General features: G+C 73.4%; 57 protein-coding genes and 1 riboswitch (1 of these 58 only partly in view). Of the genes, 17 read left to right on the forward strand and 40 right to left on the reverse strand.

Annotation, left to right across the window (positions count from 1 at the left end):
• From VLJ82_RS18980 to VLJ82_RS19000, 5 genes are all read right to left on the reverse strand, one after another.
• Positions 1-585, reverse strand: a 585-nt coding sequence (locus tag VLJ82_RS18980; RefSeq protein WP_408664928.1) for a MerR family transcriptional regulator, incomplete at its 3' end; no start/stop codon positions are given.
• Between the two features lie 151 nt (positions 586-736).
• Entirely contained in the window at positions 737-3493 is a 2757-nt protein-coding gene (locus VLJ82_RS18985) for an FtsX-like permease family protein (protein ID WP_408664929.1), read from the reverse strand.
• 46 nt (positions 3494-3539) lie between these two features.
• Positions 3540-4082: a TlpA family protein disulfide reductase gene (locus tag VLJ82_RS18990; protein ID WP_408664930.1), complete on the reverse strand. Its 543-nt coding sequence runs from the start codon at positions 4080-4082 to the stop codon at positions 3540-3542.
• Entirely contained in the window at positions 4079-4630 is a 552-nt protein-coding gene (locus tag VLJ82_RS18995; protein WP_408664931.1) for a MauE/DoxX family redox-associated membrane protein, read from the reverse strand. The genes VLJ82_RS18990 and VLJ82_RS18995 overlap by 4 nt, the downstream gene beginning before the upstream one ends.
• 482 nt (positions 4631-5112) lie before the next feature.
• Entirely contained in the window at positions 5113-5877 is a 765-nt protein-coding gene (locus VLJ82_RS19000; RefSeq protein ID WP_408664932.1) for an ABC transporter ATP-binding protein, read from the reverse strand.
• Positions 5878-5962: 85 nt separating this feature from the next.
• Between VLJ82_RS19000 and VLJ82_RS19005 the strand changes: the two genes are divergently transcribed.
• Positions 5963-6547, forward strand: coding sequence for a helix-turn-helix transcriptional regulator (locus tag VLJ82_RS19005; protein WP_408664933.1), 585 nt, complete (start codon positions 5963-5965; stop codon positions 6545-6547).
• Positions 6544-7041 (forward strand): hypothetical protein, encoded by a 498-nt coding sequence (locus VLJ82_RS19010; RefSeq protein ID WP_408664934.1) that lies wholly within the window; start codon positions 6544-6546, stop codon positions 7039-7041. Before VLJ82_RS19005 ends, VLJ82_RS19010 begins: the two co-directional genes overlap by 4 nt.
• An 11-nt stretch (positions 7042-7052) precedes the next feature.
• Here VLJ82_RS19010 and VLJ82_RS19015 read toward each other — a convergent pair whose 3' ends face one another.
• The 3 genes from VLJ82_RS19015 to VLJ82_RS19025 form a co-directional block, all read right to left on the reverse strand.
• The gene (locus tag VLJ82_RS19015) at positions 7053-7304 is read right to left on the reverse strand and encodes a hypothetical protein (RefSeq protein ID WP_408664935.1); all 252 of its coding nucleotides are present in this window, start codon (positions 7302-7304) and stop codon (positions 7053-7055) included.
• A 180-nt stretch (positions 7305-7484) separates the two neighbouring features.
• Positions 7485-8309: a hypothetical protein gene (locus VLJ82_RS19020; protein WP_408664936.1), complete on the reverse strand. Its 825-nt coding sequence runs from the start codon at positions 8307-8309 to the stop codon at positions 7485-7487.
• Positions 8310-8511: 202 nt separating this feature from the next.
• Complete coding sequence (locus VLJ82_RS19025; RefSeq protein WP_408664937.1) at positions 8512-8718, reverse strand: hypothetical protein; 207 nt, start codon at positions 8716-8718, stop codon at positions 8512-8514.
• A 150-nt stretch (positions 8719-8868) separates the two neighbouring features.
• Between VLJ82_RS19025 and ligD the strand changes: the two genes are divergently transcribed.
• Positions 8869-9909 (forward strand): non-homologous end-joining DNA ligase, encoded by a 1041-nt coding sequence (gene ligD, locus VLJ82_RS19030; RefSeq protein WP_408664938.1) that lies wholly within the window; start codon positions 8869-8871, stop codon positions 9907-9909.
• A 15-nt stretch (positions 9910-9924) separates the two neighbouring features.
• Here the strand turns inward: ligD and VLJ82_RS19035 are convergent, their stop codons facing one another.
• Complete coding sequence (locus VLJ82_RS19035; RefSeq protein WP_408664939.1) at positions 9925-10884, reverse strand: ADP-dependent NAD(P)H-hydrate dehydratase; 960 nt, start codon at positions 10882-10884, stop codon at positions 9925-9927.
• Positions 10871-11605, reverse strand: a complete 735-nt coding sequence (locus VLJ82_RS19040; protein WP_408664940.1) for a histidine phosphatase family protein — start codon at positions 11603-11605, stop codon at positions 10871-10873. Before VLJ82_RS19040 ends, VLJ82_RS19035 begins: the two co-directional genes overlap by 14 nt.
• A 182-nt stretch (positions 11606-11787) precedes the next feature.
• On the opposite strand from VLJ82_RS19040, the gene VLJ82_RS19045 reads away from it, so the two are divergent.
• Both VLJ82_RS19045 and VLJ82_RS19050 read left to right on the forward strand, forming a co-directional pair.
• On the forward strand, positions 11788-14427 hold the full coding sequence (locus VLJ82_RS19045; protein WP_408664941.1) for an ATP-binding protein: 2640 nt from the start codon (positions 11788-11790) through the stop codon (positions 14425-14427).
• Positions 14428-14591: 164 nt separating this feature from the next.
• Positions 14592-15191: a GreA/GreB family elongation factor gene (locus VLJ82_RS19050; protein WP_408664942.1), complete on the forward strand. Its 600-nt coding sequence runs from the start codon at positions 14592-14594 to the stop codon at positions 15189-15191.
• Between the two features lie 49 nt (positions 15192-15240).
• On the opposite strand, the gene VLJ82_RS19055 is transcribed toward VLJ82_RS19050, so the two are convergent.
• The 11 genes from VLJ82_RS19055 to VLJ82_RS19105 all read right to left on the reverse strand — a co-directional run bounded on the left by VLJ82_RS19055 (position 15241) and on the right by VLJ82_RS19105 (position 30496).
• Positions 15241-15981, reverse strand: coding sequence for an SDR family NAD(P)-dependent oxidoreductase (locus VLJ82_RS19055; RefSeq protein WP_408664943.1), 741 nt, complete (start codon positions 15979-15981; stop codon positions 15241-15243).
• A gap of 46 nt (positions 15982-16027) precedes the next feature.
• Positions 16028-16993, reverse strand: a complete 966-nt coding sequence (locus VLJ82_RS19060) for a glycosyltransferase family 9 protein (RefSeq protein WP_408664944.1) — start codon at positions 16991-16993, stop codon at positions 16028-16030.
• Positions 16990-18393: a D-glycero-beta-D-manno-heptose 1-phosphate adenylyltransferase gene (rfaE2, locus tag VLJ82_RS19065; RefSeq protein ID WP_408664945.1), complete on the reverse strand. Its 1404-nt coding sequence runs from the start codon at positions 18391-18393 to the stop codon at positions 16990-16992. Before rfaE2 ends, VLJ82_RS19060 begins: the two co-directional genes overlap by 4 nt.
• Entirely contained in the window at positions 18378-19022 is a 645-nt protein-coding gene (locus VLJ82_RS19070; RefSeq protein WP_408664946.1) for a D-sedoheptulose-7-phosphate isomerase, read from the reverse strand. Before VLJ82_RS19070 ends, rfaE2 begins: the two co-directional genes overlap by 16 nt.
• A complete protein-coding gene (locus tag VLJ82_RS19075; RefSeq protein ID WP_408664947.1) occupies positions 19019-20365 on the reverse strand; it encodes a glycosyltransferase in 1347 nt (448 codons plus the stop codon). The genes VLJ82_RS19070 and VLJ82_RS19075 overlap by 4 nt, the downstream gene beginning before the upstream one ends.
• A gap of 34 nt (positions 20366-20399) precedes the next feature.
• A complete protein-coding gene (locus VLJ82_RS19080; protein WP_408664948.1) occupies positions 20400-21380 on the reverse strand; it encodes a glycosyltransferase in 981 nt (326 codons plus the stop codon).
• Positions 21377-22450: a glycosyltransferase family 9 protein gene (locus VLJ82_RS19085; protein ID WP_408664949.1), complete on the reverse strand. Its 1074-nt coding sequence runs from the start codon at positions 22448-22450 to the stop codon at positions 21377-21379. Before VLJ82_RS19085 ends, VLJ82_RS19080 begins: the two co-directional genes overlap by 4 nt.
• Positions 22447-23961, reverse strand: coding sequence for an HAD-IIIA family hydrolase (locus VLJ82_RS19090; RefSeq protein ID WP_408664950.1), 1515 nt, complete (start codon positions 23959-23961; stop codon positions 22447-22449). Before VLJ82_RS19090 ends, VLJ82_RS19085 begins: the two co-directional genes overlap by 4 nt.
• Positions 23958-25607 (reverse strand): carbamoyltransferase family protein, encoded by a 1650-nt coding sequence (locus VLJ82_RS19095; protein WP_408664951.1) that lies wholly within the window; start codon positions 25605-25607, stop codon positions 23958-23960. Before VLJ82_RS19095 ends, VLJ82_RS19090 begins: the two co-directional genes overlap by 4 nt.
• Positions 25608-25847: 240 nt before the next feature.
• A complete protein-coding gene (locus VLJ82_RS19100) occupies positions 25848-26789 on the reverse strand; it encodes an NAD-dependent epimerase/dehydratase family protein (protein ID WP_408664952.1) in 942 nt (313 codons plus the stop codon).
• A 302-nt stretch (positions 26790-27091) separates the two neighbouring features.
• Positions 27092-30496 (reverse strand): bifunctional diguanylate cyclase/phosphodiesterase, encoded by a 3405-nt coding sequence (locus VLJ82_RS19105; protein WP_408664953.1) that lies wholly within the window; start codon positions 30494-30496, stop codon positions 27092-27094.
• Between the two features lie 354 nt (positions 30497-30850).
• Between VLJ82_RS19105 and VLJ82_RS19110 the strand changes: the two genes are divergently transcribed.
• Positions 30851-31369: a DUF1360 domain-containing protein gene (locus VLJ82_RS19110; RefSeq protein ID WP_408664954.1), complete on the forward strand. Its 519-nt coding sequence runs from the start codon at positions 30851-30853 to the stop codon at positions 31367-31369.
• A 27-nt stretch (positions 31370-31396) separates the two neighbouring features.
• Here VLJ82_RS19110 and VLJ82_RS19115 read toward each other — a convergent pair whose 3' ends face one another.
• The gene (locus tag VLJ82_RS19115; protein WP_408664955.1) at positions 31397-32194 is read right to left on the reverse strand and encodes an SDR family oxidoreductase; all 798 of its coding nucleotides are present in this window, start codon (positions 32192-32194) and stop codon (positions 31397-31399) included.
• Between the two features lie 115 nt (positions 32195-32309).
• Between VLJ82_RS19115 and VLJ82_RS19120 the strand changes: the two genes are divergently transcribed.
• Positions 32310-32504, forward strand: coding sequence for a hypothetical protein (locus VLJ82_RS19120; protein ID WP_408664956.1), 195 nt, complete (start codon positions 32310-32312; stop codon positions 32502-32504).
• A gap of 16 nt (positions 32505-32520) precedes the next feature.
• Here VLJ82_RS19120 and VLJ82_RS19125 read toward each other — a convergent pair whose 3' ends face one another.
• The 4 genes from VLJ82_RS19125 to VLJ82_RS19140 all read right to left on the reverse strand — a co-directional run bounded on the left by VLJ82_RS19125 (position 32521) and on the right by VLJ82_RS19140 (position 35904).
• Positions 32521-33090, reverse strand: a complete 570-nt coding sequence (locus tag VLJ82_RS19125; RefSeq protein ID WP_408664957.1) for a hemerythrin domain-containing protein — start codon at positions 33088-33090, stop codon at positions 32521-32523.
• Positions 33091-33290: 200 nt separating this feature from the next.
• Complete coding sequence (locus VLJ82_RS19130; protein ID WP_408664958.1) at positions 33291-34307, reverse strand: NAD(P)/FAD-dependent oxidoreductase; 1017 nt, start codon at positions 34305-34307, stop codon at positions 33291-33293.
• Positions 34304-34840 (reverse strand): isoprenylcysteine carboxyl methyltransferase family protein, encoded by a 537-nt coding sequence (locus VLJ82_RS19135; protein WP_408664959.1) that lies wholly within the window; start codon positions 34838-34840, stop codon positions 34304-34306. Before VLJ82_RS19135 ends, VLJ82_RS19130 begins: the two co-directional genes overlap by 4 nt.
• Positions 34837-35904: a type III polyketide synthase gene (locus VLJ82_RS19140; RefSeq protein ID WP_408664960.1), complete on the reverse strand. Its 1068-nt coding sequence runs from the start codon at positions 35902-35904 to the stop codon at positions 34837-34839. Before VLJ82_RS19140 ends, VLJ82_RS19135 begins: the two co-directional genes overlap by 4 nt.
• Positions 35905-35954: 50 nt before the next feature.
• Between VLJ82_RS19140 and VLJ82_RS19145 the strand changes: the two genes are divergently transcribed.
• Positions 35955-36782 (forward strand): UbiA family prenyltransferase, encoded by an 828-nt coding sequence (locus VLJ82_RS19145; protein ID WP_408664961.1) that lies wholly within the window; start codon positions 35955-35957, stop codon positions 36780-36782.
• Here VLJ82_RS19145 and VLJ82_RS19150 read toward each other — a convergent pair.
• Together VLJ82_RS19150 and VLJ82_RS19155 are read right to left on the reverse strand one after the other, a co-directional pair.
• Positions 36779-37162, reverse strand: a complete 384-nt coding sequence (locus VLJ82_RS19150) for a hypothetical protein (protein WP_408664962.1) — start codon at positions 37160-37162, stop codon at positions 36779-36781. The two genes, VLJ82_RS19145 and VLJ82_RS19150, sit on opposite strands and share 4 nt — an antisense overlap.
• Positions 37163-37225: 63 nt before the next feature.
• Positions 37226-37477 (reverse strand): CBU_0592 family membrane protein, encoded by a 252-nt coding sequence (locus VLJ82_RS19155; RefSeq protein WP_408664963.1) that lies wholly within the window; start codon positions 37475-37477, stop codon positions 37226-37228.
• 10 nt (positions 37478-37487) lie between these two features.
• Positions 37488-37552, reverse strand: a riboswitch (guanidine-III (ykkC-III) riboswitch).
• A gap of 67 nt (positions 37553-37619) precedes the next feature.
• Between VLJ82_RS19155 and VLJ82_RS19160 the strand changes: the two genes are divergently transcribed.
• Positions 37620-38348: a YqjF family protein gene (locus tag VLJ82_RS19160; protein WP_408664964.1), complete on the forward strand. Its 729-nt coding sequence runs from the start codon at positions 37620-37622 to the stop codon at positions 38346-38348.
• A 66-nt stretch (positions 38349-38414) separates the two neighbouring features.
• On the opposite strand, the gene VLJ82_RS19165 is transcribed toward VLJ82_RS19160, so the two are convergent.
• Positions 38415-39173: an ANTAR domain-containing protein gene (locus tag VLJ82_RS19165; protein ID WP_408664965.1), complete on the reverse strand. Its 759-nt coding sequence runs from the start codon at positions 39171-39173 to the stop codon at positions 38415-38417.
• 355 nt (positions 39174-39528) lie between these two features.
• Between VLJ82_RS19165 and VLJ82_RS19170 the strand changes: the two genes are divergently transcribed.
• From VLJ82_RS19170 to amaP, 6 genes are all read left to right on the forward strand, one after another.
• Positions 39529-39993, forward strand: a complete 465-nt coding sequence (locus VLJ82_RS19170; RefSeq protein WP_408664966.1) for an Asp23/Gls24 family envelope stress response protein — start codon at positions 39529-39531, stop codon at positions 39991-39993.
• Positions 39990-40478, forward strand: coding sequence for a hypothetical protein (locus tag VLJ82_RS19175; protein ID WP_408664967.1), 489 nt, complete (start codon positions 39990-39992; stop codon positions 40476-40478). Before VLJ82_RS19170 ends, VLJ82_RS19175 begins: the two co-directional genes overlap by 4 nt.
• A gap of 192 nt (positions 40479-40670) precedes the next feature.
• Positions 40671-40853 (forward strand): DUF2273 domain-containing protein, encoded by a 183-nt coding sequence (locus tag VLJ82_RS19180; protein WP_408664968.1) that lies wholly within the window; start codon positions 40671-40673, stop codon positions 40851-40853.
• Positions 40850-41335, forward strand: coding sequence for an Asp23/Gls24 family envelope stress response protein (locus VLJ82_RS19185; RefSeq protein WP_408664969.1), 486 nt, complete (start codon positions 40850-40852; stop codon positions 41333-41335). Before VLJ82_RS19180 ends, VLJ82_RS19185 begins: the two co-directional genes overlap by 4 nt.
• A gap of 17 nt (positions 41336-41352) precedes the next feature.
• Positions 41353-41895: a DUF6286 domain-containing protein gene (locus VLJ82_RS19190; protein ID WP_408664970.1), complete on the forward strand. Its 543-nt coding sequence runs from the start codon at positions 41353-41355 to the stop codon at positions 41893-41895.
• Positions 41895-42470 (forward strand): alkaline shock response membrane anchor protein AmaP, encoded by a 576-nt coding sequence (amaP, locus tag VLJ82_RS19195; protein WP_408664971.1) that lies wholly within the window; start codon positions 41895-41897, stop codon positions 42468-42470. Before VLJ82_RS19190 ends, amaP begins: the two co-directional genes overlap by 1 nt.
• 24 nt (positions 42471-42494) lie before the next feature.
• Here the strand turns inward: amaP and VLJ82_RS19200 are convergent, their stop codons facing one another.
• The 4 genes from VLJ82_RS19200 to VLJ82_RS19215 form a co-directional block, all read right to left on the reverse strand.
• The gene (locus VLJ82_RS19200) at positions 42495-42917 is read right to left on the reverse strand and encodes a nuclear transport factor 2 family protein (RefSeq protein ID WP_408664972.1); all 423 of its coding nucleotides are present in this window, start codon (positions 42915-42917) and stop codon (positions 42495-42497) included.
• Positions 42918-43154: 237 nt separating this feature from the next.
• The gene (locus tag VLJ82_RS19205) at positions 43155-43730 is read right to left on the reverse strand and encodes a hypothetical protein (protein ID WP_408664973.1); all 576 of its coding nucleotides are present in this window, start codon (positions 43728-43730) and stop codon (positions 43155-43157) included.
• A 13-nt stretch (positions 43731-43743) separates the two neighbouring features.
• Positions 43744-44772: an SDR family oxidoreductase gene (locus VLJ82_RS19210; protein ID WP_408664974.1), complete on the reverse strand. Its 1029-nt coding sequence runs from the start codon at positions 44770-44772 to the stop codon at positions 43744-43746.
• Between the two features lie 46 nt (positions 44773-44818).
• Positions 44819-45547, reverse strand: a complete 729-nt coding sequence (locus VLJ82_RS19215) for a DUF72 domain-containing protein (RefSeq protein WP_408664975.1) — start codon at positions 45545-45547, stop codon at positions 44819-44821.
• 179 nt (positions 45548-45726) lie between these two features.
• Between VLJ82_RS19215 and VLJ82_RS19220 the strand changes: the two genes are divergently transcribed.
• Positions 45727-47124, forward strand: a complete 1398-nt coding sequence (locus VLJ82_RS19220) for a hypothetical protein (protein WP_408664976.1) — start codon at positions 45727-45729, stop codon at positions 47122-47124.
• Here VLJ82_RS19220 and murD read toward each other — a convergent pair.
• From murD to VLJ82_RS19240, 4 genes are all read right to left on the reverse strand, one after another.
• The gene (murD, locus tag VLJ82_RS19225) at positions 47114-48496 is read right to left on the reverse strand and encodes a UDP-N-acetylmuramoyl-L-alanine--D-glutamate ligase (RefSeq protein ID WP_408664977.1); all 1383 of its coding nucleotides are present in this window, start codon (positions 48494-48496) and stop codon (positions 47114-47116) included. The two genes, VLJ82_RS19220 and murD, sit on opposite strands and share 11 nt — an antisense overlap.
• A 79-nt stretch (positions 48497-48575) precedes the next feature.
• Entirely contained in the window at positions 48576-50795 is a 2220-nt protein-coding gene (locus VLJ82_RS19230; RefSeq protein WP_408665001.1) for a heavy metal translocating P-type ATPase, read from the reverse strand.
• Positions 50796-50898: 103 nt separating this feature from the next.
• Positions 50899-51132: a heavy-metal-associated domain-containing protein gene (locus VLJ82_RS19235; RefSeq protein ID WP_408664978.1), complete on the reverse strand. Its 234-nt coding sequence runs from the start codon at positions 51130-51132 to the stop codon at positions 50899-50901.
• Positions 51133-51175: 43 nt separating this feature from the next.
• Complete coding sequence (locus VLJ82_RS19240; RefSeq protein ID WP_408664979.1) at positions 51176-51481, reverse strand: metal-sensitive transcriptional regulator; 306 nt, start codon at positions 51479-51481, stop codon at positions 51176-51178.
• Positions 51482-51808: 327 nt separating this feature from the next.
• On the opposite strand from VLJ82_RS19240, the gene VLJ82_RS19245 reads away from it, so the two are divergent.
• The gene (locus VLJ82_RS19245) at positions 51809-52564 is read left to right on the forward strand and encodes a DUF6008 family protein (protein ID WP_408665002.1); all 756 of its coding nucleotides are present in this window, start codon (positions 51809-51811) and stop codon (positions 52562-52564) included.
• Positions 52565-52643: 79 nt separating this feature from the next.
• On the opposite strand, the gene VLJ82_RS19250 is transcribed toward VLJ82_RS19245, so the two are convergent.
• The 3 genes from VLJ82_RS19250 to VLJ82_RS19260 all read right to left on the reverse strand — a co-directional run.
• Positions 52644-52847 carry a hypothetical protein gene (locus tag VLJ82_RS19250; RefSeq protein WP_408664980.1) on the reverse strand — a complete coding sequence of 68 codons (204 nt, stop codon included), beginning with the start codon at positions 52845-52847 and terminating at the stop codon, positions 52644-52646.
• Between the two features lie 129 nt (positions 52848-52976).
• A complete protein-coding gene (locus VLJ82_RS19255) occupies positions 52977-54047 on the reverse strand; it encodes an FAD-dependent oxidoreductase (protein ID WP_408664981.1) in 1071 nt (356 codons plus the stop codon).
• Between the two features lie 65 nt (positions 54048-54112).
• Positions 54113-54579: the 3' portion of a coproporphyrinogen-III oxidase family protein gene (locus VLJ82_RS19260; RefSeq protein WP_408664982.1), read on the reverse strand. It continues 793 nt past the right edge of the window; 467 of the gene's 1260 nt are visible here — the last part of the coding sequence; the start codon falls outside the window, past its right edge — the gene reads right to left on this strand; it ends in the stop codon at positions 54113-54115.

The raw sequence follows: 54579 nt of genomic DNA on the forward strand, positions 1-54579 counted from the left end.
CGCCTCGGTGAACACGTGCTCGACGTCGACGCCGGTCCGGACCCAGCGCATGCCGATCGAGGCCAGCACCGGACGCAGCACCTCGTTCCAGGTACGCACCGCCCCCCGGCTGACCAGCAGGTCGCCGAGCTGGCTGGCCGCGGCATCGGCATCCAGCCGGCTGGCCGCCCGGGCCAGCCCGCGGACCTCCGGCGAGGCACCCGGCACCGCCAGCACCCGACCGCCAGGTCCGCCGCCGTGCTTGACCCGGGCCTGGCTGCCCAGCCGGGCCGACCGGCCACCGGACGGCGCGCCGGCCGACCGGACCGACACCGAGCCGTGCTCGGAATGCTGGCCCAGCACCGTCCGGGCCGCGGCCGCCGGGGTGTGCCCGCGGCTGACCAGTTCCTGCATGCGCTGCAACCGGGCGAGGTCGGCCTCGGTGTAGCGGCGGTGACCGCCGCTGCTGCGCCCGCCCGGGCCCAGGCCGTAGCGGCGTTCCCAGCTGCGCACGGTGGCCGGCGCCACCCCCAGCCGGCCCGCCGCGGCGCCTACCGACAGCAGCGTGGGACCGTCCGGTGCGGAGTTGGAAGCTTCGTCCGACACTCTCAAAGAATGCCTGACGATGTCCGGTTGACCAAGTTATACGGACGATCGGCACCGATCCCGGGTGCTCCCCGCCGGCATCGCCGGGCGCAGTCAGCCGGTGGCCGGTGCGATGGCCGGTCCATGGCCAGTCCGTGGTCAGGTCCCATGGTCAGTCCGTGGTCAGCGCCGGCGTGCGGACCAGCAGCGGCAGGGACAGCGCCGCCAGCAGCGTCGCCAGCCCGCTGATCAGGGTGCCGGCCAGTACGGTGAACGCGGCCGGCAGCCACAGGCTGCCGGGCACCGAGCCTGCCACCGCCGCGGTCGTCGCCAGCCCGACCCCGGCACCGGCCACCGAGCCGACCGCGCCGATCAGCAGTCCCTCGGTGCCGATCAACCGGACCAGCTGGCCGGCCGTCCAGCCGACCGCCCGCAGCAGCACCAGATCCTCCCGCCGTTCCCGCATGTTCAGGTAGCTGACGTCGGCGACCGCCACGGCGGCCAGCAGCAGCGTGATCAGCACGGCGAGATAGTCCACCCGGCGGGCGTGCAGCCAGATCGCGTCGCCGAGCACGCTGCCCACCACGCTGCCCCGGAAGGCCACCCTGATGGCCAGCAGCGCCGTCAGGCCGGCCGAGCCCACGCAGATGGCGAGCATGCCGAGGCCGGTCCGGGCCGGCTCGTCGCGCAGGTTGCGGTAGGCCAGCTGCACCAGCCCGCGCACCGGCGGCGCGGCGCCGTGCCGGCTCTGCCCGCGGTCGGTGGCCGGATACGGCAGCGGCGCCGGCACCGAGGCCCGCCACACCGGCCAGGCAGCGGCCAGCAGGGTGATCGCGAGCGCCGCCGGCACCGCCACCAGCGCCCGGCCGGTGGTCACCGGCGCGCCCAGCGACCGGGCGGCGACCAGTGCCACCAGCGCCCCGAGCAGGCCGGCGCCGGTGCCGATCACCGCCATCTCGCCCAGCAGCAGCCGCATCAACTGGCCCCGGGTCCAGCCCAGGCAGCTCAGCGTGGACAGCTCCAGCCTGGGCGAGCGGGCGGCCGCACCCGCCGCGTTGGCGGTGAACACCCCGCACACCACCAGCACCAGGGCGAACAGCAGCAGGCTCTTGCGGTCGACCGCGCGCAGCACCGTCACCACCACGCCCTTGCGCTGCCACCGCTCGGTCAGCAGCAGCTCCGGCCGGCCCGCCGAACCCGCCGGCAGGGCGATGTGCCGCTCGGTGGGCGAGCTGCCCACCGTGACGTCGACGGCGAGGCCGGTGCTGCGCGCGATCGCCTCGGCGGCCAGCCGGACCCGTTCCCGGCTCACCGGGTCGGTGCCGCGCACCCCGGCCACCCGGACCTTCACCGCGCTGATCGGGGCGGCGTCGCTGACGTTGTCGAAGACGGCGGAGTCGGTGAACGCCGCGGCCGCGTCCAGCGAGGTGAACATGGTCGGCGGCGGCAGCAGGTAACCGGCGATGTTGCTGTCCGGCAGCAGCGGCTGGTCGTGGAGCTCCTCCCTGCTGTGCCCGTCGGCCGGGGCCAGTGGCTCGGTGCGGTAGTCGCCCAGCGCCGGGTCCAGGCTCGGCGCGCCCGGTCCGCCGGGCAGCGCAGCCAGCCGGGACTCGTCGAAGGTGCCGACGGTGACCACCCGCGGAATGGCGTCCCGGGTCTCCTGCGCCTGCAGCGCCGGGTGCCGGCGCAGCGTGCGGAACGCGGTGTCGGCGGCATCCGGCGGAACGGTGACGTTGCCGGCGTAGCGAATCGGGGCGCGCCAGACGCTGGCCGGATTGGTGACCGGCTGCGGCTGCAGGGTGCCGTCCGGCCGGGTGCGGTAGCTGACCGGCCCGCTGGTCCAGTAGCTGTCCACCATCGGGGCCTGCCGCTTGAACAGCCGGTTGTCCAGCAGCAGCTGGTAGGCCTGCTCGGCGGTGATCGTCGCGTGTGCCACCACCCGGCCGCGAGCGCGGTCCAGCAGCGGGTCCAGCTGGCGCAGCGGCAGGCCGTCGCGGACCATCGCGGTCAGCTTCGCGTCCAGCAGCTGGACGCTGACCTCGTCGGAGTCCTCGACCCCGGCGTGCTCGGCCATCAGAACCGGGACGTTGCGCCCCTGCACACCGGGCACGCCGCCCCGCTCGGGCAGGTAGCTGCCCCGGGTCACCGCCCGATCCAGGCCGGCCAGGGCCGCCTCCTGCTCGGGATCGATCGCGGCCAGCAGGAACGGGAACGTCCAGCGCACCGTCACCGCGGCGTGGCCGGCCGGCAGCCCGTCGAACCCGCCGCCGCTGTCCCCGTTGGCCAGCGACCAGCAGGTGCCCAGCCGCTGGCCGTGGACGGAGAACGGCGACGCGTCGGACGCTGGGCGCGAGGGGCAGGCCGGCAACCGGCCGCGCGGGTCGGCGAAGTCGTAGCCGAACCCCGGCTCACCCAGCTCGCCGACCTGCTTGACCGGCACCGGACTGACGTAGGTGTAGTCGATCACCGGCGGTGAGAACGTGCTCAGGCCGCGAGCGGTGGAGCGGGTGATCCAGGTGGTGAACAGCTGTTCCTGGCCGGCAGTCAGCTTGTCGGTGATGTCGATCGGGATCTCCATCGTCTGCAGCAGGTAGCCCACCATCGCGATCGGAGCCGCGACCTGCACCCCGTCCAGCTGCTGGATCCGGTGCCACTGCTCCAGGGTGATGCCACCGAACTGGCCGGACAGGAAGTTGGCGCGCACCAGCCCCTGGCTCTCCTCCAGCGCGGTACGCGAGCCGGCCGGCCGGACCAGGATGTCGTAGGAGGGACGCGGCTGGGCGGCGATCCGGCCGCGCAGCTGCAGGCGCTGCTCGGCGACCTGCCCGGTGAGCACCACGAAGGAGGTGGTGGCCGCGGCGATCCCCAGCACCAGCGCCGCCACCCGCAGCCGGTTGGCCCGCAGCCGGACCAGCAACAGGTGGATCATGACGGCAGGCCGGGGGACCTCATGGGCACAGTGTGACCGGCGGGCGTCACTGTGGCTGGGATTGCGGCAGATCCAGCACCGATCCGCCGGTGGCCAGCACCGCCGAATCGGCCGACACCAGCACGTAGGACGGAAAGCCGGTGATGCGGTACGCGGCGGCGATCGGGCCGCCGACCGGTTCGAACACCACGGTGGCGATCGGTGCCAGCAACCGCTCGATGTCGGCACCGCGCCGCGGGTCGCCGACGATCACCACGATCAGCCGCAGCGGACCGGGGTGCAGGCCGACGTAGCCGGCCAGCGACGGCAGGCTCGTCCGGCACCCCGGGCAGCTGCTGGACAGGAAGGCCACCAGGTACGGACGGCCGGCGAGCTCGGCGGAATCCAGCGGCTGCCCGGTGCTGGTGCGGGCGAGGATCGGCGGTGCCGGGCTGCCCGGGTCCGGACCGCCGGCCGGCAGCGGAACACCCGCACCGGGCCGGGACAGCGGAGCCTGGTCCGGCAGCACCCGCAGTGCCAGCAACGAGATTGCCAGTGCCAGGCTGGCAACCAGTGCCGCGTACGCCGTGAGCACGGCGGTGACCGTCATCGCCGGCCTCCGGGAGTCAGCAGAGAGCGGGATGCCGTCTCCCGGTGCCCGGCCTGCTCGAGCAGCGACCGCAGCGCCGGCGCCTGCCAGCCGAGCACCGCGCCGAGGCCGACCGTGAGCACCGCCGCCAGCGTGACCGGCGCCGGAGCAGCGGCCTGCGGGAGCCGCAGCCCGAGCACCAGCAGCAGCGCGGCGGCGGTCAGCGCGGCGTTGCGCAGCACGGTCGGCCAGCCGATCGGCGCGTTCCCGTTGCCGAAGCAGGGACAGCTGAAACCGCGCCGGCGGGCCACCAGCACCGCGGCGCCGGCCGTCAGCAGGGCGAACTCCGCGGTGGCCAGCGCCGCGGCCGGTCGCACCGTCGCCGTCGGCACCAGCAGCAGCGCGGTGAGTCCTTCGGCCACGACCCAGCCGCCGGCCACCGCGGAGGCGTGCGGCACGCCGAGGCCCAGGCGCAACACCAGGCCGAACTGCTCGATCCCGGCGGGGTGCCACACCTTGCCGACCGCGGCGGCGGCCAGCACCAGCGCCAGCAGACAGCGGACAGCCATCAGGGCGAAACCGAACATAGCGCCTCATCGACCCTTTCTCCGCCAGCACCAGCAGTGCTGACGCTCCCCCGATCTCGCTCGACCAGCGTCAGCAGCTGCCGGCACTCTCCCCTGACGGACCCCGGCAGCGGCCGGGATCAGCAGAGGCCGCCGTCCGGTACCCAGGCCCCGCACGTCTTGCTGCAGGTGGGCCCGCTGTACTGGCACTGCCTGGCGTAGCGGTGACCCTGCTCGTCGCAGCGGTACTCGGTCCACTGGTCGGGCGGGCAACTGTCGATGGTGCGTGGCCTGGTGGTCCTCCGACGGCCGGCCAGAATCCTAGTAATACGTGCAGCCGAAGCAGCCATGGACGAATCACCTTGCCCGATAGGCGTTTTTGATTGGATGCACGTTAGGCACTCAACTACATTCGGTCAAGCTGCCTTGTCACAATGCATATTTCCGCTAGCTGTGGGTGTGCGGCCGGTGTCGCAGGGTGTGCGTCAGCCGGGCCCGCTGATCCGGCGCAGCGTGCTGTCCGGGTCGGATCCGGTCAGGTCGCGCTCGCCGACCAGCCGCCCGTCGCGCAGTTCGACCAGCCGCTGGCACTGGCTGGCCACCGTGGAGTCGTGGGTGGCCAGCAGCATCGTCATGCCGTGCTCGGCCTGCAGCTCGGTGAGCAGGTCCAGGATCTCCTCGCCGGTACGGGAGTCGAGGTTGCCGGTCGGCTCGTCGGCCAGCAGCAGCCGGGGCCGGTTGACCAGCGCGCGGGCGATCGCCACCCGCTGCTGCTGGCCACCGGACAGCTCGCGGGCCGGCACGCCGGCCTGGTCGGCAAGCCCGACCGCCGCCAGCAGTTGCCGGCCGCGCTCGCGCTTGTCGAAGTCGACCCGCAGTGGCAACACCGGGCTAATCACGTTGTCGAGCGCGGAAAGGTTGCCCAGCAGGTGATAGCGCTGAAAGACAAACCCGACAGTGCCGCGAAAGTACGCCGAATGCCTGCCGGACAGCCGGGCAATGTCGACACCGTCGACCAGGATGCGGCCGGAATCCGGAATGTCCAGGCCGCCGACGAGCTGCAGCAGGCTCGACTTTCCGGCCCCGGACGGCCCGGTGACTGCAACGATTTGGCCGGGCGAGACGGCCAGCGAGACCTCCGCGAGCGAGGTGACCACCGCCCGGCCCTGGCGCCGGGTCTTGGTGACCGACACCAGCTCGACGCGCGCGCCCGCGCGCCCTTCCGGCGGCGTAGCCGCTGGTGGCTGCATCGCCGCATCCTCCTCCCAGCACTGCCGGAGCCGGTCTGGGCCACTAGCCCGTCCGGGGCAAAGCCTTGCCCCTATAGTGGTCGCCGTGGCTATCCAACACGCGGTGTTGTCCTTTCTCGCCGATGGACCGAGCTACGGCTACGAAATTAAGACGAATTTCGAAAAAGCGGTCGGACCACAATGGGGCGGCCTCAATATCGGCCACGTCTACCAAATCCTCGAACGGCTCAGCCGGGACGGCCTGGTGACCTCCCGAACGGTGTCGCAAGATGTCCGGCCGGACCGTACTGTCTACAAAATCACCGCGGCCGGAAGGCGCGAACTCGACAACTGGCTGGCCGAGCCGACTACGCGCACCGCTGGATACCGAGACGATTTCATCCTCAAGGTGCTGGCCGCCGGCCGGCGCAGCGAGGAGCAGGTGCACGAGGTCTGCCGCACCCAGCGCGACGCCCGGATGGCCGAACTGCAGACGCTGCGGGCATTGCGTCGCCAGCACAAGGACGAGCCGCTGGCGGCGCTGACCATCGAGGCCGCGATCCTCGGCGTGCAGGCCGACCTCAAGCTGGTCGAGATTGCCGACGCCAACGCCTCCCGCCCGCTGCTGGCCGCCACGCCGGCCGAGCGCCAGGCCAAGCCGGCCGAAGGCCGCCGCGTCGCCGGTCAGTGACCGGACCGCTGCTGGCAGCCGGCCCGTCGCCGGCCGCCGTCACCCTGATCAGCGCGACGGCGGGCGCGGTGGTGTCGCTGCTGGTGGCGATCGGCACCCAGGTGGCCCTGAGCGTGCGGGAGGACCACGCCCGCCGCTACTCCCGGCGCCGGGCCGCGCTGACCGACGCCCAGGACGCCGCGCTCGCGGTGCGCGGCCGGCTGGGTGAGTACGGCACGCTCAGCCGGGCCGCCGCCGGCCGGTCGACGCCGGAGCAGGCGGCCGCCGAGCGGCGCTACCTCGACGCGCGAGCGCTGCTGGAGGTCACCCTGAGCCGGGTGGACGACGAGAAGGTGGTGGCGGCGGCGCTGGGCTGGCGGGACGCGGCGGAGGTGAGCTTCATCAGCTCCGCGGAGGTCTCGGCGGCCACCGAGCAGCGCCGGTGGCAGGAATTGAACGCCGCGATCGGCAGCGCGTTGCAGAGCAAGGACGGGGTGGCGCCCGGGCCGGGCTGAACCCGCCGGCCTCAGCTGGCGGCGGCGGTCCGGGGCAGTTCTTCGGCCAGGTCGAACCGGTCGGTGACGTGCAGCTCGCGAGCGGCCGAGGTGGCGTACTCGGCGAAGTCGGACGGCGCCCCCACCAGCAGAACCGAGTTGGCGTTCTCGTCGGCCAGCAGGCGTTCGATGAGCTGGTATGCGAAGGATGTCGTACCGGACAGCAGCTTGGTGGCGTCCACCACCACGTCCTGGCCCGTCACCGGGCCGAGCGTCCTCACCATGTCATCGGCATAGTCGCGACCCGCTACCAGTCGCGGCAACGGCAATGTACGTACGCCCACGACTACCCCCTCAGCCTGCCAGCTACTCAGCGCGATGTGCCTTTCGAATAAGCACCGGCCCGGGCCAGCACTAGCATGTCTTCGGCTCGAACGTCAACGATAGCGGAATTGTTTCATCCTTCAGGCCCAGTCGTACAGCCTCTGTCTGCTGTGTCGGGCCTCGGTCACCGGAACCCAGCCCTCGAACATCGTCCCGACGAACCGCTGCTCGAGCTCGGTGTGGCGCCGGCCGCGGGCGTTGGCGGTGGCCAGCGCCGACCCGCTGGCCAGCAGCACCCCGCCACCCAGCCGGCTCACCACCGCGACCGCGGTGGGCAGCCCGGTGCCCCGGCCCGGCCCGCTCTTGCGGCTGGTGCCCGACAGCGCCATGGTGATCGCCATCCGGTCGTCCTCGGCACCCTGGCCGGCCAGCGTGCCCAGCAGCCCGGCGCCGGCGTCGGCCACCGCGAAGCGCAGCATCCGCTGGGACGGCAGCGTCTGGGCGGCCATGAAGCCGACCGTTCCGGAGTGCTCGCAGACGTTGGCCCCGATCTCGGCCAGCGCGGTGTGCAGCGCGTGCGCGATGTCGGCGTCGTGGCCGACCACCCGGTCATAGACCAGCCCGCTCAGCTTCCGGACGTCGGAGCCGGTGGCCAGCTCGGTGACCTCCAGCAGGCTGTCGTGCCGGTCGAGCTCCCGCTCGTTGGCCGGCAGGTCGTGGCAGCCGCCGAACCGCTCGACGATCGCCCCCAGGTGCATCCGGGAGGCGTAGCCGGCCTGGTTGGCGCGCAGCCCGCGCAGCCGCAGCCGGGACCCCCGGGCCGCGGCGAGCTGGGCGACCGCCGCCACTCCGACCAGGTGCAGCGGGTCCAGCCAGGACACGCCACTGAGGTCGAGCAGGCAGTCGCCGTCGGCAGCTCCGACCGCCAGCGACTGCAGGCGGGCCGCTGGCGTCGGCCTGGGCACTGGCTGTCTCTCCTCACGTGCGATCCCGGATGGGCAGGGGCGACGATACGACTACCGTCTGTCACTAATGGTGCGTCACCGGTGAGCAACCCGGTTAGCGCGCATGACCCCTGACACACCTCGGCTCTTTAGAAGAGCGCGGCTCGGGGAACCGGCGCGGCGCCAGGCACCCGGGGACTGAGGAGAAGGTCGGCCGGTCAGCTCACCGGCCGCGGCGCCGCTGCCGGCGCTCCCGGCGATCCAGCCGGCTCAGCCCTGCGTCCAACGAGCGCAGCCCGCGGGCCGCCCGGGAGCCGGGGTCGCGCTGGGCGGCCGAGGCGGAGGCCCGCCGGAGCACCGCGCGCAGCAGCGGCACGGCGACCGCCAGCATCAGCCAGGTACGCAGCCGGGACGACAGCAGAACCCACACCAGAACCTCCGAAAGGACGACGGCGACAACGCCGGACAGCGTCCCTACAACGTAACGGCTGCGCTGACGCCACCCCGCCGGCCACGGGTAGGGTAGACACTTTCCTAGACGTTTCGTCTAGATAGATGTCTAGCAAGCGGGGAGGCGGCAATGCGGCACGCTGCCCGCTCGGCGGACGCCGGCCCGGCGGTACGGCCGGCGGGTGCGCTGCCGAACCTGACTCCGATGCTGGCCTGCCCCGGCGAGCTGCCCGGCGCCGCCGAGGACGCCCAGTGGGGCTACGAGACCAAGTGGGACGGCGCCCGGCTGCTGGCCTTCGTCGACGGCGACCGGGTACGGCTGCGCTCGCGCAACGACCTCGACGTCACGGTCAGCTATCCGGAGCTGGCCGGGCTCGGCGGCGCGCTCGGCGGCGGCCGGGCGGTGCTGGACGGCGAGGTGGTCGCCTTCGGCGCCGACGGGCTGCCGAGCTTCGCGCGGCTGCAGCGCCGGATGCATGTCGGGCAGGCCGGCACGGCGCTGCGGCTCAGCGGCACCGACCCGATCCGGTTCCTGGTCTTCGACGTGCTGCACCTGGACGGCCGGGACACCGTCGGACTGCCCTATCTCGAACGCCGCGGGCTGCTGGCCGGGCTGGAGCTGGACGGGGCCAGCTGGCAGTGCCCGCCCTACTTCGCCGGCAACGGCGCCCTGGTGCTGCGGGCCAGCAAGGAACTGGGGCTGGAGGGGGTGGTGGCCAAGCGGCTGTCCAGCACCTACCGGCCGGGCCGGCGCTCGCCGGACTGGCGCAAGATCAAGAACATCCGGATGCAGGAGGTCGTCGTCCTCGGCTGGCAGCCGGGCAACGGCCGCCGGGCCGGCACCATCGGCTCGCTGCTGGTCGGGGTGCCCGGCGAACCGGGCCCGGCCGGCGGCTCCGGTGCGCTGCGCTACGCCGGCAAGGTCGGCACCGGCTTCACCGAGGTGGCGCTGGCCGCCCTGCTCCGCCGGCTCGGGCCGCTCACCCGGCAGACCCCGCCGCTGGCCGTGCCGCCGCCGCGCGCCGAGGCGCCCGGGGCGCAGTGGGTCGAGCCGGTGCTGGTCGGCGAGGTCGGCTTCGGCGAATGGACGCCGGACGGCCGGTTGCGGCACCCGGTCTGGCGCGGCCTGCGGCCGGACAAGTCGGTGGCCGACGTCCGGATCGAGGGCTGAGCCGGCCGGACCGCCTCAGGCCTGCAGCTCGGTGAGCACCAGCGGCAGCTCGTCGAGCAGCTCGCGGGCCAGGAAGCCCAGCGAGCCGACCCGCGCGGCCAGCCGGTCGCCGGCCGCCGCGTGCAGGTAGGTCGCCCAGCAGGCCGCCTGGGCGGCCGGCACCCCCCGGGCCAGCAGGCCGGCCAGCGCGCCGGCGAGCACGTCGCCGCTGCCCGAGGTGCCGAGCCCCGAGTGGCCGGCCGGCGCCAGCCAGCGGTCGCCGTCCGGGGTGACGATGTGGTTGTCGCTGGAGAGCACCGCACGGTACCGCTCGGCCAGCCGCTGCCGCGGGTCGCCGGCTTGGCCATCGGAACCGCCACCGGAACCGCCGGCTGCATCGCCGGCCTCGCGACCGGAACCGCCGGAGCTGCCGCCCTCGCCGGAGTCGCCGCTCTCGCCGGCCGCCGCCAGCAGCCGCTCCAGCTCGGTGTGGTTGGGGGTGAGCAGCAGCCGGCCGGCCAGCGCCGCCAGGGCCTGCCGCGGCAGCTTGCCGAGGGCCCCGATGGCGTAGGCGTCGAGCACCACCGGCACCTCGTCGGCGACCGCACCGGCCACCGTGTCGATCAGGGCGGCGGTCTGGTCGATGTCGTCCAGGCCCGGGCCAATCAGCACCGCGGCGGTGCCGCCGAGCCCGCGGTCGAGGGTCTGCCCGCAGTCGCCGGCCACCGTGCCGGTCTCGGTCTCGGGGAGCCAGAGCACGCCGGCCTCGGGCACCGCGGCGGCCACCGGCCCGGCCACCGACCGGCCCACCGCGAGGGTCAGCACGCCGGCGCCGACCCGCAGCGCGGCCAGGCCGGCCAGCATCGCCGCGCCCGGCGCGCTGCGGGCGCCGCCGATCACCAGCACCCGGCCGCGGCTGTTCTTGTCGCCGTCCGGGATCGGCAGCGGCCAGTCGCGCAGCGCGGCCGGGGTCAGGATCTGCTCAGCGGGCGACATCGATCTCTCCGGGGTGCTCGGTGGCCGGGGCGCCGAATTCCTCTAGGTGCTGGTGGTCGTTGTAGACGGCGGTGCGCCACTCGCCGTCCGCCCCGTCCCGGACCAGCCTGCTCACCGAGGCGTTGGTCACCGAGCCGCTGCGGGCGATCTCGAAGACCCGGTCCTCGTCGAGCTGCTCGCAGACGTAGCGGAACAGCAGGATCACCGCGTCGTGCGACACGATCAGGTTCCGGCCGGGCCCGGGCAGCCGGTCCAGGTCGGCCAGGAAGGCCCGGATGCGCAGCACCAGGTCCACCCAGGACTCGCCGCCGGGCGGGCGGTAGTAGAACTTGCCGAGCCAGCGGCGCCGGTCCGCCTCGGCCGGGAACCGGGTGGTCACGCCGCGCTTGGTGAGCAGGTCGAGAACTCCCAGCTCGCGGTCCCGGATTCGCTCGTCCTGGCGGATCGCCGGCGGGTCGGCCAGCTCGGCGAGCGCGAGCTGGGCGGTCTGGCGGGCGCGCAGGTACGGCGAGGACCAGACCGCACCCGGCCGCCGCGCCGGATCGGCGGCCAGCCACTGCCCCACCGCCCGGGCCTGTCGGGCGCCCAGCTCGGACAGCGGCACGTCCGGGTCACGCATCGGCATGGCGATCGACAGCGCCCCGCTGGACTCTGCCTCCTCGCGGGCGACGTTGCCGACGCTCTCGCCGTGCCGGACGAGGATCAGCTCAGTAACGGCCATACCGCCGACGATAGCGGGACCGCGCAGCGCCTCCACCGGTCGTCCCGGCTGTTCCGATCAGCGAAAATGCGCCGGTGTGTTGGAGTCGTGTGGTTGATCTCCCGGGCCGCCGTATAACCTATGGGCCGTACGCGCGGCGGTTAAGCCATAGCTGTCCGTAGGTACACCGGCACGGGAATGTCATGACCTCGCCTTCGGACTCTTTCCATTTCCTTACCCGCCTGGCCGAAAAGCATTCCCGGCTGTCCGCGCTTGCCGCCTCCTCCGACCGTCCGGACCCGGCGGAACTGGTGACCGAGCTGGCCGCGCTGCGTGCCGAGCTCGACGCGGCCGACGCGGAGCTGCGAGCCCGCCAGGAGGCGCCGGCCGTGCCGGCCCCCGAGGCCGCCGAGCTGTTTCTCGGCGATGACGAGACCATGGCGATGTTCCGGGACTTCGACTGGTCGAACAGCCCCCTCGGTCCGGTGGCCGGGTGGTCGGCACCGTTGCGGGCCGCGGTGCGCACCGTGCTCGCCGCCAAGGTGCCGATGCTGATCTGGTGGGGCCCGCAGCTGATCCAGCTCTACAACGACGCCTACCGCCCGCTGCTCGGTCACAAGCACCCGGCCTCGATCGGCCAGCCGGCCGCCGAGTGCTGGGCCGAGGTCTGGGACACCCTCGGCCCCCGCGCCGAGAGCGTGCTGGCCGGCGAGGGAACCGTCTACATCGAGAACGAACTGCTGTTCGTCGAACGCATCGGCTACCAGGAGGAGACCTACTGGACCTACTCCTACTCGCCGATCACCGGCGAGTCCGGTGAGGTGCTGGGGGTCTTCGTCGCCACCACCGAGGTGACCGGCAGCGACGTGTTCGACCGGCGGATGCAGACGGTCCGCGAGCTCGGTGCCCTGTCGGTGACCGAGACCGCTGGCATGGACACCGTCTACGAGCGGGCGCTGCAGGTGCTGGCCGGCAACCGGATCAGCGTGCCGTTCACGGCCACCTATGCCGTCGCCGAGGACGGCACGGCGCGGTTGCAGGCCAGCTACGGCATCTCCGCCGCCGGAGCCGAGCTGCCCGCCGAGATCCAGGTGAGCAGGAACTCGCCGCTCGGCCGGGTGGTGCACACCGGAGCCACCGAGATCGTCTCGCTGGAAAGCTTCGCTCCCGGCGTGGTGCCGCTCCCCTCGCCGCTGGGACCGGCCGTCCCGCACATGGTGCGGTTGCAGCCGGTCTGGCTGAGCGGGCGGCCGCAGCCGTACGCGGTGATGGCGATCGGCTGCAATCCCTACCGGGATTTCGACCAGCCCTACCTGCGGTTCCTGGACCTGGTCGCTCGCCAGCTGGGCATCGTGCTCACCGACGCCGCCGCCTACGACACCGAGCGGCAGCGGGCCGAGGCCCTCGCCCAGCTCGACGCCGCCAAGACCCGGTTCTTCGAGAACATCAGCCACGAGTTCCGCACCCCGCTGACCCTGATGATGTCGCCGCTGGATGCCCTGCTCACCGACCCCGCGGTCAGCTTGCCGGACGGCCGCCGGGCCGACATCGACGCGGCGCGCCGGGCCGTGCTGCGGTTGAGCAGGCTGGTGGACACCCTGCTCGAGTTCGCCCAGGCCGAGGCCGACGAGCTGCACGCCCGGCTCGAACCCACCGACCTGGCACTGCTGTGCGCCGATGTGGCCAGCATGTTCCGCTCGGTCGTCGAAGAGGAGGCTGGCCTCGCGCTGGTAGTAGACACCGACTCGGTGACCGAGCCGATCGCCGTCGATCCCGAGATGGTCACCAAGATCCTGTCGAACCTGCTGGCCAACGCCATCAAGTTCACCCGGCAGGGCAGCATCGCGGTGCGGCTGACCGAGTCCGACGACGAGGTCCGGCTGACGGTGTCCGACACCGGATCGGGCATCCCGGCCGAGGAGTTGCCCCGGATCTTCGAGCGGTTCTACCAGGCGCCGATCAGGGGAGCCCGCAGCGGGGAGGGCGCCGGCATCGGCCTGTCCCTGGTGAGCGACCTGGCCCGGGCGCACGGCGGCGAGGTGAGCGCGGTCAGCGAGGTGGGCAAGGGCAGCGAGTTCACCGTCCGGCTGCCCCGCACCCCGATCGCCACCACCCAGCCCACGGTGACCGCCGCCGACTCGCGGGCGGCGTCCGCCTTCATCGCCGAAGCGCACAACTGGGCGGCGAACGAGCACTCTCCGGTGGCCCCCGAGGCGGTCACGCAACCGGATGCCTCCGGTGTCGCCGGATCGCCGGCCGGCCGGATCCTGCTGGTCGAGGACAACGCCGACATGCGCGCCTACCTCAGCCGGCTGCTGGCGGCCGACGGCTGGCAGGTCGAGGCGACCGGCTCGGTGGACGAGGCGCTGGCCGCCAGCGCAGTGCCGGACCTCGTGCTGTCGGACGTGATGCTGCCCGGCCGCAGCGGTATCGAGCTGGTGAAGCTGATGCGCGCCAACCCGATGCTGGCCCGGATCCCGGCGATCCTGCTGACCGCCCGGGCCGGTGCCGCGTCGGCCGCCGAGGGCCTGCAGTCCGGTGCCGACGACTACGTTGTCAAGCCCTTCGTTCCCGAGGAGCTGCTGGCCCGGGTGCGGACCCACTACGAGCTGGCCAAGCTGCGCGAGTACGCCCTGGACCAGGCCGAGAACAAGGCCGCCAACCTGGAGCGGGCGCTGGCCAGCAACCGCCAGATCGGCGCCGCGATGGGCATCCTGATGGCCCGGCTGCACCTGACCGACGAGCAGGCTTTCGACCTGCTGCGCAAGACCAGCCAGAACCGGCACCGCAAGCTGCGCGACATCGCCGAAGAGGTGATGATGACCGGCGAGCTGCCGGCCTGAGCAGTCCGCGGGTGGCAGCCTGAGGAGGTCTGTTCCGGAGGGTTGCCAACTTGTGCACCCCCGGTAGTGGAAACGCAGCCACCGGTGCCGTACCGTCTACCTCAGAATTGGGTCGGCCCAGCAGGTGGTTTCGCCAGTTCAGATCGACTCCGTCGGAGCGACTCATGACCGCCACCCTTCCGGTTTCCACTCCCCGCAAGACCAGCCGCAAGCCGGCCCGGCCCGCCGCGGCCAGCACCGGCCGCGTTGCCGGCCCCACCTCCGAGGAGGTGGTGGAGCGCGCGATCCGCGCCAGGCTGGAAGACCTCAAGGCGCAGTGTGCCGAGGCGCAGGCCCAGTACAGCCCGCCCGGTTCCTGCGGTGACGCCGCCGACCGGTGCGCCAACGTCGAGTTGGCAATCACCATCGAGGACCTGCAGGCCCGCATCACCGAGCTGGAGCTCATGCTGCAGGCGCCCAAGCCGGTCCAGCCGCGCCGCACCGGGCGCAAGAGCAAGCCGGCCGGGGCGATCGAGGTGGGCAGCCGGGTGCAGGTGAGCTTCGACGGCGGGCGAAGCTGTGAGACCTTCGTGTTGCTGCCGCACGAGCTCGCGCTCGGCGACGACGAGGTGGTCACCCCGAACAGCCCGCTCGGGCAGGCGCTGCAGGGCGGCGTCCCCGGTGACCGGGTCAGTTACCGGGCGGCCAACCGGGCCACCATCACGGTGGACATCGTCTCCGTCGACGGCCAGGAGTTCTCCGACCGGCCGGCCAAGTCGGCCTGAGGTCCTCCTAGCCGCTCCCGCCCTGGCCGTTCCCCGGCCGGCCGACGCGTCAGCGCGGCCAGCCGGGCTCCCGGCGGGAGTTGATGACCAGGTTCTGCACGAAGGTGTCCGGTGGCAGCGTCAGCATGAATTCCACCGCGCCGGCAACGGTGTCCGGATCCATCATGACCTCGGCGGGCAGGTTCCACTGGTCCATCATCGGCGTGTTCATGGCGCTCGGCATCAGGCCGTGGATCCGGGCCGGCCAGCGGTACTCGTGCGCCTCCCGCTGCATGATCCGGGTGAGCATCGCCAGCGCCGCCTTCGAGCTGTTGTAGGCCGCCGCGTCGGCCCCGACCGTGATCGCCGAGATCGAGAGAACGTTGACGATGTCGGCGGGGTACTCGCGCTCGCCGGTGCCCAGCGTGCGCAGGAACTGCCTGCTGGTGTAGAGCGGGCCGGACTGGTTGACCGCCAGCACGTCGTGCCACTGCTGGTCGGTGATGTCCAGGATGCCGGCGCCCCGGTCGGTGCCGGCATTGTTGACCAGACCGTCGAAGCGCTCCCCGAACTGCTCTGCGGTGTCGTCGATCACCCTTGCCACGTCGGCGGAATCGGTCACGTCCAGGCGCACCGCCGAGGCGCTGCCGCCGGCTTTCGATACCAGCCGGACGGTTTCGGTTGCGGCGTCGAGGTCGAGGTCGGCAACCACGGCGTGGGCACCGCCGGCTGCCAGCCGCGACGAGATCGCCCGGCCCAGGCCGCTGCCGCCGCCGGTGATCAGCACCGCGCGCTGGTCGAGTGTGCGCATGTCGACTCCTGTCTGGAAGGGGTTGTCGGATCCGGCTCGCGGGCGCTCAGCCCGACAGCGCCGGCTCGCCGGGTACCAGCTCGCCGGCCGCGGCCAGCACCTCGGCGACGGTGATCGCGAGCAGTGCCGGGTCGGCCTGCCAGCCGTGTGGATCGCCGGTGCCGTCGCCGTGCCACAGCACCCGGTGCGGCCCGCCGGCCGGCGGTCCCCAGATCACCGGAGACACCGGGCCGAACAGCACCACCGAGGGGATGCCGTAGTTCGAGGCGACGTGTGCGACGCCGGTGTCGCCGCAGACCACCAGCCGGGCCCGGCCGACCAGCGACACCAGCTCGAGCAGCGTCAGGTTCGTCAGGACCGGCACCCCGGCGGCGTTGGCGACCGTCCGGGCCAGCTCGCGCTCGGCCGGCCCGCCGGTGACCACCACCGGATGGCCCTGCCGGCGCAGCGCGGCGGCGACCGCGGCGAACCGGTCGGCCGGCCAGCGCCGGGACCCGGCGGCGGCGCCGGGATGCACCACCGTTCTCGCTTCGGGCATGCCGGTCGGTGGCAGCCGCATGCAGTGCACCGCCTGCGGGGTACCGGTGGCTTTCCCGTCCGGCACCGGCAGTACCTCGCGGACCAGCCGGCACCACCGGCTGACCTCGTGCTCGCCGGCGTGCCAGGCCGGCCCGGGCAGCGTGCCGGCCGGGTCGGCGAAGCCGAACAGCCGGCGCGGCCGCAGCGCGCTGAGCAGCCGGCGACTGGCCGGGCCGTTGCCGTGCAGGTCGACGGCGACGTCCAACCGGTCCGGCACCGGCACGATCGGCGCCAGCTCGGCAGCCGGCAGCAGCCGGTCGAGCGCCGGGATCAGCGGCACCAGCGGCGCGAACGCCGCCGGGGCCGCCAGCACCACCTCGTGGTCGGGCAGCGCCGCCTTCAGCAGGCCGAGCGCCGGCAGCCCGGTGACGAAGTCGCCGAGTCCCAGCGCCCGCAGCGCCAGGGCGACCGGACGGCCCGGCGCCGCACTCACCACGCCGAGCCGGCGTCGGCCTGCCGGGCGAGTTCCACCAGGGCGGTGGTCGAGCGGCCCGGCAGGTAGGGCACCGTCACCGCCTCGCCACCCCACTCGGCCAGCACCGCCGACTCCGGCAGCGCCACCCCGGAGTAGTCGCCGCCCTTGGCCCAGACGTCCGGCCGGATCCGCCGCAACACCGCGGCCGGGGTGTCCTCGTCGAAGACCACCACCGCGTCGACGCATTCCAGGGCCGCCAGCACCCGGGCCCGGTCGGCGGCCGGCTGCAACGGCCGCTGCGGGCCCTTGAGCCGGCGCACCGAGTCGTCGGAGTTCAGGCACACCACCAGGCAGTCGCCGACCGCTCGGGCCGCCTGCAGGGTGGCGATGTGGCCGGCGTGCAGCAGGTCGAAGCAGCCGCCGGTGGCCACCACCACGCCGTGCCGGCGCCGGACCCGCTCCAGCAGCGCGGCCACCCCCGACGGCTCGTCGCACCGGTCGTCCGGTGCGGCGTCGGGAAGGTCCAGCCGCACCCCGGCAGCCGCGCCCGCGGCGACGAACCGGCCGGCCGCGGCCACCGCCAGCTCGGCCGCTTCGCTGGGCAGCACCCCGTCCGCCAGGCCCGCGGCCGCCGCGCCGGCGAAGCAGTCCCCCGCGCCGCAGGTGTCGCCGGTGCCGACCAGTACCGGGGCGATGAGGTGCGGGGCGTTGTCGGCCAGGCAGAACATCGCGCCGCGCGCGCCCAGGGTCACGCACAGCGAGCCCGCCTGCCACTGCCGGGCCAGCTGCTGGGCGGCGCGCCGGATGCCGGCCAGCGACGCGCCGGCCTCGATTCCGGCGAAGCCGGCCAGCTCGGCCAGGTTGGGGGTTACCAGGGTGGCGCCGGGCACCGGTTCCGCGCCGCGCGGATGCGGATCCCAGACCAGCGGGCAGCGCAGGCCGGCCAGCGCCGCGCGCACCGCGGGGTCGGTGGTGACGCCGCGGCCGTAGTCCGCGACCAGCACCGCGGCGGCCGACTCCAGCACCGCCAGCGCCCGCGGCGGCAGCGGCCCGATCGGGCCCGGGTCCCCGCCGCGGTCCAGCCGGGCCACCGGGTGGTCGGCCACCCGCAGCCGGGTCTTGACCGGGGTGCTGCCGGCCCAGGGAAGCGCGATCAACTCCAGCCGGCCGGCCAGCAGTCGGCGAAGCTGCCGCCCGGCCTCGTCGTCGGCCACCGGCGCCACCAGCACCACCGGACGCGGCCCGTCGGCGGCCAGCAACGCGGCCAGCGCCGCGCCCCCCGGACGCCGGTGCTCGACCGGATCGTGCAGCACCGGAACCGGTGCCTCCGGCGACAGCCGCGCCGATCCGGCGATCAGGTCGACGTCGAGCAGGGCGTCGCCCAGCACCACCAGCGGGGCAGTCAGGTCCCCGGCCACGGCGGCACCTCCCCCACCGCCCGGCGGGCCAGCTCGGCGTCCATCGCCTCGCACACCAGGTGCAGGGCCAGCAGGTGCAGCTCCTGGACGGTGGCGGTGCTGGCGGCCCGCACCGGCAGCACCTCCTCGACCGCGTCGCCCAGCGGATTGGGCAGCGGACCGGTCATCGCCCAGGTACGCAGCCCGCACTCGCGGGCCCGGCGGGCGGCGGCCAGCACGTTCGGGCTGCGTCCGGACGTCGACATCAGCACGCACACGTCGCCGGGACGGCCGTGCGCCTGCACCTGCCGGGCGAAGACCTCCTCGACGCCGTAGTCGTTGAGGATGGCGGTCAGCGCCGACGGTTCGGTGTGCAACGCGACCGCCGAGAACGGCGCTCGGTCCGGGCCGTACCGGCCGACGATCTCGGCGCTGAAGTGCTGGGCCTGGGCGGCGCTGCCGCCGTTGCCGGTCACCAGCAGCCGCGCCCCGGCACTCAGCGCGCCGGCCAACCGGGTCCCCCAGTCGGTGGCGATCCCGGCGGCCGGGCCGAACTCGGCCAGCGCACCGGCCAGCGCCTGGACGTGGGCGGTGGCGAAGTCGGCCAGCCGGGTCGGGTCCGCGGGCCGGTCGGCCAGCAGGTCGGTCATCGGGCCACCTCCACAGTCACCTCGGTCAGCGAGCCGTCAGTCAGCGGGTTGCCGGTCAGCGAGCCGGCGGTCAGCGAGCCGGCCGGCGCCGACCCGGCCAGCGCGGAGCCGGCCGGTGCGCTGCGGGCCAGCACGCCGCGGTAGCAGGCCTCGGTCTGCTCGGCGATCCGGTCCCAGCCGTAGTGGGCCAGCGCCCGCTCCCGGCCGGCCGCGGCCATCGCCAACCGGCCGGGCCGGTCGGCCAGCAGGTCGGCCACCACCTGTGCCAGCAGGTCCGGACGGCGCGGCGGCACCAGCCGGCCGGTGACCGTGTCGAGCACCGTGTCGCGCAGCCCGCCCACCGCGGTGGCCACCACCGGCAGCCCGACGGCCATCGCCTCCAGCGGGGTGATGCCGAACGGCTCGTACCAGGGCACCGCCAGCAGCAGGTCGCAGCCCCGCATGATCGCCGGCAGTTCGGTGTGCGGCTGCCGGCCCAGCAGCCGCAGCCGGCCGGCGACTCCCAGGCGCTCGGCCAGCGCCAGCAACCGCCGCGCCTCGGGATCGGTGGCCAGCTGGTCCGGAGCCGGGCCGCCGACCACCAGCAGCTCGGCGTCGGGTATTCCGGCCAGTGCCTCGATCGCGTCGGCGACTCCCTTGCGCGGCACCAACCGGCCCAGGATCAGCAGCCGGAACGGCCGGTTCCCGGCTGACCCGGCCGAGCTGGGCGAGCCGGCCGAGCCGGCTGGCCCGACTGGTTCTGCCGGGGTGAACAGGTCCAGGTCCACCCCGCACGGCACCACCTCGACCCGGCTGGCGGCCACCCCCATCGAGCGCAGCTCGCGTACCTCGTCGGTGCAGGTGGCGATCACCAGGTCGGCGGCCCGCCCGATCAGCCGCTCGGCACCGATCCGCTCCGGCGGGCTGGTGTCCGCGCTGCCCTGCCAGCGGCGTTTCACCTTGCCCAGCGCATGGAAGGTCTGCACCACCGGCAGGTCCAGCACCGCACCCGCCTGCAGCGAGGCCAGCCCGCTCATCCAGAAGTGCGCGTGCAGCAGGTCCGGCGGCCGCAGCAGGCAGCGGCGGGCCAGCTCGGCCCCGAAGCCGTCCATGAACGGCAGCAGCTCGTCCTTGCCGATCACCTCGGCCGGACCGGCGGCGATGTGCTCGACCCGGACGCCGGGCACCAGCCGCACGCTGGCCGGCACATCCGGGTCCTCGCGGCGGGTGTAGACCACCACCTCGTGCCCGCGGCGGGCCAGCGCCGCCGACAACGCCGCCACGTGCACGTTCTGGCCACCGGCGTCCACCCCGCCCAGGCACGCCAGCGGGCTCGCGTGCTCGGACACCATCGCGATTCTCATCGGCTCGCCTCCTTCGTCGTCGGGCCCGGCCGCCTCATCGGGCAAGTCCGTCCAGCAGCACGTCCCAGTCGGCCAGGAACCGCTTGAGGCCGTAGCGCTCCAGCGCGGCCGCCCGGGCCGCCTGCCCGCAGGCCCGGGCCAGTTCCGGCTCGGCCATCAGCTCGGCCAGCCGCCGGGCCAGCTGCCGCACGTCGGTGCTGATCGCGCCCGCCCCGGGCGGCACCGCGGCGATCGCCTCGGTGGTGGCCAGCGCCAGCACCGGCATCGCCAGCTGCATCGCCTCGATCAGCGACAGGCCGAGCGAGGTCCACCGGGTCAGGTGCAGGTAGGCCCGCCGCCGGGCCAGTTCGGTGTGCATCCCGTCCTGGGTCTCGATCCCGGAGTAGCCGGCCAGCCGGTCCGCCGGCAGCCCCGCAGTGGCCACCCGGGATGCGACGAACTCCTGCGCCCCCATGCCGAAGACGTCCACCGGGGCCACCGGCAGGAAGGTCTCCACCAGGTCCGCGCCGACGATTCGGCCGCGCCGGCCCGGCTCGTTCACCGCCACCGCCGCCCGGTCCAGCTCACCGGTGTAGCGGGCGCCCGGGTCGACGATGCCGTGCTCGATGACGGTGGTCGGGGCCCGCCCGTTGTCCCAGAACAGCTCGTTGAAATGCGTGACGTGCACCAGCGGGATGTCCGACCGGTCTGCCAGCACGTGCCGCTGGGTGCAGGGCGCGGCATCCGGGCTGTTGTGCTCCAGGTACACCGCGGGCAGGTCGGTGCCCGGCCGGCGGCCCAGCCACTGCCGCACCAGGTCCTCCTCGTGCGGGCGCTGCAGCATCACCAGGTCGACGTCCTGCTCGCGCAGCGCGGCCGGCGGCAGCTCGGTGACCGAGGCCGGCCAGTCCCAGGTACGCGCCCGGCCCACGCCGTCCGGGCCGCGGTCGGGCAGCACCGGGACGAGATAGTCGTGGCTGCCCTGGACGAAGGCGGTCGTCCAGCTGCCGTGCACGTGCCAGAGCAGGATCCTCATCGCGACACCGCCACTGCCGCCGGCCGGCCGGCCAGCTGCTCGACGGCCCGTACCACGCTGGCCGGCGCCACCCCGGTCAGGCACGGGTGGCCCGGCACCGGGCACTCGGTGCGCCGGGTGCCACGGCACGGCGCGTGCTGGTCGCCCAGCAGCACCACCGGCACGCCGTACGGCGCCCACCGGCTGGCCGGCACCACCGGCGAGAACAGCGACACCACCGGCGTGCCGACCGCCGCGGCCAGGTGCGCGGGCCCGGTGTTGGCCACCAGCACCGCCTCGGCGCCGGCCAGCAGCCGGGCCAGCCCCGCCAGGTCCAGCGCGCCGGCCAGGTCCAGCACCGCGCCACCCGCATCATCGGCGACGCCGGCTCGGGCCGCGGCCACGATCCCCGAGGTCAGCTCCCGTTCACCCGCCGACCCGGTCACCAGCACCCGCCAGCCGCCGGCCACCAGCAACCGGACGGTCTCGGCCCACCGCTCGGCGGGATAGGCCCGCGCCGCGGCGGTGGTGCCAGGATGCACTACCAGGTAAGGAGATTCCGGCTCGTCCGGCGTCTGGTCCGGCGAGGCCGCCGGCAACCGGACGGCCAGGGTGCCCGGATCCCCCGGCGGCAGCTCGAAGCCGGCCGCCCGCACGGTGGCCAGCATCCGCTCCGGCTCGGGCCCGTCGCCGGCGACCGGCAGCCGCAGGTCCAGCAGCGAGCCCGGATAGTCCTCGCTGGCGGCCACGATCCGCGGCACCCCGGCCAGCCGCAGCAGCAACGCGGTGGGCAGCGGGGACTGGTGGAACGAGGTCAGGATCACCGCCTCGTCCAGCTGCCGGGCGGCGAGCCGGTCGACCAGGGCGGCCACCTCGTCCGGCGACACCGCGGGCGGCGGGTTGGCGATCCACGGACAGTTCCAGACCAGCACCTCGTCCACCCCGGGCAGCAGCCGGCCGGCGGCCTCCCCCAGCGGTCCGGTGAGCAGGGTCAGCGAGTCGGCGGCCGCGGCCACCACGCGGATCGCCGGCCCGCACACCAGCACGTCGCCCATGCTGTCCAGGCGCACCACCAGCAGCCGGCGGCTCATCGCAGGCCAGCCAGCACGAGGTCGACCGCCGCACCGAGATCGGTGGCCCGCAGCGGCGCGGCGGCCACCTCCTCTTCCCGGGTCTGCTCGGTCGGCACCAGGATCGAGGCTGCGCCGGCCGCGGCGGCTGACCGGACGTCGGAGCCGATGTCACCGATCACCACGCACCGGGCCGGCGGAACGCCCAGCCGGGCGGCCGCCTGCCGGACCAGTCCGGGTGCGGGCTTGCGGCACTCGCAGCCGGCCTCGTCGGTGTGCGGGCAGACGAACCAGCCGTCGAACGGCCCGAGCAGCGCCTCGATCCGGGCGTTGACCGCCGCCACCTGCTCGGCACTGATCAGCCCTCGCCCGATGCCGGACTGGTTGCTGATCACCGCGAGCGGAATGCCGTGCGCCCGCAACCGGTCCAACGCCCGCCGCGCGCCCGGCATCGGCGCCACCGCCGCCGGGTCGCCGTTGTATGGCACGTCCCGGACCAGGGTGCCGTCCCGGTCCAGCAGCACCGCGGCCGGCCGGGCCGCGACCACCGCCGGAGTGCCGGTGCGGCCGGCGGGCGGCGGGCTGAGCCAGGCCCGCAGCCAGTGCCAGCTGGCCGCGGGCGGAATGGCGATGCTGGTGCTGATCATCCGCAGCACCTCGGTGCGATCGCGCGGCCCGGGCGCGATCCGCCGCCAGCAGAACTCGGCGGTGCTGCCGGCCCACACTCCCCCGGCCAGGCCCGCCGCCCGTCGGCGGCCGGCCAGCGCCGTGAGCAGCGCCACCAGTCCCGCCGCGGTGCCGATCAGGTGCTGCGGGCGGCGGCCCAGCGACGCCTCGGCCCGGCGCCGCCAGCTGCGGCCGTGTATCCGGCGCATCAGCACGTCGTCGGCGTTGCCGCGCTGCTGGCGCAGGCTGATCCACCAGCCGGCCGGCCGCACCGGATGCACGCTGACCCGGCTGCCCCGGCACAGCTGCCAGCCGCGGTCGAGCAACCGCAGCGCCAGGTCGGCGTCCTCCCGGAACGCCCGCGGAAACCGCTCGTCGAAGCCGCCGACATCGGCCAACGCCGTTCGCCGGTAGGCCAGGTCGGCGGTGATCCACGCGGCGCTGGCCAGCCCCGCGGTGCTGCGTTCGAAGTCAGTGGGGCGCCGGTCGGGTGGCAGCGGCACCTCGATCTGGCCCTGGGTGGCGGCGGTCGCCGCCGTCGCCGCGGCCAGGTCCCGCTCCAGGTCGGCCAGCCAGGTCTCGCTCACCTGCACGTCGTCGTCGAGGAAGGCCACCCAGTCGCCCCGGCAGGCCCGCCAGCCGGCGTTGCGGGCGGCCGCCGGGCCGCGTCCGCCGCTGCGCAGCACCGCAACCGGTGCGGGCAGGTCCAGTGGGACGGCCGGGTCTCTCCGGTCGTCGACCACCACCAGCTGCGGCACCGGCCGGCCGGCGGCGGCCGCGGAGTCGGCGATGCTGTCCAGCAGCACCCGCAGCGACGGGCGCCCGATGGTCGGGATCACCACGGTGTAGCTCGGGGTACCGGTCATCGGCCGGCTCCGAGCCAGGACCGGCGCACCGCGAACGGGCCGATCGCCAGCAGGTCGACCGGAGTGGACCCGAAGCACTCCAGCGCGTCACGCGGCGAGTCCACCATCGGACGGCCGGCGGTGTTCAGGCTGGTGTTGACCACCACCGGCAGGCCGGTGCGGCGCGCGAAGCCTTCCAGCAGCCGGGCCACCAGCGGCTCGGCAGCCGGGTCCACGGTCTGGATCCGGGCGGTGCCGTCGACGTGCACCACGGCCGGGATCCGCTCGGCCCAGCCGTCGGCGACCTGGTGCACGAACAGCATGTACGGCGACGGGATCGGCCCGCCGCTGAACAGCTCGGCGGCCCGCGAGGCCAGCACCATCGGCGCCACCGGACGGAACTGCTCGCGGCCCTTGACGTCGTTGAGCCGTTCCAGGTTGGCCGCCCGTCCCGGGTGCGCCATCAGCGACCGGTGCCCCAGGGCTCGCGGGCCGTACTCGCTGCGTCCCTGGAACCAGGCCACGATGCCGTCGGCGGCCAGCGTCTCGGCGGCGGCCTCGGCGATGTCGGCCGGCCGCTCGTAGGGCAGCTTCGCGGTGGACAGCGCCGCCTCGATCTCGGCGTCGCTCCACTGCCGGCCGAGGTCGGCACCCGGCATCGGCGCCGCGGCCTCGCCGAGCTGCCAGCTGCCGGCCAGTGCCGCGCCGAGCGCGGTGCCGGCATCGCCGGCCGCCGGCTGCACCCACACCTCGTCGAAGCCGCTGTCCCGCCACAGCCGGGAGTTGGCGACACAGTTCAGCGCGACCCCGCCGGCCAGCGCCAGCCTGCTGCTGCCGGTCTGCACGCGCAGCCAGCGAGCCAGCTCCACCAGCACCTCCTCCAGCACCGCTTGCAGGCTGGCCGCCAGGTCGGCATGGTCTGCCGACCACGGCTCGTCCGGAAGCCGTTTCTTGGCAAGGGCATTCCAGTCCACACCCTGGGTCCTGAAACCCCCGTCAGAGCAGGCATGCACCATCGGACGCAGCTCGTCGAGGTAGCGCGGCGTTCCGTAGGAGGCCAGCGCCATCACCTTGAACTCGTCCGAGCTGCGCAGGAAGCCCAGGTGCTCGGTGGCATCCTCGTACAGCAGGCCGAGCGAGTGCGGCAGCTGCTGGCTGTGCAGGATCTGCAAATCCCCTTGCGTGTAAAGGCCTGCCAGCGAGCTGTGCCGCTCGCCGCGGCCGTCGAGCACCAGCACCGCGCAGTCCCCGCCGAACGGAGCGGCCAGCCCCGCCGACGCGGCGTGCGCGACATGATGGGCGACGTAGCGCACCTGCGAGGGATCCAGGCCCGGCAGCACGCCGGCAAGGAAGTCCGGCGCGGCCAAGGCGTAACGCTGGCGCAGCTCGTCCCAGGGGTCGAACAACCCGAGCTGCTCCGGCGGCAGCCGCAGCGCCGGATCGAAGGAATAGGTCACTACGTCTAGGTCGGCGGGTGTCAGGCCCGCTTCGGCCAGACACCAGGCGGCCGACAGTTCCGGCAGCTCCCAGGCGGAGAACGGCACCGGACGTTTGCCGTGCTTGCGCCGGGAGAACCGTTCTTCTTCGGCAGCCGCGACTGTCCGGCCGTCCACGATCAATGCCGCGGCAGGATCGTGGTACAGCGCATTGATGCCCAGGATTCGCATGATCCCCGTTGTGGTCGACATCTCGATGCGCGGCAGCACGAATCGAGGAGAAATGTCTGCAAAAGTAAGGCGGTGCTGCTCACCGCGACTCGACGGTCACATCCGATCGAGAGTGCTGCCGCAGGCTGTAAGTCCAACCAGAACCGACTGTAAGCCAGCGAAGCGGTTCTCGCCAGCACTGCGCAAGAAGCAGTAGGAAAAGCAGACGATCATGCCTATGAACAGGCCTGTTCGCGCCGCTCAGCCCTGCTCGCGGAGCGCCGAAATTGTGCGCCGGATGCCTTCGGGCCAACCGATTTCCGGCCGCCAGCCGAGCTCGGTCTCGATCAGCGTGGTGTCCGGACGGCGCACCAGCGGATCGTCGGCCGGCAGGTCGACGAACCGGATCGCTGACGCCGACCCGGCGGCGGCGATGATCTCCCGCGCGATCTGCAGGATCGTCATCTCGTCCGGGCTGCCGACGTTCACCGGGCCGGCCAGCTCGCTGGCCGCGACTGCCAGGATGCCCCGGACGGTGTCGTCGACGTAGCACACCGACCTGGTCTGGCTGCCGGTGCCGGCCACCGTCAACGGCTCGCCGGCCAGCGCCTGGCCGATGAAGGTGGGGATCGCCCGGCCGTCGTCGGCGCGCATCCGCGGCCCGTAGGTGTTGAAGATCCGGACGATCGCGGTGTCCACGCCGTGGGTGGTGCGGTAGGCCACCGTCAGCGCCTCGGCGAAGCGCTTGGCCTCGTCGTAGACGCCGCGCGGCCCGACCGGATTGACGTGGCCCCAGTAGTGCTCCGGCTGCGGGTGCACCTGCGGGTCGCCGTAGGTCTCCGAGGTGGAGGCCAGCACGAACCGGGCCCGCTTGTCCTTGGCGAGCCCGAGGGCGTGCAGGGTGCCGACGCTGCCGACCTTCATCGTCTCGATCGGTAGCCGCAGGTAGTCGGCCGGCGAGGCCGGGGAGGCGAAGTGCAGCACCAGGTCGACCGGGCCGGGAACGTGCAGGTAGTCGGTGACGTCGCACTTGACCAACCGGAAACCACTATGGGAACGCAGGTGCTCGACGTTGTCGGGCCGTCCGGTGAGGAAGTTGTCCAGGCAGGTCACCTCGGTGCCGGCGGCCAGCAGTTCCTGGCACAGGTGGGAGCCGAGGAAGCCGGCGCCGCCGGTGACCAGCGCGTGCGCGAAGGTCCTCACCGGCACGCGCCAGGACCGGCGGCGGTGGGTCGGGATGCGGGCATTCCAACAGATCGCAACGGTATGCCTTCCAGCGGCACCTGCCCGGACTGTCTCCCTGGGCGGTGCCCGCTCGGGAACCACCTCGACACGAGAGGCCCCGAACCGAGACTAGAACGCACCGCTCGCCCGCGACAACACCCACCGAGCGACGACCGCGGTCCGACCGACGATCAGACACCGCCCGACCCAACGATCAGACCCTGCCCGGCAGACGATCAGACACCGTCCGGCAGACGATCAGACACCGCCCCGGCCGATGGTCAGGCCGGTGCCCGCAGGGCGAGCGCGCCGAGCCCGGAGCGGCGCGGCTGGCCGGCCGCGACCCCGGCCAGGTGGAAGGCCAGGTCGGCCTCCGGCCGGGCCCGGCTGTAGAGGTAGCCCTGCGCGGTGGAGCAGCCGTACTGGGTCAGCAACCGGGCCTGGGCGGCGGTCTCGACACCCTCGGCCACCACGGCCAGCTCCAGCGTCTTGCCGATCTCGAGGATGGCGGCCACCACCGCGGTGCAGCCGGAGTCGGTGCCGAGCCCGGCGATGAACCGGACGTCGATCTTGAGCATGTCCACCGGCAGCTCGGTGATCCTGGTCAGGCTGCTGTAGCCGGTGCCCAGGTCGTCGATGGCGATCCGGATGCCGAGCTCGCGCAGGGTGCTCAGGTCCTTGCGCAGCGAGTCGGCGATCAGCGGCATGTGGGTCTCGGTGAGCTCGAGCACCAGCCGGGTGGGCGGCACCTGGTACTCGGCGAGCGCGGCGAGCACGTCGTCGATCAGGTGGCCGGTCTCCAGCTGGCGTCCGGAGATGTTGACGTGCACGTCGGGAGCCCGCTCGCCCAGCTGGTCCGCCCAGCTGGCAGCCATCCGACACGACTCGCGCAGCACCCGCCGCCCGATCGGGATCATCAGGGCGCTGGACTCGGCGACGTCGAGGAACTCGCCCGGGCCGAGCACGCCGCGGCGCGGGTGGTTCCACCGCAGCAGGGTCTCCACCGCCACGATCCGGCCGGAGCGCAGGTCCAGCACCGGCTGGCCGTACATCACCAGCTCGTCCTGGCTGAGCGCGGTCTCCAGCTGCGGGCGCAGCCGGCTGCTGCGCGCGGCCCGGGCCTGCAGCTGGGGATCGGTGACGGTCACCCGGTCCCGGCCGGCCCGCTTGGCGGTGTACATCGCGGTGTCAGCGGCGGCCAGCAGCTGCTCGCCGGTGCTGTGCCCCTCCGCGGTGGCCAGGCCGATGCTGGCGCTGATGGTGAAGGTGCCCGAGGGCAGCAGGAACGGCTCGCGCAGCGCGTTGAGCACCCGCTCGGCGACCGCGCTGAGGTCGGAGTCGGCGGTCAGGTCGGTGCAGATGATGGCGAACTCGTCCCCGCCGAGCCGGCCGACGGTGTCACCCGGCCGCACCGAGGCACCCAGCCGGCTGGCCACCTGGACGAGCAGCTCGTCGCCCGCGGCGTGCCCGGCGCCGTCGTTGACCTGCTTGAACCCGTCCAGGTCCAGGTAGGCCACCCCGACCCCGTGACCGGTCCGCGCGCTGGCCACCAGGCCGTGCTCCAGCCGGTCCAGCAGCAGGGTCCGGTTGGCCAGCCCCGTCAGGCCGTCGTGCAGCGCCTGGTGGGTCAGCGCCGCCTCGGCCCGCTTGCGCGCGGTGATGTCCTCGATCAGCGAGATGGCGTACGGCGGGCTGCCGTCGGCCGGCGTCACGGTCGAGGTGGACAGCAGGCCCCACAGGTTGCTGCCGTCGGCGTGCCGGTACAGGGTCTCGCGGCGGACCTGGGTCACCTCGCCGCTCACCATCTTCGCCAGCGCCGCCCGGGTGCCCTCGGCGTCCTCGGGAATCGACAGGCTCACCACGGTGAGGGTGAGCAGCTCGGCCTCGGTGTAGCCGGTCAGGTTGCACATCGCCTGGTTGGCCCGGATCAGCCGGCCGGCGGTGGGCGGGTCGAGCGAGACCATGCACATGCCGACCGAGGCCGCGTCGAAGGCCAGCCGGAACCGCTGCTCGCTCTCGCGCAGCGCCAGCTCGGCCTGCCGCTGGCTGGTAACGTCGCTGGCCACCCCGATGTAGCCGGACAGTGAGCCGTCCGGGGCGGTCATCGCCGTCACGGTCAGCTCCACCTGCAGCCGGCGGCCGGAGCGGGTCAGGTAGGTCCACTGCTGCGGCTCCGGACGCGCGGCGTCGGCGTCCCGGATCAGCAGCCGGAAGTCCGGTGCCACGCCGAGCTCGGCGGCCCGCTCGGCCAGCTCGGCCGGGTCGTGCAGCAGCACCGGGCTGCTGCCGAGCATCTCGGACTCGGTGTAGCCGAGCATCTTCTCGGCACCGGTGTTGAAGACCGTGATCTGGCCCAGCGGGTCGGTGCCGATGATGGAGGTGCTGCTGGCGGCGGCCAGCACCCCGCGGTAGAGGTCGCGGGCGGTGGCCAGCTCGCGGGCCGCGGACCGGGCCGCGGTGACGTCGTGGGCGGTGCCGCTCATCCGGACCGGGGTGCCGTGCTCGTCGACGTGCACCCGCCCGCGGCCGTGCACCACCCGGCTCGGCCGGTCGGCCGGCAGCAGGGTGAACTCCAGCTCGTAGGGCCGCAGGTCGGCCAGCGCGGTGCGCACCGCCGCCGTCAGCCGGCCGCGGTCGGCCGGCTGCACCAGGGACAGCCAGTTCTGCATACTGGGCTGGAACTCGCCGCGGCGGACCCCGAAGATCCGGTACATCTCGTCCGACCAGGTCATCTGCGCGGTGACCAGGTCCCAGTTCCACGAGCCGAGCATCGCCAGCCGCTGCGCCTCGGCGAGCGCGTCCTCCCGCTCGGCGGCGGCCGCCAGCGCGTTGTCGCGGGCCTGGCCGGACAGCACCAGGATCAGCGTCGCCAGGCAGATCACCGCGAGCAGCGTCTGCAACGCCCACTGCCGGTGCTGCGGGTCGCTGATCGAGCTGAGCGCGCCGTGCCCGTTCAGAGTGCCGACGGTGGCCAGCACCGCGGCCATCAACGCCGAGATCATCGCCCGCAGCGCACCGAGCCGGGCGGCACCCCACAGCAGCGGCGGCAGCACCAGGACGGCCTGGCCGGCGGTGTGCGCCGGCAGGAAGATCCAGCAGGAGGCCGCGGTCACCAGGGCGAACTGGACGACCCACTCGGCGTTGTGCCGGTCGTAGCCGAACTCGTCCCACACCGCCGGGCCGGTCGGCGCCAGCAGCAGCGGGGTCAGCATCACCAGCCCGAGGCCGTGGCTGAGCACGTAGCCGCAGGTGCCGGGCAGCCACGGCTTGTCGGCCGCCAGGTAGCCCACCCCGACCATGGACGCCGCCGCGCTGACCCCGAGCACCGCACCGGCGATCAGCCGGATGCCGTCGGCGACGCTGGCCAGCGGCCGGGACCGGTGTGCCGTGCCGCCGGCCAGGAACCGGGCGGCGATCACGCACTCGGCCACATTGGCCAGCGTGAAGCAGAGGTTCACCTCCGGCGCGGTGCCGATCAGCAGCCGGCTGAGCGCGCTGCTGACCGCGATGCCGGTGACCAGTTGCGGCCACCAGCGGCGCGGCGAGCGGGCCAGCACCGCCAGCGAGAGGCCCGCCGCCGGCCACCAGGCGCCGCCGGCCAGCGTCGGGTGGCGCAACAGCCGGGTGGCGAACTGGCTCAGCACCAGGATGGCCAGAGCCATCGCCAACCCGGCCAACCACGGCATCCAGGACGCCCTGATCGCCGGCCGGCGGGGTGCCTCTGATCGCACGACCGTCCCTCTCGTTGCTCGCCTCATCGCCCTGTTCCATCGGCCAGTGCCCTAGACACTTGACCTTTGATGCCTAGACATCCCATATGGGTGGCACGCATGGGCCCCGAATGCGCGCTTGCCGCGGGGCCCGACCCGGCCGGTGGCCGCGTGGTCACCCGGCGGCGGGATGCCTTAGGTTGGAAGGGCGGCTCAAGCAGGAGCCGATCTCGCGGGGCCGGCCGCCACTCCCCAGCCAGGTGGCGCAGCTGCCGCCTGGAGGTTCAGCGCCGCCATCCACTCGCACGCACTCTCCCCGGGAGCCCGGACATGACCACTGCCAGCGCCATCAAGCACTGGGCGCGCCGCGAGGCCCAGACCTACCGCCATGGCGAGGACCGCCCGCTGTCGGGCTACCTGGCGGCGATGAGCGTCTATGCCAGCGCGGTGGCCGGGCTCACCCTGCTCGGTCGCCGGCTGGGCTTCCGGCCGCCGGAGCGGGTCAGCCCGTGGGACGTCGCGTTGTTCGGCATCGCCACCCACCGGCTCACCCGGACGGTGGCCAAGGACGCGGTAACCAGTCCGGTGCGGGCGCCGTTCACCACCTACCAGCGCCCGGAGGGTCCCGGGGAGGTGCACGAGGAGGTGCGCACCGACTCCGCCGCCCGGCATGCGGTCGGCGAGCTGCTCACCTGCCCGTTCTGCCTGGGCCAGTGGGTCGGCACCGGGTTCGCCGCGGGGCTGGTCTTCGCCCCGCGCGCCACCCGGTTGGTGGCGGCCACCTTCGCCAGCGTCGCGGTGTCGGACTTCCTGCAGTTCGGCTACAGCGCGCTGCAGAGCAAGGAATGACCTCCTCCGCTCAGCCGTCCCGCCAGTTCAGCCGTCCCGCCAGTCGTCGCTGGTGAGGTGGGAGCCGGCCTGCGGGCCCATCTGCAGCATCCCGCCGTCCACCACCCAGGACGCCCCGGTCACGTAACCGGCCTCCGGCGAGGCGAGGAAGGCGATCACCGCGGCGATCTCGCGGGCATCGCCCGGCCGGCCCAGCGGCACGCCGGACCGGTGCACCGCGCGCGGGTCGTGGTCCTCCTGCCCGGTCATCGGGGTGGCGATCTCGCCGGGCGCCACCGCGTTGGCGGTGATGGCGTACCTGCCCAGCTCCAGTGCCATCGTCTTGATCAGCCCGCCCAGGCCGTGCTTGGCCGCGTCGTAGGCGCTGGAGCCGACCCGGGGCTGGTGCTCGTGCACGCTGGTCACCGCGATCAGCCGGCCACCCCGGCCGGCGTCGACCATCCGGCGGGCCGCCCGCTGCAGGCAGACGAACGCGCCGTCCAGGTCGGTGGCCAGGGTGTGCCGCCACTGCTGGTAGCTCAGCTCCAGCACCGGGGCGTTGTCCCCGGTGCCGGCGTTGTTGACGAAGACGTCCAGCCCGCCGAGCTGGTCGGCCAGCCGGTCGACCACGTCGCCGCAGCCGGGCAGCTCGGTGGTGTCGAGCCGGGCCAGCACCGCGCGCCGGCCGAGCCCGCGTACCTCGTCCGCGGTCTGCTCGGCACCGGCCTGGTCGGTGTGCCAGGTGATGCCGACGTCCAGGCCGGCCCGGGCCAGCGCCACCGCGGTGGCCTTGCCGATCCCGGAATCCGAGGCGGTGACGATCGCTGCCTGCGGGGAGAATGCCATCGTCGGATGCTCCTTCGGTGGAGTCGCGGCACCTCACCGGTTCGCTGGAACCGGCGGGGTGATAGGAAGAATTGCCAGCAACGGGCGAGCAAAACGGATGGAAAGGGGTGCGGCCATGACGGAATTCGGCGAGAACCTCAGCGAGGAAGTCCTCGGCACGGACGAGGAGACGCCCGAGCGCGGCCGGCCGGGCAGCAACCCGCCGGCCGAGCCGCAGCCCGGCCTGCACCCCGGTGCCGGCGAGCCGGCGGAGTCCGGCGACCGGTCCGACCCGCCCGCCCAGGGGTTCGGCGAGCCGGACTCGCAGTAGCGGCTCCGGCTGTTCCTCAGCCGGTGCCGCGGTGCGTCGCCAGGTCGCGCAACCGATCGAACAGGCCCGCGATCGGCCCAAGCATCAGGTTGCCGGGCGGTGTGTCCGGGGCGCTGGGATGCGGCCGGGTCGGAGCGAGCTTCTTCACCGCCTCGACCTGCTTGCCGATCTCGACCAGCTCCTCCTGGCTGAAGACGGCCCGCAGCTGCGGGAACATCTCGCCCTCCTCCTCGGCGACATGCTTGCGGACCTCGGCCATCAGCGTGGCCAGCTCGGTCTCGAAGCCGGCGTCGGACGGGCTGAGCCGCTCCAGCCGCTTCATGGTCTCCTCGGCCTCGGCATGCTCGCGCTTGGCCCGGTCGGCCTCGGCTTCGCTGACCTTCTCCTTGACCTTGGGGTAGAGCGCGACCTCCTCGGCCACCGAGTGCCGCACCAGCTCGATGGTCACCTGCTCGGCGAGGTCCTTGCGCCGGGACTGCGCCTGCTCGCCGGTCGCCCCGTGCAGCCGGTCGAGCTCGGCGAACATCTGCTCGACCTCATGGTGGTCATGGGTGAGGATCTCGATCACATCGCGTTGCTGGTCCACTGGAAACTCCTTACAGCACCCGGGGAGGGCACCGCTGGTTCCTCGACTGCCGGATGCGCGAGTGGGCTGGCCCTGATGTGCGCTGCGGAGAACGGCACCCTCGGCGGAAGACGGCCTCCGAACTCGGTTCGCGTCCGGACCGGCTGGGCGTTCAGCCATCCCGAACCTATCACCCGGGCGGCGCGGCCACCGTGCCTCACTCAGCGGGCGAGCTGGCCGACCACCAGCTCGAAGACCCTGGGCGCCGCGGCCGCCGCCGGGACGATCCGGCGCCGCAGCACCGGCCGGCCGGCGGTCCAGAGCAGCCCGCTGGTCAGCGTCCGGTACCGGCGGGAGTCGCGCGCCCAGAGCCGTTCGTAGTCCTGCGGGCGGCCGGCGGCCAGGCACCGCACCAGCGACCGGGCCGCGGTCAGACCCACCGTGATGCCTTCCCCGGTCAGGGCGTCGACGTAGCCGGCGGCGTCGCCCACCAGCAGCACCCGGCCGGCGACCCGGGCCCGGGTGCGCTGCCGGAGCGGGCCGGCGCCCAGCACCTTCGAACCCGGCGCGGCGGACAGCCGTTGCGCCAGCACCGGAAACCGCGCCAGCTGCTCGTCGAAGGAGGCCCGGTCCGAGCTCAGGATGGCGATCCCGATCTGATCGCGCGCGACCGGAGTGAGGTAGGCCTCGGACGACGGGCACCAGTGCACCTCCACCAGGTCCGACCAGGGCGCGGTCCGGTAGTGCCGCCGCAGCCCCCACCGGGCCGGTGGCCGGGCCGGCAGGTTCAGCCCGGCCAGCCGGCGCACCGTCGAGTGCAGGCCGTCGGCGCCGACCAGGTAGCGGGCGGCCAGCCCGCCGGCCCGCACGCTGCCGGCGTCCTGGTCGATCTCGGTGACCGCGGCCCGGTGCACCGCGATGCCGCGCTCGGCGACCGCCTCGCGCAGGCAGGACTGCAGGACGGTCCGGCGCACCCCGCGGCCGGCGGCGCCGGGGAACAGCGCCTGCGCCGAGCGGTCGCCGTCGAGATAGCGGATGCCGCGGAACGGCCGACCGGGCGGGTCCAGTCCGAGCTCGGCGAGAGCCTGCACCGCGGCCGGCATCAGGCCCTCGCCGCAGGCCTTGTCGATCGGCGCCTCCCGCGGTTCCAGCACCGCCACCGACAGCCCCGCCCGGTGCGCGTAGAGCGCGGTGGCCAGGCCCACCGGCCCGCCGCCGGCAACGAGCACATCGATCATGCCGTCGATTCCGCATGATCGAGCCTCGCCAGCGCCCCGGACTCGGTGCGCAGCCGCACCCGGAGCAGCAGCGCGTTCAGCACCGAGAAGACCAGCGCGGTGAGCCAGGCGGTGTGCACCAGCGGCAGGGCGATGCCTTCGGCCACCACCGCCACGTAGTTGGGATGGGCGAGGTAGCGGTAGGGCCCGGAGCTGACCCGCCCGGCACCCGGCACCACCACCACCCGGGTGTTCCACTGCGGCCCCAGGGTGACGATGCACCACCAGCGCAGCGCCTGGGCCGCCAGCACCACGGCCAGCATCGGCCAGCCCAGCACCGGCAGGAACGGCCGGTCGGCGAGCCACACCTCGGCCAGGCAGCCGGCCAGCAGCCCGGTGTGCAGCGCGACCATGGCCGGGTAGTGCCCGGCACCGGTCTCGACGCCGCCGCGTTGCCGGCTCCAGCGCAGGTTGCGCTGCGAGACCACCAGCTCGGCCAGCCGCTCCAGGGCCACCAGGCCGATCAGCACGGTGTAGGCAGCTGCCGGGCTCACCACCGCAGCAACACCAGTTCCGAGCAGAACCCGGGGCCCATCGCCATCAGCACGCCGGGGCTGCCCGGTTCGAAACTGCGGGAGGCGACGGTGTCGGCGAGCACGTGCAGCACCGAGGACGAGGACAGGTTGCCGATCGCGGCCAGCGAGCGCCAGGTCAGCTCCAGCTCGCCCCGCTCCAGGCCCAGGGTGCGCTGGATCGCCTCGATCACCTTGGGCCCGCCCGGATGGCAGACCCAGCCGGCGATCTCGCTGCTGTCGAGCTGGTGGGCGTCCAGCAGCAGCGCCACGTCGCCGGCCAGGTACTTCTCCACCAGCACCGGCACGTCGGCGTCCAGCACGATCTTCAGGCCGTCGGCGCTGACGTCCCAGCCCATGGTGCGTTCGGTGTGCGGGTACAGGTGCGAGCGGGAGTCCAGCACCTCGGGCATCGCCTGCAGGCCCAGCTGCTCGGCCCGCCGCGAGCCCACCAGCACCACCGCCGCGGCACCGTCGCCGAACAAACCGGTGGCCACCATGTTGGCGGCCGAGCGGTCCCGCGACTGCAGGGTCAGGGTGCACAGCTCCACCGACAGCAGCACCGCCACCTCGTCCGGGTGCGACTGCAGGTAGTCGTGCACCCGGGCGATGCCCGCGGCGCCGGCCACGCAGCCCAGGCCGAACAGCGGCATCCGCTTGACGTCCGGGCGCAGTCCCACCAACGGGGCGATCAGCGCGTCCAGCGAGGGGGCCGCCACTCCGGTGACGGTGGTGAACAGGATCAGGTCGACGTCATCGGCAGCCAGGCCCGCCGCGGCCAGCGCCTCGGTGACCGCGCGGGCGCCCAGCACGGTGCCCTGCTCGATGAAGACGTCGTTGGACTTCCCGAAGTCCGCCAGTTCCTGGTAACGCTCCAGCGGCACCACGGTGTGCCGGGTGTGCACCTGGGCGTTCTGATGGAACCGGCGCAGCAGCGCCCGGTCCCGCTCGGCCGGCAGGCACCAGTCTGCGAACGCCTCGGTGATGTCCTGCTGTCGATATCGGTGTTCGGGCAGCACCCCGCGGACGCCGGCAATAGTGGTCACCGACTCAGCTTAGGTCGGTCCGGCCGGCTGCCGCCCCTATGCTCGGGCGGGTGCTGTCCCGACTGTCCGTCTTGTTGCGCACCAGTCACCCGATCCCCTGCGTGGCGGTCACGGGGCTGGCCAAGGCGCTGGTCGCGGTGGCCGGCAAGCCGCCGGCGCAGTGCCTGCTCGCCGCGGCGGCGGTGCTGGCCGGGCAGCTGAGCATCGGGTGGTCCAACGACCTGATCGACGCATCCCGGGACCGGACGGCCGGCCGGACCGACAAGCCGCTGGCGGTACGGCCGGAACTCACCGGTCTCGTCCGGCGGGCGCTGGCCGTCGCCGTGCTGCTGGCCGCGCTGCTGTCGCTGGGGCTGGGATGGCGGGCGGCGCTGCTGCACGCGGTCACGGTGGCCGGCGGCTGGGCGTACAACCTGGGGCTGAAGGCGACGCCCGCCTCGGCGCTGGCCTACTTCGTGGCCTTCGGGGCGCTGCCGGCGATGGCGACCTCGGTGACTCCGGACCCGAGGATGGCGCCGGCCTGGGCGATGCTGGCGGCGGGCCTGGTCGGGGTGGCCGCGCACTTCGGCAACGTGCTGCCCGACCTGCCCGACGACCTGGCCGCGGGTGTGCTGGGCCTGCCGCAACGGCTGGGCACCCGGGGGTCGGTGCTGGCCGCGGTCGGGGCGCTGCTGCTGGCCGCCGGCATCGTCGACGTCCAGGTCGGTTCCCGGCATCCGGTGTTCACCGCGCTCGGCTCGGCCGCGGTGCTGGGGCTGGCGCTGGCCGCGCTGCTCAGCGCCGTGCGCCGGCCGCGGAGCCAGGTCGCGTTCCTGGCCACCATGGCCGCTGCCGCCGTGGACGTGGCGATCCTGGCGGTCAACCACGGTCTCGGCTAGCCGTCGGACCGGGCGGGCGGCAGCGCGGTGCCGCCGACCAGCGGGGCGATCTGCGGCGCGGGCGCCGGCGCGTCCTCCAGCGGCCCGCAGTGCCGCCAGCGGCGTCCGGCGCTGGCCGCCGGCACCGGCCAGGCGGAGGAGTCAGCGGGCAGTTCGAAGCGCTGCACCTGCTGGTACTCCCGCCGGGCGGCGGGATCGCCGGACGGCTCCAGCAGCCGGGCCGGCACCCAGGCCGAGGTGTAGAGGTAGCCGTTGGTGCCGTCGCCGAAGCTGCCGTAGGTGCGCCAGGAGACCAGGCCCCACCAGCTGCCGGCGCTGCGTCCCCAGGCGTGCAGGTCGGCCAGTTGCCGGACCAGGTGCACCAGGACGCGGGGCGGCATGTCTACAATTATCGAACACAGATTCGAATACCACTACTCCCGACGCGCTCCGCAGCTGCGGGGTCAGTGGCCGGCGCCGACCGGGCGCCCGGTGGCCCGGCGCACGATCGAGTATCCCGAGACCAGCGCCCACACCCCCTCCAGCAGCAGGAACCCCCACTCGAGGCTGACCACCGCGGTGGCGGCCAACGCGGTCGAACCCACCGCGTTGCTCACCAGGTAGGGGTAGCCGGACTGGCCGAGCCGGCCGGTCAGTGCCGCCCCGAAGGCGACCAGGACCAGCAGCGAACCGGCGAGCTGGACGACGTCGTACATGACGAGCTCCTCGACGCCGTCTTGTCGCTGACCGGGTACGGCGGGCCTCGTCCGGGGCGCCGAAGCGGCGCCTGCCTCCCATGATGGCATCGCCCGGGAGGCCGTGCCGGTCAGATCGGTCACCATGCGCGACACTCACCGCATGGCGGAACCGGAGTTCGACCCGACCCCGGCACCGCTGCGCCCGCCGGTGGTCTTCGACCAGCAGTGGTGCAACGTCAGCTTCCTGCACTGGCCTGTACAGCCGGCCGCGATCGCCGGGCTGTTCCCGGCCGGCTGCCGGCCGGACACCGTGGCGGGCCTGAGCTACCTGGGCCTGGTGCCCTTCCAGCTGCGCGGCATCGCACTCGGCCGCGGCGGTGCCATCCCCTACTTCGGCTCGTTCGCCGAGACCAACGTCCGGCTGTACTCGGTGGACGACGCCGGCCGGCACGGTGTGGTGTTCTGCTCGCTGGACACCGCCCGGCTGGCCGTGGTGCCGATCGCCCGGCTGCTGTTCGGCGTTCCCTACAACTGGGCCCGGATGCAGGTGTCCCAGCCGGCTCCCGACCGCTGGCACTACCGGTCCCGGCGGCGCTGGCCGGGTCGCGGACCGGCCTGCACGCTGACCGTCCGGGTCGGCCGGCCGGTCCGACCCACCCCGCTGGAGGAGTGGCTCACCGCCCGGTGGGGACTGCACGCCCGGATCGGCGGCCGCACCCGGTGGGTGCCGAACAGCCACCAGCCCTGGCCGTTGCACGAGGCCGAGGTGCTCGAGCTGCGCGAGGACGTGATCGCGGCGGCCGGACTCCCCCCGTCCGGCGACCGGCTGCGCGCCCTGTGGTCGCCAGGAGTCCGGGCCCGCTTCGGCCGGCCGGTTCGGCTGGACTAGCCGTTCGATCGCACGCGATGCGATCGCTTGCAACTAAGAGCCTGGGCAGGTAGTTACCTTCGGAATTCAGGCCAATCGCAGCGTCGCGGCCGGGCCGGTCTGCAGCGGGGCCGGGCCGATACGCTGCGGAAGCTCTCCTGAGTACACCGTCTCGGCGGCGATGTCGCGCAGCTTGCGGTGCTCGCGCTGGGAGGTTACCCGCAGCAGGTCGAAGGCGGCGTGGTCGGTCAGCCCGTACCGCGCCATCAAGATGCCGATCGCCATGCCGATCTCGCGGTTGCTCTGCAGCGCGGTCTCGAGGTTCTCGGCCCGTTCGCGGTCGCTCACCTTGGCCAGCGCGATCGCGGCGTGGTCGGCGTAGACGTCGGCGAACCGGCAGATGGCGTCGGTGAAGAAGTGCGGCTGATCGGAGTACAGCAGCATCGCCCCGCGCACCAGGTTGTCCACGCTCAGGCAGTAGCCCAGCACGGACCGCAGGTTGGTCTCGGCGCGCAACCGGGCGGTGTACTGCGGCCACCGGGTCTCGGTGTGCACGTCCGGCAGGTGCACCGTCGCGCGGTCGCGCAACGCCTGCCAGGCCACCCCTTCGCCGGTGTGGGTGGAGATGGCTGCCACCGTCGCGAGCAGGGCCTGGTCGGTGGCACAGTTGTAGATCAGGGCGCCCTGCGCGGAGAGCTGGGCGATCGAGGCGAAGGAGCAGCCGGTCGCCCCGGTGATGAGCTCGAGGATGCGGTGGGCGGTGGAGTCCTGGTCGGGTTGTTCGGCCAGATCGCGGGCAAGCGCGGCGAACCAGCGCGCGCTGTCCAGGTCGGAGAGATCACTCATGCGTGGTACCTACTCACGCTCATGGCCGTGCCGGCTCGTTTCTCGACCCGCACGGCGTAGCGCCAATGTAACGGAGAGCCGGCCGAGAACCTAGCCAACCAGGCCCGGGCTGCACAAGAAATACAGCACGCTGGAAGACCACCGCCGATCCGATAACGCTGGGTAGCTGACTTGTGCGTTCCTGGGTAACAGGTGCCGTTCGAGCCCGGCTGGGGATACCCTCCGTTGCAAGGCGACGAATCTTCACCCGATCGTCGACCCCTCGGCCCGGGGACCCTGCACAGCCCCTGCACCTCCCCGCCGACAGGTGGCAGCTGACAGCCAGCTGGCCGCTGTACCAGCACGGGAGCCAGAGATGACCCAACCTTCCAGCAGCAGCAGTACCGTTGCCAGCACCGCCGGCTCCGAGCCCGGCTTCATCCCCACCCGGCTGCACACCGACCAGGGCCGGATCAGCGTGGCGCAGAGCGTCGTGCAGAAGATTGCCGGAATGGCCTGCCGCGAGATCAGCGGCGTGCACCGGATGGGCACCAGCACCGGCCGTGCCTTCGGCGCGCTGCGCGAGCGGATTCCCGGCAGCTCCGGGCCCAATGTCGCCCAGGGCGTCGGGGTCGAGGTCGGCGAGACCCAGGCAGCCATCGACCTGGACATCGTCGTCGAGTACGGCGTGTCCATCGCCGATCTGGGCAGGAGCATCCAGCGCAACGTCAAGCAGTCGGTGGAGCGGATGACCGGGTTGGAGGTCGTCGAGGTCAACGTCAACGTCGACGACGTCTACCTGCCCACCGACGACCAGGACGCGCCGGCCCGGGTGTCATGACCGCGGCCGCTGATCCGACGCTGGTCGACGGGGTCGACATCGACGCCGTGGCGGCTGCCGTGCGCGGCTGCCCGGCGGTGGACGACCTGGACGGCGGCCTGCTCGGCGGCGCGGTGACCTACCTCCCCGGCCGCCGGGTGCCCGGCATCCGGATCGCCGAGGGCCGCATCGAGGTGCACGTCCGGGGTGTCTGGGACCAGCCGGTCGACGTGGTCGCCGGCCAGGTCCGGCAGGCGCTGGCACCGCTGGCCGCCGGTCACGTCGTCGACGTGGTGCTGAGCGACATCGCCGAGCCCGACTGGGCGAAGCCGGAACCGGCCGATCCGGCGGTGCCGGCCGATCCGGCTGCCGGCGCCGGTTCCCCCACGGTGCTCGCGGATGGCACTGTGGAGCCATGGACGACGAGCGCCTTCGCCGAGCCCAGCGGCGCGAGTTCATCCGCGAGCACCACCCCGACCGCGGCGGAGACCCGGCCGAGTTCCTAGCCGGGCTACGCCGTTTCGACGCCGCACCGCCACAACCAGCAGGCGGCGCGGCCCGGGTGGTGATCGTCGCCGACCAGCGCTGGCCGGTCAGCGCGGTCACCTCGGCGTTGCGCAGCCTCCGGCGGCGACGCCGGTCCCGGGTCCGCTGACCGGCAGCGGCCCATCCGAACCTCCTAGAGATTGGAACACGACATGACCCGGAGCACGCTCGGCGTTCTCGTCGGCCTGGCGCTCGGCTTCGCCCTGGCATTCGGCAGCTTGGGGCAGATGCTGATCGTCGGGCTGTTCGCGCTGATCGGGTTCGTGGTGGCCAAGGTCCTCGACGGCGACCTGGACCTGAGCCAGTACGTCTCGGACCGGCGCTCCAGCCGATGACCAGGCCTGCTCCCGCCGCGGCCGAACCGGGCCGGCCGGACGCCGAGCCGGCGGACGGTGCCGCGCCGGTGGACGGTGCCGCGCCGGGCGCCGGCCGCAACGAGCTGGGCAGCATCACCGTGAGCGAGTCGGTGGTCGCCAAGCTCGCCGCGCAGGCCGCGCTGGAGATCCCGGACGCCGGCGCCGCCGCACCCCGGTTGCTCGGCCGGTCGCTGTCCGGTGCCGGGGGGCTCGGCGTCCGGTCGACCAGCCTGCACGCGCTGCCGAAGGCCTCGGCCCAGGTGGACGGCTCGCTGGCCCTGGTCCGGCTGGAGCTCAGCGTCCGGTGGCCGGCATCGGTGCCCGCCGTCACCGCCGCGGTCCGCAACCGGGTCCGCAGCCGGCTGGCGGAACTGGCCGGCCTGGAGGTGCCCGAGGTGACCATCCGGGTGACCGACCTGGTGGCCGAGCCCGTCGAGTCCACCCGCAGCCGGGTGCGCTAGCCGCGAAGGGAGGCACGATGAGACTGATCAACCGGTTGCTCGCCGCCCTGCTGAGCCTGGCCCTGATCGTGGCCGGCGTGCTGGTGGTGGTCGAGGTGGTCGCCCAGCGGCTGGGCCGCGGACCCGCGATCGTCGACTGGCCGCAGCTGCACGACTGGGTCAGGCGCACCCCGTGGCAGCAGGGCAGCGTCCGGGTCGCCAGCATCCTGCTGGTGCTGGCCGGGCTGGTGCTGCTCGCCGCCGAGCTCCGGCGCGGCCGGCCCGGCCGGCTGGCGGTCCGCTCCGAGGTGACCGACGCCGCCTACACCCGCCGCGGCGTGGCCGCCGCCATCCGGTCGGCGGTCAGCGACGTCGACGGCATCACCTCGGCGACGGTGTCGGTGAGCCGGCGCAAGGTCACCGTCGAGGCCACCACCGCCGGGCTGCAGCCCTACACCGCCGCCGGCTTGCAGGAGCCGGCCACCGCGGCCGCCCGGCAACGCCTGGACGCCCTGGAGTTGCGGGAACCGCCGGCGCTGTCGGTCACGGTCAACACCGCCACCCCGGTCAGGAGCAGCTGATGCACGCCGACCGCACCAACCGGGCGATGCTCATCCTGCTCGCCCTGCTGCTGATCGCCGCCGGCCTGTTCGGCGCGCTGGCCGGCTTCGGGACGTTCGGCTCCGCCACCCGGCACGGCCCGCTGGTGTCCGACCAGGTCAGCGACTACTTCGGCCGGCACGGCGACTGGCTGTGGCCGGTGATCGCCGCCGGGGCCGCGATCATCGCGCTGCTGTCGCTGCGCTGGCTGCGTGCGCTGCTGCTGTCCACCGACCGGACCGGTGACCTGCCGCTGACCGGCGACCGCTCGGCCGGGCGCACCACCTTGGCACCAGCCGCGCTGGCCGACGCGGTCACCGGTGAGATCAGCGGCTACCCCGGCGTCCGGACCGTCCGCGCCCGGCTGATCGGCGACCCGCTGGCTCCCACGCTGGTGATCGCCGCCACCCTGGAGGACGGTGCCGACCTGCCGGGGCTGCGCCGGCGGATCGAGGCCAACCCGGTCCGGCACGCCCGGCAGGCACTCGACGATCCCGACCTGCCGGTCCGGCTGGATCTCACCGTCACCGACCGGCAGGGCCAACGGGTCTCCTGACCTCCCCGGTCGGCAACGGAAGGATCAGGCGGGGCTGCCCATCACGCGCAGGGTCTTGATGAGATCGCCCTCGAATTCGAAGTGATTCGTGTTGAAGGGCATGACCACCCGGGTGCCGTCGGGACCGACAATGGTCATCCGCTGCTCGGTGACCGCGCGATTGTCCTCGATCACGACCGCGAAGATCTCGGGCTCGATGTGGGGGAAGTCCTGGAAGAGCTTGGCGTAGAAGCCGCGGATGGCCTCCTTGCCGTTGAAGGGCTCCGGCGCGACCACGAAGGTGGCGAAGGCGTCGTCGGTGAACATCGCGACGACTTCCTCCAGCCGGTTGCTGTGCGCATACTCGAAGTACTTGTCGACCAGCGCGGCATAGTGCTTCCGGCTGTGGTTGCCGTGCGCCCCTGCTTCCTGGCTGTCTTCAACGGTGCGAACGTTGTCCTGAGACATGATCACTCCTCTACTGCGGACGGATGGGGATCGTAGCGAATCGGTGCGGGGATCCGCCCTCGCGCGCCGTTCCTGTGATTGGCGTTCGGGCGCCGGATCGGATAGGCAGGAGGGGAGGCACTCCGGGCCTTGAACCAGCAGGGACAGCGTTGAGCAGCCAGCGTCTCGGGGTGCCCTCGCCCCGGCTGCGCCTCCCGAGCGGTGGGTATCGAGCCGGATCCCCAGCGGCTCAACGGCTCAGCGGCTCCCGCGGCGCAGCCCGCGTATCGCCAGCAGCAGCACCGCCACCCGCGCGGCCAGCCGTAGCCGGCTGCGGCCCGCAGCGGTATGCCCGTCCGGCCGGCGAGCCGCAAGCCCGGCAGCCTCCGGCGCCGGCTCCCGAACCGGTTCGGGAGCAGCCGGTGGCTCGGGAAGCACCTGCCGGCGGTCCCTGGCCTCCCGCCGGGCCTCGTCGGAGCCGAACCCGGAATCGCCGTGCGGCCCGGCGAGCACCGAGGTGACCGTGGCGTAGGCGGTGATCCAGTTCTCCCAGCCCGCCTCGTCGTCCGGTCCGGTGGGCGCGGCCGACCTGCGACCGGGCTGGTCGAGGGCGTCGGGGTCCAAGGCATGCGGGTCCGGCGGCAGGCTGTCCAGCAGGTAGCCGCGCACCGCGTCCAGGCTCTGCCACAGCTGCTGGGCGTACCCGCAGCTCTCGTGCAGCGCCTGGTTCAGCAGCGCGGCCCGGCTGGCGTGCTCGTCGGCGGTCAGGTCGTTGCGGTCGTCCAGCAGCAGCCGATCGGGATCGAGCAGTTCCGGCTTGGGGATCTCGTGCATGACAGGACGCCTCTCAGCTCGATCTCGAGGCCCGCCGGCGCAGCAGCGCCGCGGCGGTCGCCAGCAGGCCCCCGGCACCGGCGGCCAGCGCGCCGTGGTGGTGCGAGGCCCACAGCTGCGCGTCGCGCCGGTGCGCGGTGTCGTCGAAGTCGCCGTGCGCGCCGAAGTCGTGGCCGTCCGGGCCGTCGGCCGGTTCCCACAGGTTGCTCGGGGCGTCGGGCTGCTGCGGCTCTCCGGTCTGCTGGGACTTGAAACCGGTGCGCGCCAGGTAGCGGTCCAGCAGGCCCGGCGCCACCGCGTTCGCGGCCAGCGTGCCCACCGTGGACGAGCCCACCCAGTACTCGCGCCGGCCGGGGTGGTCGGCGGCATACACCACCGCGCGGGCCGCCAGTTCCGGCTGGTAGATCGGCGGCACCGGCTGGGCGTGCCGCGGCAGCCGGGACAGCACCCAGTCGAACTGCGGGGTGTTGACCGCGGGCATCTGCACCATCGTCACCCGGATGTTGCTCTTGTCGTGCAGCAGCTCACAGCGCAGCGCCTCGTGGAAGCCCTGGATCGCGTGCTTGGCGCCGCAGTAGGCGGTCTGCAGCGGAATCCCCCGGTAGGCCAAGGCAGAACCGACCTGGACGATGGTGCCGCGGTCGCGCGGGCGCATGTGCTGCAGCGCCGCCATGGTGGCGTAGACGTAGCCGAGGTAGCTGACCTCGGTCACCCGGCGGAACTCCGCCGGCTTGATCTGGGCGAAGGGCGCGAAGACCGAGGTGAAGGCGGAGTTGACCCACACGTCGACCGGGCCCGCCTCCTCCTCGATCCGGGCCGCGGCGGCGAAGACCTGGTCGCAGTCGGCGACGTCGGTGGGCACCACCAGCGCGCGGGCGCCGGCCCGTTCGACCTCCGCCGCGGCACCGGCCAGGCCCTTCTCACCGCGGGCGATCAGCGCCACGGTGCCGCCGCGGGCGGCGAACGCGACCGCGGTGGCGCGGCCGATGCCGCCGCTGGCTCCGGTGACGACGACGGTCTGGGAATTCCTCGACTGGTCCATCTTTCGAGTTTGCACCATGCAAATGTGAGTGCACAGGCCGGCCGGCTCACTGCCCCAGCAGGCTGCGCAGGGTGTCGGCATTGCGCACCGCATGGCCGGCCCCGTCGTTGTTGAAGTACACGTAGACCTCGCGGCCAGCGGCCTGCCACTCGGCGATCCGGTCGCGCCACCAGCCGAGGTCGGCGTCGGAATAGCTGCCGCCGTAGAGGTGGTCCGGGTCCGGCCCGTGCATCCGGACGTAGACGAAGTCGGCGGTGGCCCGCAGCACGCACGGCAGCTGCGCGCCGCTCATCACGCAGTAGGCCGCGCGGTGGCGTTCCAGCAGGGCGAAGACCGCCTCGTCGTGCCAGCTCGGATGCCGGAACTCCACCGCGACCCGCATCCAGTCCGGGATCCGGCCCAGGAAGTAGTCCAGCCGGGCGTCGTCGCGGGCGTGCCCGGGAGCCAGCTGCACCAGCAGCACCCCACGTCGGGCGCCGAGCTGGTGCCAGCAGGACGCCATCCGGGCGATCCAGGCCTCCGGCTCGTACAGCCGCTTGCCGTGGGTCAGGCCGCGTGCCGCCTTCACCGACAGCTGGAAACCCGCCGGCAGCCGGGCCTGCCAGCCGGCGAACGTCCGGTCAGCCGGCCACCGGTAGAAGCTGGCGTTGAGCTCGGCGGTGCGGAACCGGCGGGTGTAGAGGTCAAGGCGTGCGGCGGGCGGAGTGCCCGGCGGGTAGAGCACCCCGTCCCAGTGCGGGTAGCTCCATCCGGAGGTACCGATCTGCACGCCCACCCGAACTCCCGACCTCGCTCGCCGCCGCTGCCCGTCGATTCTTCCCTGCGACCGCACCGATCCCCACGCTGCGTCTGCCGGGCTTCGGCTCCCGCCTCGCTGCGTCTGCCAGGCTTCGGCTCCGGCCTCGCCTGCGTCTGCCGGGCTTCGGCTCCCGCCTCGCCTGTAACCTGAATTCCATGGATCGCGAGCCGCAGCCGCTGCTGGACCACGCGGTCTTCTCCCCCACCGACCTGCACGTCGACCTCGCCTCGGGCGAGGTGGCGCTGGGCTACCGGCTGTCCGGCGGCAGCACGTCCGAGATCAGCTTCACCGAACGCCTGCGCTTCCCGCTGCCGGCGCGCGAGCCGGACGAGCAGCGGCGCCAGGCGTTCGGAGCGGTGCTGCGGCTGCTGCACGCGGTCGCCGGGGTCAGCTACTTCAAGGCCGCCGCGCCGCCGGTGGTCGATCTCGGCAGCACCCGGTTCACCGCCGCGGAGCTGGCCTACCTGGAGGCGGTCTACCGGCACGGCCTGCGCGAGTTCGCCTACACCAACGACCTGCCCGCCGTGCTGCACACCCGGTTCGCCGCCGGCTCCGGGCACCCGCTGACCGAACCGGACGCGGCCGCCGGCGCCGGCGCGTGGTACTCGGTCACCGACCGGCCGCTGGTGCCGTGCGGCGGTGGCAAGGACTCCATCGTCAGCACCGAGGCGATGATCTCCTCCGGCCGCAACCCGATCGCCTTCGCGGTCAACCCCAACCACATCATCGAGGGTGTGGTGGCAGCGTCCGGGCTGGAGCTGCTCGCGGTGCGCCGCACGCTGGACCGGCAGCTGTTCGAGCTGAACCGGCAGGGCGCCTACAACGGCCACGTGCCGGTGACGGCGGTCAACTCGCTGCTCGCGGTGGCCACCAGCATCCTGCACGGCCTGGGCCCGGTGGTGATGTCGAACGAGTCCTCGGCCTCGGCGCCGAACCTGTACTGGCAGGGCGAGCCGGTCAACCACCAGTGGTCCAAGAGCGCGGACGCCGAGCAGGCCCTGCAGGCGGCACTGGCCAGCCGGCTCGGCGTGTCCGGGCTGTACTTCTCGCTGCTGCGCCACCTGAACGAGATGCAGATCGCCCGGCTGTTCGCCGGCACCACCGGCTACGACGGCGTGCTGACCAGTTGCAACAACGCCTACACCATCGACCGGCCGGCCACCCTGCGCTGGTGCGGCGACTGCCCCAAGTGCCGGTTCGTGTTCCTGGCGCTGGCCCCGTTCGCCGGCGTGCAGCGGATGGTGGGCATCTTCGGCGCCAACCTGCTGGCCGACGAGAGCCAGCTGCCCGGCTACCGGGTGCTGCTCGGCATCGGCGGGTACAAGCCGTTCGAATGCGTCGGTGAGATATCGGAATCCCAGGCCGCGGTGGCCCGGCTGGCCGAGCTGCCGGCCTGGCGGGATGCCGTGGTGATCCAGCGGCTGCTGCCCGACCTGGACCGCGCCGCCACCCCGGCCTGGTCCGACGTGCTGGACCGGCACGCCGCCGGCTACGCCCCGGACGACTTCGTCGCGGCGATGGAGAGCCTCGCCGGTGCCGCGGTCAGCCGGTAGCACCGCCGCCGGCAGGCGCGGTGGCAGCGATGGCTTCGGCGAACACCCGCGAGCGGTGCTCGAAGTTGTCGAACCGGCCGTAGCTCGGCGCCGCCGGTGACAGCAGCACCACCCCGCCCGGCGGGGTGTGCCGGCGGGCCAGCCGGACCGCGGCGGTCAGGTCGGAGGCGCTGAGCCGCAGCACGGCGGGCAGGTCCGCGACGGCCTGCAGGATCCGCTCGCCGCTGTCCGGGATCCCGATCAGGGTGGCCGAAATCCCTGTCGCGGCAAGGTAATCCCGCAACGGGCGGTAGTCCAGGCCGCGGTCCTGGCCGCCGACGATCACGGTGAGCGGGCGGTGGGCGTAGGCCTCGATGGCGTGGATCGCCGACTCCGGAATGGTGGAGATCGAGTCGTCGACGAAGGTGAGCCCGGACGGATCGGGGATCGGGGTGAGCCGGTGCTCCAGCGGCCGGATGCCGGCCAGCCCCTCGGCCAGTGCGTCGCGCTGGCCGAGGCAGTCCACCCCCACCGCCTGCAACGCCCCCAGCGCCACGCACAGGTTGCTCGCGTTGTGCCGCCCGACCAGGCCGAGCGCGGTGCGCGGGAACAGCGGCTCGGCGCCGAGGTAGAACCACGGCTCGCCCGCTGATCCGGCGGCCACGTGGAAGCTGTCCGCACTCCCGACCGGCACCCGGGGCAGGTCCGGGCCGAAGGCTGCCAGCTCGGCGGTCAGCCGCGGGTCGCCGGCGTTGAACACCACCCGTTCCGGGCCGTGCGCGACCAGGTTCAGCTTGTCCCGGTAGTACTCCCGCTCGCCGCCGCTCCAGTCCAGGTGCTCGGGATAGAGCGAGGTGAGCACCGCGGTGCGGGGCGAGTCGTCCAGGTCGGCGCACTGGTACATCGACAGTTCCAGGACGTAGAGCTCGGCCTCGGGCAGCGCCAGCGCCGCGGTGCCGATGTTGCCGCCGAGCACGTTGGGCCGGCCGACCGCCGCCAGCAGCCGCGAGATCAGCGTCGAGGTGGTGCTCTTGCCCTTGCTGCCGGTCACCCCGATGGTGCGCGCGGCATGCTCGGGCATCCACAGCGCGGTTCCGCCGGTGATCCGGACGCCGGCCGCCCGGGCCCCGGCCAGCCACGGATGGGTCTGGGCCACGCCGGGCGAGCGCACCAGCACCTCGGCAGCCAGGATGGCGGCTTGGGCGTCCGCGCCGGTGACCAGCGGCACCGAGCCCGCCAGCTCGGCCCAGTTGCCGGCCGGCGCGGCCGGGCCGTCCTGCACTGCGAGGAGTTCCGCCGGTGCCAGCGGGGCGATCGCCCGGAGCGCGGCGACCGCCTCCCGGCCGGTCCCCCACACCACGACCCGGCGGCCAGCCAGTTCGGTCAGCTTCACCCGGGTCCCGCTCCCTCGCTCGCCGTACTCCCAGCCCGCCGTACAGTAGCCCAGCCGGCAGCGCGGGCGGTGCGGCGGATCAGCTGACGGCTGCGCCTGAGCCGGCGGTCGCGGACCGGCCGGCGGTCGGGTCGAAGCGCCGCAGCCGGAGGCTGTTGCTGACCACGAACGCCGAGCTGGCGGCCATCGCGGCACCGGCCAGCAGCGGGTTGAGCAGCCCGAAGGCGGCCAGCGGCAGCGCGGCGACGTTGTAGGCGAAGGCCCAGAACAGGTTGGCCCGGATGGTCGCCAGGGTGGCGCGGGACAGCCGGATGGCGTCGGCCGTGCCGCGCAGGTCGCCCCGTACCAGAGTCAGGTCCGAGGCCTGGATGGCGGCGTCGGTGCCGGTGCCCAGGGCGATGCCGAGGTCCGCGGTGGCCAGCGCCGCGGCGTCGTTGATGCCGTCGCCCACCATCGCCACGGTCCGGCCCTGCCGCTGCAGCTGCCGCACCGCGGCGACCTTGCCGGCCGGCAGCACCTCGGCGATCACCTCGCCGATGCCGACCTCGGCGGCGACCGCTTCGGCGGCCCGCCGGTGGTCGCCGGTCAGCAGCACCGGGGTGAGCCCCAGCGCGCGCAGCTCGCCGACCGCGGCCGCGGACGAGGCCTTGACCGTGTCGGCGACGGCGAGGACGCCCTGCAGCCGGCCGTCCCAGCCCACCCACACCACGGTCTGGCCGAAGCCCTCCGCCCGCTCGGCGGCGGCCACCAGCTCCGCGGGGGCGGCCATTCCCCAGCGTTCGGCGAGCCACTGCCGGCGCCCGGCCACCACGGCGTGGCCGGCCACCTCGCCGGACACCCCAAGCCCGTTCTCGGCACGGAATCCGGTGACGGCAGCCAATCCAGTGCCGGACCGTTCGGCTGAGTACTCGGCGACAGCGCGGCCGATCGGGTGCTCGGAGGCCGCCTCCAGCGCGCCGGCCAGCCGGACCAGCCGGACCGGGTCGACGCCGGGCGCCGGCTGCAGCCCCGCCACGCTCATCCGGCCGGTGGTGAGCGTGCCGGTCTTGTCCAGCACGACGGTGTCGATCCGGCGGGCCGACTCCAGCGCCGCCGGGCCGCTGACCAGGATGCCGTGCTGGGCGCCGCGGCCGGTGCCGACCAGCAGCGCCGTCGGGGTGGCTAGGCCCAGCGCGCACGGGCAGGCGATGATCAGCACGGCGACGGCCGCGGTGAACGCCTCGGCAGTGCTGCCGCCGGTGACCAGCCAGGCCAGCCAGGTCAGCACCGCCAGCCCCAGCACGACCGGCACGAACACCGCCGAGACCCGGTCGGCCAGCCGTTGCACCTCGGCCTTGCCGCTCTGCGCCTGGGTGACCAGCCGGGCGATCTGGGCCAGCTGGGTGTCCGAGCCGACCCGGCCGGCCCGGACCACCAACCGGCCGCTGGCATTGACCGTCGCGCCCGCCACCGCACTGCCCGGCCCGACCTCCACCGGTACCGATTCCCCCGTCAGCATCGAGGCATCCACCGCCGAGCTGCCCTCGACCACGGTCCCGTCGGTGGCGATCTTCTCACCCGGCCGCACCACGAACAGGTCCCCGACCGCCAGCTGGTCGATCGGTACCCGGCGTTCGGTGCCGGCGCCGGGCGAGAGCACCGCGACCTCGCGGGCGCCGAGCTCGGCCAGCGCCCGCAACGCCGCACCGGAGCGGTGCTTGGCGCGGGCCTCGAAGTAGCGTCCGGCGAGCAGGAAGACGGTGACCACCGAGGCGACCTCGAAGTAGACGGCCTCGTCGCCGGAGCCCGCGGCGAGCAGGCTGAACTCCATTCGCATGCCGGGCTCGCCGGCGCCGCCGAACACCAGCGCCCACAGCGACCACAGGTAGGCGGCAGCGACGCCGAGCGAGATCAGGGTGTCCATGGTGGCCGCCCGGTGCCGGGCGTTGACCAGCGCGGCCCGGTGGAACGGCCAGGCGCCCCACACCGCGACCGGGGTGGCCAGCACCAGCGAGACCCACTGCCAGTACCGGAACTCCCATGGGCCGATCATGGCCAGCGCGAGCACCGGAACGGCCAGCGCGGCCGAGACCAGCAACCGCGACCGGCCGGTGCCGGGGTCCGGTTCGGCGTCCGGCCGCCCGGCCGGCAGCGTCGCGGTGTAGCCGGTCGCCTCGACCACGGCGATCAGGTCGGCTTCGGTGGTGCCGTCCGGCATCCGCACGCTGGCGGTCTCGGTCGCGTAGTTGACGCTGGCCGTGACGCCGGCCAGCTTGTTCAGCTTCTTCTCCACCCGCGCCGCGCAGGAGGCACAGGTCATCCCGCCGATCCGCAGCTCGACGTTGCGGCCGGTGGTGGGCGGGGGTGCGATGGTCACGCCGGGAACTCCAGGGCTGGTTACGGCCGGAAGGGTCTCTCGCCCGTCAGGCGGCAGAGCCGGCCGGGACGAGGTGGTAGCCGCCGGCCTCGTCCAGGGCGGCACTCACCTGTTCCGGCCGGAGCGGCTCGGCGCTGGTCACGGTGACTAGCGAGATCCCGGCCGGGTCCAGGTCCACCGCGACGTCGGACACCCCGTCGAGGTTCTTGAGTTCCTCGCTCACCGCGGAAACGCAGTGGCCGCAGGTCATGCCGGTCACCCGGTAGCTGGAGCTGGTCATCGTCTTCTTCCTCGTTCTCGGGCATACGGGGTGGAAAGCAGGGTCAGGAACGCACCAGCCGGGCGATGGCGGCCGAGGCTTCCTTCACCTTGTCCTCGGCGTCCTGGCCGCCGGCCTGGATGGCGCCGGCGACGCAGTGGCCCAGATGCTCCTCCAGCAGCGAGAGCGCCACCGCCTCCAGCGCCTTGGTCGCCGCCGAGACCTGGGTGAGCACGTCGATGCAGTAGGTGTCGGCCTCGACCATGCGCTGCAGGCCGCGGACCTGGCCCTCGATGCGGCGCAACCGCTTGAGGTGGGCTTCCTTGGTGCCGGAGTACCCGCGCGCTACCGGCTCAACCGAATTGGTCACCCGAGTCGTCCTTCCCTGGAGCGCCGGACTGTCCGGCAAGCCCACAGTACCCCCTACCGGTATCAGGTACCAACCGGGGAACACGGCACCAGCCGCGCCGGCCCTGAGTAAAACCTGTGCCAAGCAAAGCAATTGTCGAGAAGACGCCCGGGAGCGCGCTGTCCACACTAGTCACTGGATCGCGACAGTATCTAGTCGCAGACCATCACCGGTAACGAGGCCGGAGCTTCCACATTCAGGTTCGACCGTTCGCAGGAAGAGCCTTCCGCCCGAGTCTAGGAGGACTGCACCATGGGCAACGCGACTTCTCTGATCGCGATGGAGAACATGACCGGCATGAACCACTCGGTGCCGACCTGGGACACCATCGGCGCGATCCTGCTCACTGCGTGGGCGGTGGCGATGTGGGGCGCGGTGGCCGCCCTGGCCCTCGCCAACCGCGGCAGGGCCAAGCCCTGGGTCTTCAACGGGGCCGCCGCGGTGATCGGGATCGGCATCGTCGGCCAGATCGGTCACCTGCAGGAGCACATCGCCCAGGCCGGGTACTGGATCCAGCACCCCAATGCCAAGGCCTGGATGACCCCGTGGGGCACCGGGCTGGCCAAGGGTTACGGGCAGCTCGATGACTCCAAGCCGACGCTGGGCATGGAGATCCTGCACCTGGTGGGCAACTTCATCTTCCTGGCCGGCATCGCCGGGGTGGTGCTGATCACCGCGCGGGCCCGCCGGGTCACCGCCCGCAAGTGGGGCAAGATGGGTGTCTGGATGCAGGGCATCCACGGCCTGGAGCACATCGCGCTGACCCTGTCGGTGGCGCTCGGTGCCAAGAAGGCGATCGGGCTGTCCACCTGGTTCGGCACCCTGGACGCCGGGGCCGGTGCGGCCACCTACCGGATCTGGTGGCACACCATCGCCAACCTGATCGGCTCGTACATCTTCGCGATGGCCGTGTACCACCTGTGGCGGGAGCGGGCGACGGTGCGCGCCTCGTTCGAGGTCGGCGCGGTCGAGTCGGAGGGCGATCAGGAGCCGGTGCGGATCGGGCTGAACCGGCCGGTGGCCGACCCGGCGGGTGCCCGGTAACCAGCAGCAAGAACAGATCCGGCGCGGCCGCCTCGTGCAGAGGTGGCCGCGCCGGACTCTTTTTCGGAGGTGCGGCCCGTCAGCCGCGCCGGCGCAGCCGGCCGAGGAGCTGGCGCAGGCCGGCGAACCGGGACGGCCGCATCGCCTTGAGCTCGGCCTCGTTCTCGGCACTGTGCAGCCGGCGGTGGTCACGCGCCTGGCGCTTGGCGTCGGCCATGCCGGCGGCCTGCGCGGCACCGGTCACCGGAGGCGGAACGAACCCGCCACTGCCCATATCGCTCATGATCGCGTCCTTCCCCGCGCGAGTCGCAGGTCGATGCGGCCTGCGATCAGGAAGATCAGCGTACGGCGACACGGGTCATTCCGGGCCTTTATCGGACACTACGCGACAATCGCGATTCCGACTCCCGGCTCAGGACGGTACCGGGGCGGGCTGGCACAGCTCGGCGGCGACCACCCAGTCCGCTTCCAGCTCGGCGTCGCGCTGCTCGGTCAGGCCACCCAGCAGGGTGCCGTCGATCCCGCCGATCTCGGCGATCCGGTTGCGCAGGATGCGGGCCGTGACCAGTGCGGCCTTGGTGCCCCGGGCGGTCACCGGGTCCAGGTGGTAGCCGGCGTCGCCGACCAGGCACCAGCCCGGCCCGCTCATCGGGCGGCGCTGCATCCGCAGCTTGCCGGCGCCGCCCAGCTTGCTGAGCTGCCGTCCGGCCTTCAGCGCGGGGCCGAGGTGCGGGTCCTCGGCGAGGATCCGGTGGTACAGCTGCGCCGGGTGACCGCCCGATTCGTCGATCAGGCGCTGGTGCATGTCGGTGGACACGCACCACTGGCGCGGGCCGCACGGTGTCGAGATGGCCAGGCTGCCGGGCTGGGAGTTGAAGTAGCCGCGGTCCGAGGGCAGCGGCAGGTCGGCCCAGTAGGCCAGCAGCGCGACCCAGGGTGAGGGGATCACCCGGTACGGCTCGGCGCCGAGCCGGTCGGCGTTGCGGGACAGCCGGCCGTCGGCCAGCACCAGCAGGTCGCAGCTGACCTGGTGCTCGGTGCCGTCGTGCCGCACCGTCGCACCGGTCACCCGGCCGCCCCGGCTGGTGATGTCGCCGAGCCGGGCCGGCCGCAGCACCGTGACGTTGTCGCGGCTCGCGGCGGCGGCCAGCAGCACCGAGTCCAGCACCTCGCGGGGCAGCGTCATCCGGTAGGAGTACTCGTCCTGCTGCGTATAGTCGTGCTCGACCACATCGTCGTCGACCCGCAGGGTGTGCCCGTAGGTACGGGGCGCACCGCAGGCCAGCACCGCCTCCAGCAGGCCGAGGTCGGCCCACAGCAGGTTGCCCTCCCGGTCCCAGGTGGACTGCTGCGGCCAGAAGGAGCCCGCCTGCGAGGCGTCGACCACCAGGACGCTGTCGGCGTACGGGGCCAGCGCCCAGGCGGTGACGGCGCCGGAGATCCGGCCGCCGGCCACCACGACGCTCCAGTGACCGGCGATCATGCGCTGGGCCGGTCGGGGGTCACGGTCCGGCAGCCTACCTGGCGGTGTCCCGGCGGGTGGGCGGCTCAGGCCGGCGCCGCCGCCGGCAGGCCGATCTCGACCGGCACCGGCCCGGCCGGGGCCGGCTCGGCGTCCTCCGCCGGCTGCTCGTGCCAGTTCATCGAGATGTAGACCTTGGCGATGTCCTCGCGGGCGAACCGGATGCCGGCGGAGTCGGTGATCAGCTCGCCGTACTGGCACAGCTGGTCCAGGTAGGCGGTGACCTCCGGCAGTTCCAGGGCCTCGGCCAGCGTGATCCCGGTCCGCTGCCGGAACACCTCGGCGTCGACCCCTTCCGGAGTGGTCAGCGCGAAGCCGATCAGGCTGCCCGCCTGCGCGCCGGACGACAGCGGCAGGTCGTAGTCGAACTCGGTCGGGTGGGCGATGTAGTCGCGCAGCTTGCCGGCCCGGAAGCCCTTCATCCGGCCGTCGATCACCGAGAACGCCCCGGAGCCGAAGCCGATCCAGTCCAGCTTCATCTGGTAGTAGGCCA

Origin of the sequence: Jatrophihabitans sp., from assembly GCF_035474675.1 — a bacterium.
Lineage (GTDB): Bacteria > Actinomycetota > Actinomycetes > Mycobacteriales > Jatrophihabitantaceae > Jatrophihabitans_A.

Excerpts from the sequence above, each read along its gene's own strand:
- VLJ82_RS18985 (WP_408664929.1), bottom strand. The coding sequence starts at position 3,493 with ATGATCCACCTGTTGCTGGTCCGGCTGCGGGCCAACCGGCTGCGGGTG.
- VLJ82_RS18990 (WP_408664930.1), bottom strand. The coding sequence starts at position 4,082 with ATGACGGTCACCGCCGTGCTCACGGCGTACGCGGCACTGGTTGCCAGC.
- VLJ82_RS18995 (WP_408664931.1), bottom strand. The coding sequence starts at position 4,630 with ATGGCTGTCCGCTGTCTGCTGGCGCTGGTGCTGGCCGCCGCCGCGGTC.
- VLJ82_RS19000 (WP_408664932.1), bottom strand. The coding sequence starts at position 5,877 with ATGCAGCCACCAGCGGCTACGCCGCCGGAAGGGCGCGCGGGCGCGCGC.
- VLJ82_RS19015 (WP_408664935.1), bottom strand. The coding sequence starts at position 7,304 with ATGGTGAGGACGCTCGGCCCGGTGACGGGCCAGGACGTGGTGGTGGAC.
- ligD (WP_408664938.1), top strand. The coding sequence starts at position 8,869 with ATGCGGCACGCTGCCCGCTCGGCGGACGCCGGCCCGGCGGTACGGCCG.
- VLJ82_RS19035 (WP_408664939.1), bottom strand. The coding sequence starts at position 10,884 with ATGTCGCCCGCTGAGCAGATCCTGACCCCGGCCGCGCTGCGCGACTGG.
- VLJ82_RS19040 (WP_408664940.1), bottom strand. The coding sequence starts at position 11,605 with ATGGCCGTTACTGAGCTGATCCTCGTCCGGCACGGCGAGAGCGTCGGC.
- VLJ82_RS19045 (WP_408664941.1), top strand. The coding sequence starts at position 11,788 with ATGACCTCGCCTTCGGACTCTTTCCATTTCCTTACCCGCCTGGCCGAA.
- VLJ82_RS19050 (WP_408664942.1), top strand. The coding sequence starts at position 14,592 with ATGACCGCCACCCTTCCGGTTTCCACTCCCCGCAAGACCAGCCGCAAG.
- VLJ82_RS19055 (WP_408664943.1), bottom strand. The coding sequence starts at position 15,981 with ATGCGCACACTCGACCAGCGCGCGGTGCTGATCACCGGCGGCGGCAGC.
- VLJ82_RS19070 (WP_408664946.1), bottom strand. The coding sequence starts at position 19,022 with ATGACCGACCTGCTGGCCGACCGGCCCGCGGACCCGACCCGGCTGGCC.
- VLJ82_RS19075 (WP_408664947.1), bottom strand. The coding sequence starts at position 20,365 with ATGAGAATCGCGATGGTGTCCGAGCACGCGAGCCCGCTGGCGTGCCTG.
- VLJ82_RS19080 (WP_408664948.1), bottom strand. The coding sequence starts at position 21,380 with ATGAGGATCCTGCTCTGGCACGTGCACGGCAGCTGGACGACCGCCTTC.
- VLJ82_RS19085 (WP_408664949.1), bottom strand. The coding sequence starts at position 22,450 with ATGAGCCGCCGGCTGCTGGTGGTGCGCCTGGACAGCATGGGCGACGTG.
- VLJ82_RS19090 (WP_408664950.1), bottom strand. The coding sequence starts at position 23,961 with ATGACCGGTACCCCGAGCTACACCGTGGTGATCCCGACCATCGGGCGC.
- VLJ82_RS19095 (WP_408664951.1), bottom strand. The coding sequence starts at position 25,607 with ATGCGAATCCTGGGCATCAATGCGCTGTACCACGATCCTGCCGCGGCA.
- VLJ82_RS19105 (WP_408664953.1), bottom strand. The coding sequence starts at position 30,496 with ATGCCGTGGTTGGCCGGGTTGGCGATGGCTCTGGCCATCCTGGTGCTG.
- VLJ82_RS19110 (WP_408664954.1), top strand. The coding sequence starts at position 30,851 with ATGACCACTGCCAGCGCCATCAAGCACTGGGCGCGCCGCGAGGCCCAG.
- VLJ82_RS19115 (WP_408664955.1), bottom strand. The coding sequence starts at position 32,194 with ATGGCATTCTCCCCGCAGGCAGCGATCGTCACCGCCTCGGATTCCGGG.
- VLJ82_RS19120 (WP_408664956.1), top strand. The coding sequence starts at position 32,310 with ATGACGGAATTCGGCGAGAACCTCAGCGAGGAAGTCCTCGGCACGGAC.
- VLJ82_RS19130 (WP_408664958.1), bottom strand. The coding sequence starts at position 34,307 with ATGATCGATGTGCTCGTTGCCGGCGGCGGGCCGGTGGGCCTGGCCACC.
- VLJ82_RS19150 (WP_408664962.1), bottom strand. The coding sequence starts at position 37,162 with ATGCCGCCCCGCGTCCTGGTGCACCTGGTCCGGCAACTGGCCGACCTG.
- VLJ82_RS19155 (WP_408664963.1), bottom strand. The coding sequence starts at position 37,477 with ATGTACGACGTCGTCCAGCTCGCCGGTTCGCTGCTGGTCCTGGTCGCC.
- VLJ82_RS19160 (WP_408664964.1), top strand. The coding sequence starts at position 37,620 with ATGGCGGAACCGGAGTTCGACCCGACCCCGGCACCGCTGCGCCCGCCG.
- VLJ82_RS19165 (WP_408664965.1), bottom strand. The coding sequence starts at position 39,173 with ATGAGTGATCTCTCCGACCTGGACAGCGCGCGCTGGTTCGCCGCGCTT.
- VLJ82_RS19170 (WP_408664966.1), top strand. The coding sequence starts at position 39,529 with ATGACCCAACCTTCCAGCAGCAGCAGTACCGTTGCCAGCACCGCCGGC.
- VLJ82_RS19175 (WP_408664967.1), top strand. The coding sequence starts at position 39,990 with ATGACCGCGGCCGCTGATCCGACGCTGGTCGACGGGGTCGACATCGAC.
- VLJ82_RS19180 (WP_408664968.1), top strand. The coding sequence starts at position 40,671 with ATGACCCGGAGCACGCTCGGCGTTCTCGTCGGCCTGGCGCTCGGCTTC.
- VLJ82_RS19185 (WP_408664969.1), top strand. The coding sequence starts at position 40,850 with ATGACCAGGCCTGCTCCCGCCGCGGCCGAACCGGGCCGGCCGGACGCC.
- VLJ82_RS19190 (WP_408664970.1), top strand. The coding sequence starts at position 41,353 with ATGAGACTGATCAACCGGTTGCTCGCCGCCCTGCTGAGCCTGGCCCTG.
- amaP (WP_408664971.1), top strand. The coding sequence starts at position 41,895 with ATGCACGCCGACCGCACCAACCGGGCGATGCTCATCCTGCTCGCCCTG.
- VLJ82_RS19200 (WP_408664972.1), bottom strand. The coding sequence starts at position 42,917 with ATGTCTCAGGACAACGTTCGCACCGTTGAAGACAGCCAGGAAGCAGGG.
- VLJ82_RS19205 (WP_408664973.1), bottom strand. The coding sequence starts at position 43,730 with ATGCACGAGATCCCCAAGCCGGAACTGCTCGATCCCGATCGGCTGCTG.
- VLJ82_RS19210 (WP_408664974.1), bottom strand. The coding sequence starts at position 44,772 with ATGGACCAGTCGAGGAATTCCCAGACCGTCGTCGTCACCGGAGCCAGC.
- VLJ82_RS19220 (WP_408664976.1), top strand. The coding sequence starts at position 45,727 with ATGGATCGCGAGCCGCAGCCGCTGCTGGACCACGCGGTCTTCTCCCCC.
- VLJ82_RS19230 (WP_408665001.1), bottom strand. The coding sequence starts at position 50,795 with ATGACCTGTGCCTCCTGCGCGGCGCGGGTGGAGAAGAAGCTGAACAAG.
- VLJ82_RS19235 (WP_408664978.1), bottom strand. The coding sequence starts at position 51,132 with ATGACCAGCTCCAGCTACCGGGTGACCGGCATGACCTGCGGCCACTGC.
- VLJ82_RS19245 (WP_408665002.1), top strand. The coding sequence starts at position 51,809 with ATGACCGGCATGAACCACTCGGTGCCGACCTGGGACACCATCGGCGCG.
- VLJ82_RS19250 (WP_408664980.1), bottom strand. The coding sequence starts at position 52,847 with ATGAGCGATATGGGCAGTGGCGGGTTCGTTCCGCCTCCGGTGACCGGT.
- VLJ82_RS19255 (WP_408664981.1), bottom strand. The coding sequence starts at position 54,047 with ATGATCGCCGGTCACTGGAGCGTCGTGGTGGCCGGCGGCCGGATCTCC.